61 protein-coding genes, 1 rRNA gene and 1 other RNA gene (1 of these 63 running past the window's edge) are annotated in these 57,428 nt (G+C 40.7%); 8 read left to right on the forward strand and 55 right to left on the reverse strand.

Features of this window, described 5'->3' with window-relative positions:
• The 3 genes from ORH16_RS16525 to ORH16_RS16535 all read right to left on the reverse strand — a co-directional run.
• Positions 1-113, reverse strand: a 16S ribosomal RNA gene (locus ORH16_RS16525); the annotation flags it as partial.
• Between the two features lie 665 nt (positions 114-778).
• Complete coding sequence (locus tag ORH16_RS16530) at positions 779-1,141, reverse strand: hypothetical protein (protein WP_265459992.1); 363 nt, start codon at positions 1,139-1,141, stop codon at positions 779-781.
• Between the two features lie 78 nt (positions 1,142-1,219).
• Positions 1,220-1,594 carry a CvfD/Ygs/GSP13 family RNA-binding post-transcriptional regulator gene (locus ORH16_RS16535; protein ID WP_265459993.1) on the reverse strand — a complete coding sequence of 125 codons (375 nt, stop codon included), beginning with the start codon at positions 1,592-1,594 and terminating at the stop codon, positions 1,220-1,222.
• 89 nt (positions 1,595-1,683) lie between these two features.
• Here ORH16_RS16535 and ORH16_RS16540 point away from each other — a divergent pair, with 89 nt between their 5' ends.
• The gene (locus tag ORH16_RS16540) at positions 1,684-2,856 is read left to right on the forward strand and encodes a MalY/PatB family protein (RefSeq protein ID WP_265459994.1); all 1,173 of its coding nucleotides are present in this window, start codon (positions 1,684-1,686) and stop codon (positions 2,854-2,856) included.
• A 60-nt stretch (positions 2,857-2,916) separates the two neighbouring features.
• On the opposite strand, the gene ORH16_RS16545 is transcribed toward ORH16_RS16540, so the two are convergent.
• A complete protein-coding gene (locus tag ORH16_RS16545) occupies positions 2,917-3,501 on the reverse strand; it encodes a peptidylprolyl isomerase (protein WP_265460112.1) in 585 nt (194 codons plus the stop codon).
• Positions 3,502-3,777: 276 nt separating this feature from the next.
• On the opposite strand from ORH16_RS16545, the gene ORH16_RS16550 reads away from it, so the two are divergent.
• Positions 3,778-4,767, forward strand: coding sequence for an NAD(P)/FAD-dependent oxidoreductase (locus ORH16_RS16550; protein WP_265459995.1), 990 nt, complete (start codon positions 3,778-3,780; stop codon positions 4,765-4,767).
• 68 nt (positions 4,768-4,835) lie between these two features.
• Here the strand turns inward: ORH16_RS16550 and ORH16_RS16555 are convergent, their stop codons facing one another.
• Complete coding sequence (locus ORH16_RS16555; protein ID WP_265459996.1) at positions 4,836-5,081, reverse strand: DUF1450 domain-containing protein; 246 nt, start codon at positions 5,079-5,081, stop codon at positions 4,836-4,838.
• A gap of 123 nt (positions 5,082-5,204) precedes the next feature.
• Here ORH16_RS16555 and ORH16_RS16560 point away from each other — a divergent pair, with 123 nt between their 5' ends.
• Positions 5,205-5,711: a phosphatidylglycerophosphatase A gene (locus tag ORH16_RS16560; protein WP_265459997.1), complete on the forward strand. Its 507-nt coding sequence runs from the start codon at positions 5,205-5,207 to the stop codon at positions 5,709-5,711.
• A 150-nt stretch (positions 5,712-5,861) separates the two neighbouring features.
• Here ORH16_RS16560 and ORH16_RS16565 read toward each other — a convergent pair whose 3' ends face one another.
• The 4 genes from ORH16_RS16565 to ORH16_RS16580 form a co-directional block, all read right to left on the reverse strand.
• Positions 5,862-6,497 (reverse strand): TIGR01906 family membrane protein, encoded by a 636-nt coding sequence (locus tag ORH16_RS16565; protein ID WP_265459998.1) that lies wholly within the window; start codon positions 6,495-6,497, stop codon positions 5,862-5,864.
• Entirely contained in the window at positions 6,498-7,265 is a 768-nt protein-coding gene (locus ORH16_RS16570) for a TIGR01457 family HAD-type hydrolase (RefSeq protein WP_265459999.1), read from the reverse strand.
• Positions 7,266-7,940: a YutD family protein gene (locus ORH16_RS16575; RefSeq protein ID WP_265460000.1), complete on the reverse strand. Its 675-nt coding sequence runs from the start codon at positions 7,938-7,940 to the stop codon at positions 7,266-7,268.
• 69 nt (positions 7,941-8,009) lie between these two features.
• Complete coding sequence (locus ORH16_RS16580) at positions 8,010-9,404, reverse strand: bifunctional metallophosphatase/5'-nucleotidase (protein ID WP_265460001.1); 1,395 nt, start codon at positions 9,402-9,404, stop codon at positions 8,010-8,012.
• A gap of 76 nt (positions 9,405-9,480) precedes the next feature.
• On the opposite strand from ORH16_RS16580, the gene ORH16_RS16585 reads away from it, so the two are divergent.
• Positions 9,481-9,939: a methylated-DNA--[protein]-cysteine S-methyltransferase gene (locus ORH16_RS16585; protein ID WP_265460002.1), complete on the forward strand. Its 459-nt coding sequence runs from the start codon at positions 9,481-9,483 to the stop codon at positions 9,937-9,939.
• A gap of 148 nt (positions 9,940-10,087) precedes the next feature.
• Here ORH16_RS16585 and ffs read toward each other — a convergent pair.
• An RNA gene (gene ffs, locus ORH16_RS16590) (signal recognition particle sRNA small type) lies at positions 10,088-10,170 on the reverse strand.
• A 40-nt stretch (positions 10,171-10,210) separates the two neighbouring features.
• Positions 10,211-10,732: a tRNA adenosine(34) deaminase TadA gene (gene tadA, locus ORH16_RS16595; protein ID WP_265460003.1), complete on the reverse strand. Its 522-nt coding sequence runs from the start codon at positions 10,730-10,732 to the stop codon at positions 10,211-10,213.
• Between the two features lie 186 nt (positions 10,733-10,918).
• On the opposite strand from tadA, the gene ORH16_RS16600 reads away from it, so the two are divergent.
• Positions 10,919-11,095, forward strand: coding sequence for a hypothetical protein (locus ORH16_RS16600; RefSeq protein WP_265460004.1), 177 nt, complete (start codon positions 10,919-10,921; stop codon positions 11,093-11,095).
• A gap of 72 nt (positions 11,096-11,167) precedes the next feature.
• Here ORH16_RS16600 and ORH16_RS16605 read toward each other — a convergent pair whose 3' ends face one another.
• The 18 genes from ORH16_RS16605 to ORH16_RS16690 form a co-directional block, all read right to left on the reverse strand.
• Complete coding sequence (locus ORH16_RS16605) at positions 11,168-11,509, reverse strand: hypothetical protein (protein ID WP_265460005.1); 342 nt, start codon at positions 11,507-11,509, stop codon at positions 11,168-11,170.
• Between the two features lie 68 nt (positions 11,510-11,577).
• Positions 11,578-12,951 carry an RsmF rRNA methyltransferase first C-terminal domain-containing protein gene (locus tag ORH16_RS16610; RefSeq protein WP_265460006.1) on the reverse strand — a complete coding sequence of 458 codons (1,374 nt, stop codon included), beginning with the start codon at positions 12,949-12,951 and terminating at the stop codon, positions 11,578-11,580.
• Positions 12,952-13,153: 202 nt separating this feature from the next.
• Positions 13,154-13,864, reverse strand: coding sequence for a zinc metallopeptidase (locus ORH16_RS16615; RefSeq protein WP_265460007.1), 711 nt, complete (start codon positions 13,862-13,864; stop codon positions 13,154-13,156).
• A gap of 100 nt (positions 13,865-13,964) precedes the next feature.
• Positions 13,965-14,921, reverse strand: a complete 957-nt coding sequence (locus ORH16_RS16620) for an ROK family protein (RefSeq protein WP_265460008.1) — start codon at positions 14,919-14,921, stop codon at positions 13,965-13,967.
• A gap of 240 nt (positions 14,922-15,161) precedes the next feature.
• Positions 15,162-15,503, reverse strand: a complete 342-nt coding sequence (locus ORH16_RS16625; RefSeq protein WP_265460010.1) for a zinc ribbon domain-containing protein YjdM — start codon at positions 15,501-15,503, stop codon at positions 15,162-15,164.
• 18 nt (positions 15,504-15,521) lie between these two features.
• A complete protein-coding gene (locus ORH16_RS16630) occupies positions 15,522-16,487 on the reverse strand; it encodes a DHH family phosphoesterase (RefSeq protein ID WP_265460011.1) in 966 nt (321 codons plus the stop codon).
• Positions 16,488-16,563: 76 nt separating this feature from the next.
• Entirely contained in the window at positions 16,564-17,895 is a 1,332-nt protein-coding gene (locus ORH16_RS16635; protein WP_265460013.1) for a DRTGG domain-containing protein, read from the reverse strand.
• A gap of 11 nt (positions 17,896-17,906) precedes the next feature.
• A complete protein-coding gene (locus ORH16_RS16640; RefSeq protein WP_265460014.1) occupies positions 17,907-18,587 on the reverse strand; it encodes a metal-dependent hydrolase in 681 nt (226 codons plus the stop codon).
• Positions 18,588-18,868: 281 nt separating this feature from the next.
• A complete protein-coding gene (locus ORH16_RS16645) occupies positions 18,869-19,078 on the reverse strand; it encodes a hypothetical protein (protein WP_265460015.1) in 210 nt (69 codons plus the stop codon).
• A 108-nt stretch (positions 19,079-19,186) separates the two neighbouring features.
• Positions 19,187-19,672 (reverse strand): YbaK/EbsC family protein, encoded by a 486-nt coding sequence (locus ORH16_RS16650; RefSeq protein WP_265460016.1) that lies wholly within the window; start codon positions 19,670-19,672, stop codon positions 19,187-19,189.
• Positions 19,662-21,098: an MFS transporter gene (locus tag ORH16_RS16655; RefSeq protein WP_265460017.1), complete on the reverse strand. Its 1,437-nt coding sequence runs from the start codon at positions 21,096-21,098 to the stop codon at positions 19,662-19,664. Before ORH16_RS16655 ends, ORH16_RS16650 begins: the two co-directional genes overlap by 11 nt.
• A 65-nt stretch (positions 21,099-21,163) precedes the next feature.
• Positions 21,164-22,846: a ribonuclease J gene (locus tag ORH16_RS16660; RefSeq protein WP_265460018.1), complete on the reverse strand. Its 1,683-nt coding sequence runs from the start codon at positions 22,844-22,846 to the stop codon at positions 21,164-21,166.
• A gap of 73 nt (positions 22,847-22,919) precedes the next feature.
• A complete protein-coding gene (gene dapA / locus ORH16_RS16665; RefSeq protein WP_265460019.1) occupies positions 22,920-23,792 on the reverse strand; it encodes a 4-hydroxy-tetrahydrodipicolinate synthase in 873 nt (290 codons plus the stop codon).
• Between the two features lie 24 nt (positions 23,793-23,816).
• Complete coding sequence (locus ORH16_RS16670; RefSeq protein ID WP_265460020.1) at positions 23,817-24,872, reverse strand: aspartate-semialdehyde dehydrogenase; 1,056 nt, start codon at positions 24,870-24,872, stop codon at positions 23,817-23,819.
• A gap of 289 nt (positions 24,873-25,161) precedes the next feature.
• Complete coding sequence (locus ORH16_RS16675) at positions 25,162-25,413, reverse strand: hypothetical protein (protein WP_265460021.1); 252 nt, start codon at positions 25,411-25,413, stop codon at positions 25,162-25,164.
• Positions 25,414-25,487: 74 nt separating this feature from the next.
• Complete coding sequence (locus ORH16_RS16680) at positions 25,488-26,087, reverse strand: alpha/beta hydrolase (RefSeq protein ID WP_265460022.1); 600 nt, start codon at positions 26,085-26,087, stop codon at positions 25,488-25,490.
• A gap of 223 nt (positions 26,088-26,310) precedes the next feature.
• Complete coding sequence (locus tag ORH16_RS16685) at positions 26,311-27,513, reverse strand: NAD(P)/FAD-dependent oxidoreductase (protein ID WP_265460023.1); 1,203 nt, start codon at positions 27,511-27,513, stop codon at positions 26,311-26,313.
• Between the two features lie 55 nt (positions 27,514-27,568).
• On the reverse strand, positions 27,569-28,468 hold the full coding sequence (locus ORH16_RS16690) for a prenyltransferase (RefSeq protein WP_265460025.1): 900 nt from the start codon (positions 28,466-28,468) through the stop codon (positions 27,569-27,571).
• 219 nt (positions 28,469-28,687) lie between these two features.
• On the opposite strand from ORH16_RS16690, the gene ORH16_RS16695 reads away from it, so the two are divergent.
• Complete coding sequence (locus ORH16_RS16695; protein WP_265460026.1) at positions 28,688-29,668, forward strand: polyprenyl synthetase family protein; 981 nt, start codon at positions 28,688-28,690, stop codon at positions 29,666-29,668.
• A gap of 190 nt (positions 29,669-29,858) precedes the next feature.
• Here the strand turns inward: ORH16_RS16695 and ORH16_RS16700 are convergent, their stop codons facing one another.
• The 10 genes from ORH16_RS16700 to ORH16_RS16745 form a co-directional block, all read right to left on the reverse strand.
• Entirely contained in the window at positions 29,859-30,605 is a 747-nt protein-coding gene (locus ORH16_RS16700; protein ID WP_265460027.1) for an ABC transporter permease, read from the reverse strand.
• The gene (locus ORH16_RS16705) at positions 30,605-31,453 is read right to left on the reverse strand and encodes an ABC transporter ATP-binding protein (RefSeq protein ID WP_265460028.1); all 849 of its coding nucleotides are present in this window, start codon (positions 31,451-31,453) and stop codon (positions 30,605-30,607) included. The genes ORH16_RS16700 and ORH16_RS16705 overlap by 1 nt, the downstream gene beginning before the upstream one ends.
• A 92-nt stretch (positions 31,454-31,545) precedes the next feature.
• Positions 31,546-32,919 carry a GHKL domain-containing protein gene (locus ORH16_RS16710; protein WP_265460029.1) on the reverse strand — a complete coding sequence of 458 codons (1,374 nt, stop codon included), beginning with the start codon at positions 32,917-32,919 and terminating at the stop codon, positions 31,546-31,548.
• Entirely contained in the window at positions 32,910-33,671 is a 762-nt protein-coding gene (locus ORH16_RS16715; protein WP_265460030.1) for a LytR/AlgR family response regulator transcription factor, read from the reverse strand. Before ORH16_RS16715 ends, ORH16_RS16710 begins: the two co-directional genes overlap by 10 nt.
• A gap of 204 nt (positions 33,672-33,875) precedes the next feature.
• Positions 33,876-35,231: a GHKL domain-containing protein gene (locus tag ORH16_RS16720; RefSeq protein WP_265460031.1), complete on the reverse strand. Its 1,356-nt coding sequence runs from the start codon at positions 35,229-35,231 to the stop codon at positions 33,876-33,878.
• Positions 35,232-35,641: 410 nt separating this feature from the next.
• Positions 35,642-35,773 (reverse strand): hypothetical protein, encoded by a 132-nt coding sequence (locus ORH16_RS16725; RefSeq protein WP_265460032.1) that lies wholly within the window; start codon positions 35,771-35,773, stop codon positions 35,642-35,644.
• Between the two features lie 326 nt (positions 35,774-36,099).
• Positions 36,100-37,848, reverse strand: a complete 1,749-nt coding sequence (cydC, locus tag ORH16_RS16730) for a thiol reductant ABC exporter subunit CydC (protein ID WP_265460033.1) — start codon at positions 37,846-37,848, stop codon at positions 36,100-36,102.
• Complete coding sequence (cydD, locus tag ORH16_RS16735; protein WP_265460034.1) at positions 37,848-39,563, reverse strand: thiol reductant ABC exporter subunit CydD; 1,716 nt, start codon at positions 39,561-39,563, stop codon at positions 37,848-37,850. The genes cydC and cydD overlap by 1 nt, the downstream gene beginning before the upstream one ends.
• 3 nt (positions 39,564-39,566) lie before the next feature.
• A complete protein-coding gene (gene cydB / locus ORH16_RS16740) occupies positions 39,567-40,580 on the reverse strand; it encodes a cytochrome d ubiquinol oxidase subunit II (RefSeq protein ID WP_265460036.1) in 1,014 nt (337 codons plus the stop codon).
• Positions 40,580-41,995, reverse strand: coding sequence for a cytochrome ubiquinol oxidase subunit I (locus ORH16_RS16745; protein WP_265460037.1), 1,416 nt, complete (start codon positions 41,993-41,995; stop codon positions 40,580-40,582). Before ORH16_RS16745 ends, cydB begins: the two co-directional genes overlap by 1 nt.
• Positions 41,996-42,263: 268 nt before the next feature.
• Here ORH16_RS16745 and ORH16_RS16750 point away from each other — a divergent pair, with 268 nt between their 5' ends.
• Positions 42,264-42,860, forward strand: a complete 597-nt coding sequence (locus tag ORH16_RS16750; protein WP_265460038.1) for an ATP-dependent Clp protease proteolytic subunit — start codon at positions 42,264-42,266, stop codon at positions 42,858-42,860.
• A gap of 55 nt (positions 42,861-42,915) precedes the next feature.
• On the opposite strand, the gene ORH16_RS16755 is transcribed toward ORH16_RS16750, so the two are convergent.
• Positions 42,916-43,389, reverse strand: coding sequence for an SAM-dependent methyltransferase (locus tag ORH16_RS16755; protein ID WP_265460039.1), 474 nt, complete (start codon positions 43,387-43,389; stop codon positions 42,916-42,918).
• A gap of 102 nt (positions 43,390-43,491) precedes the next feature.
• Positions 43,492-44,316: a MerR family transcriptional regulator gene (locus tag ORH16_RS16760; protein ID WP_265460040.1), complete on the reverse strand. Its 825-nt coding sequence runs from the start codon at positions 44,314-44,316 to the stop codon at positions 43,492-43,494.
• Between the two features lie 168 nt (positions 44,317-44,484).
• On the opposite strand from ORH16_RS16760, the gene ORH16_RS16765 reads away from it, so the two are divergent.
• Positions 44,485-45,117, forward strand: a complete 633-nt coding sequence (locus ORH16_RS16765; RefSeq protein ID WP_265460041.1) for a hypothetical protein — start codon at positions 44,485-44,487, stop codon at positions 45,115-45,117.
• 281 nt (positions 45,118-45,398) lie between these two features.
• Here the strand turns inward: ORH16_RS16765 and ORH16_RS16770 are convergent, their stop codons facing one another.
• The 14 genes from ORH16_RS16770 to rarD all read right to left on the reverse strand — a co-directional run.
• Positions 45,399-46,952, reverse strand: coding sequence for a flavocytochrome c (locus ORH16_RS16770; RefSeq protein WP_265460042.1), 1,554 nt, complete (start codon positions 46,950-46,952; stop codon positions 45,399-45,401).
• Positions 46,953-47,157: 205 nt separating this feature from the next.
• A complete protein-coding gene (locus ORH16_RS16775; protein ID WP_265460043.1) occupies positions 47,158-47,517 on the reverse strand; it encodes an inorganic diphosphatase in 360 nt (119 codons plus the stop codon).
• Between the two features lie 9 nt (positions 47,518-47,526).
• The gene (locus ORH16_RS16780; RefSeq protein ID WP_265460044.1) at positions 47,527-49,602 is read right to left on the reverse strand and encodes a DNA topoisomerase 3; all 2,076 of its coding nucleotides are present in this window, start codon (positions 49,600-49,602) and stop codon (positions 47,527-47,529) included.
• A complete protein-coding gene (locus ORH16_RS16785; protein ID WP_265460045.1) occupies positions 49,535-49,912 on the reverse strand; it encodes a DUF1033 family protein in 378 nt (125 codons plus the stop codon). The genes ORH16_RS16780 and ORH16_RS16785 overlap by 68 nt, the downstream gene beginning before the upstream one ends.
• Before the next feature lie 164 nt (positions 49,913-50,076).
• Positions 50,077-51,198 carry a tRNA 2-thiouridine(34) synthase MnmA gene (gene mnmA / locus ORH16_RS16790; RefSeq protein WP_265460046.1) on the reverse strand — a complete coding sequence of 374 codons (1,122 nt, stop codon included), beginning with the start codon at positions 51,196-51,198 and terminating at the stop codon, positions 50,077-50,079.
• 130 nt (positions 51,199-51,328) lie between these two features.
• Positions 51,329-52,003: a hypothetical protein gene (locus tag ORH16_RS16795; protein WP_265460047.1), complete on the reverse strand. Its 675-nt coding sequence runs from the start codon at positions 52,001-52,003 to the stop codon at positions 51,329-51,331.
• Between the two features lie 16 nt (positions 52,004-52,019).
• Positions 52,020-52,526 carry a helix-turn-helix domain-containing protein gene (locus ORH16_RS16800; protein ID WP_265460048.1) on the reverse strand — a complete coding sequence of 169 codons (507 nt, stop codon included), beginning with the start codon at positions 52,524-52,526 and terminating at the stop codon, positions 52,020-52,022.
• 205 nt (positions 52,527-52,731) lie between these two features.
• Positions 52,732-52,875, reverse strand: coding sequence for an LPXTG cell wall anchor domain-containing protein (locus ORH16_RS18985; protein ID WP_416207876.1), 144 nt, complete (start codon positions 52,873-52,875; stop codon positions 52,732-52,734).
• 23 nt (positions 52,876-52,898) lie between these two features.
• Positions 52,899-53,549, reverse strand: coding sequence for a hypothetical protein (locus ORH16_RS16805; RefSeq protein ID WP_265460049.1), 651 nt, complete (start codon positions 53,547-53,549; stop codon positions 52,899-52,901).
• A 10-nt stretch (positions 53,550-53,559) separates the two neighbouring features.
• Positions 53,560-54,108: a GNAT family N-acetyltransferase gene (locus ORH16_RS16810; protein ID WP_265460050.1), complete on the reverse strand. Its 549-nt coding sequence runs from the start codon at positions 54,106-54,108 to the stop codon at positions 53,560-53,562.
• Positions 54,109-54,185: 77 nt separating this feature from the next.
• A complete protein-coding gene (locus ORH16_RS16815; RefSeq protein WP_265460051.1) occupies positions 54,186-54,806 on the reverse strand; it encodes a metallophosphoesterase in 621 nt (206 codons plus the stop codon).
• Between the two features lie 170 nt (positions 54,807-54,976).
• Positions 54,977-55,324, reverse strand: a complete 348-nt coding sequence (locus ORH16_RS16820) for a DUF1831 domain-containing protein (RefSeq protein WP_265460052.1) — start codon at positions 55,322-55,324, stop codon at positions 54,977-54,979.
• A gap of 80 nt (positions 55,325-55,404) precedes the next feature.
• Complete coding sequence (locus ORH16_RS16825; protein ID WP_265460053.1) at positions 55,405-56,544, reverse strand: cysteine desulfurase family protein; 1,140 nt, start codon at positions 56,542-56,544, stop codon at positions 55,405-55,407.
• Positions 56,545-56,674: 130 nt separating this feature from the next.
• On the reverse strand, positions 56,675-57,428 hold the 3' portion of the coding sequence (gene rarD, locus ORH16_RS16830; RefSeq protein WP_265460054.1) for an EamA family transporter RarD. It continues 155 nt past the right edge of the window; the window shows 754 of its 909 coding nt (coding positions 156-909); the start codon falls outside the window, past its right edge; it ends in the stop codon at positions 56,675-56,677.

Below are 57,428 nucleotides of genomic sequence, written 5' to 3' on the forward strand. Positions count from 1 at the left end.
CCACTCCTTTTCTTTCGGTGGAGCAAGCTCCGGTGAAAGAAAAAGCGTTCGACTTGCATGTATTAGGCACGCCGCCAGCGTTCGTCCTGAGCCAGGATCAAACTCTCATAATAAAAGTGTTTGCACAGTCTTGCGACTGTTAGCTCATTAATTGTTTGCTAGCTTTTGCTTGCAATGTTTATTTTGTCCTTGACTATCAAGGACGCCCTACACATTGGTTCGTTTGCTTTGTTCAGTTTTCAAAGGTCTACGTGTTGCGATTCAGCCTCTTAAAAAGAAGTGAATTTGTTGTTTCAGCAACTTTTATATCTTATCAGCTTTGCAGCCGATTGTCAACAACTTTTTTTAAAAGTCATTTATATAAAAATCGAAATCTCCTAGAGTTCAAAAGCTTTCTCGCTGAGAACATTTAATAATTTATCATGGAAATCCTATTGCGTCAATAAGAAAATTAGCAATTCAATCCGGAAAAAAGTTTCCATATTCTCAAGATTCAGAAATAGTTCGTGTTTTAGTTAAATACTTATAATTTTGAAATTATTTAGTTCGATTATTATAGAAATTTATTCACGTCTATTCTCTTCTTGCTTATATCATTCGTGAAAACTTTTTTTTTAACTTGCAATTATTTTTGAAATTTTATATTTGATTGCGACTTAATCAGGATGAAACGATATGTCATCACTTATTTCAGTAAAATATCTTGCTAAATAAAAAAAGCAAACCACCTGTTCAGTAGTTTGCTTCTTATGTAAGTAGCCATATAATAAATATTTTTCTAAAAGAAAGGAACCCCTTCAAAGGCTACACTGCCTAAGACTGTTCTCAATTTTTCTGGCCGTTCCCAAATGTAATCAGCTGCCAATGATTCCTGCATGTTCTTTTCTTCAATTTCAAATAGAAATAACGGAATGTTTTCATGATTGATATTGGTATTGGTTAATTCAACAAGTTGAATATCACTTACATTAACGTGGACAGTTTCTTTTAAAAATCTAAGAATACTAGAAAGTCCAGTAGCTTCATCAGCGAAAGTGGTAATTGCGAAACCCATACGATCATCGTTCTCGTGCATCAAAAACTTTTTCGTGCCATCTTGCAAATGCAACATAATAGTCCCTGCAACGCGTTTATTTTTCAATGTATCCACTCCTATTGCTAGAATACTTAGATACTACCACAATTTCTGAAAAAAAACATTAAGTTTTCAAGTGAAGATTTACTGCTTCCGTTCAGCTAAATAATCTAAGTCTTCTTCAATCCATTCAGGCAAAGCTTTCTCTAATGAAGCAAAGCCGATTTTTTTATTGCGATTGGTAAAATATTTTTTTCGTTTCGAATAATTGGGTGGAAATTGTCCACTGAGGGTGCGCAAAGACAGGCTGATTTTTTGCGAATATTCGTCAATGTCAATGACTTGTATGCGAACTTGATCGCCGACTTTTAAAACATCGCTGATATTTTTTGTATAGCCCGCTTGAATCTCAGAGACGTGAATTAGTCCTTGTGTATCATGATCTAATGAAACAAATGCACCATAAGGCTGAATTCCTGAAATAGTACCAAAATGAATGCTGCCAATTTTATAACTCATTTACTTCCCTCTTTTCCAAGAATTCATTATACTGTATTTATGTAAAAAAATGAAGTTTTGTCACATCGACAAGGGAAAGGACGACCGCAATGACCGATTTTAATCAAGTAATCAATCGTAAACAGACCAATTCAGTGAAATGGGACCGCATCGCAGCAACTTATCAGGAGGAAGACTTATTGCCTTTGTGGGTAGCAGATATGGATTTTTTTAGTCCGTCTTTTGTGACGGACGCCTTTCGCAAGTTTTTAGATACAGGGGTTTTAGGTTATAGTGAGCCATCAGATTCTTTATATCAAGCGATTATTGATTGGCAGCAAATACAGCATGATTTTACTGTACCAAAGGAAGATATCTTATTTTCAGTCGGCGTGGTGCCGAGTATTGCGGCAGCTGTGCAAGCCTACACTGAAGAGGGCGATGCGGTTTTAATTCATGATCCGGTTTACTTTCCATTTTCTGCAGTCGTTAAGGAGAATAAGCGCAAATTAGTACGCAACCCTTTAAAGGAAGAAAATGGCTGTTTTGTTATTGACTTTGCAGCAATGGAGCAGGCCATTCAAGAACATCAGGTGAAATTATTTATTTTGTGTAATCCTCATAATCCTGGTGGACGGGTCTGGAATGCAGAAGAATTGAAACAAATGGGTGAGCTGTGTGAAAAATACGGAGTGATTTTAATCAGCGATGAAATACATCAGGATTTAATTTTTGAGCCAAATCAGTTTACGAGCTTTCAAAATGCTTATGATGCAGCTGGCAAGTTTTCAATTGTCTTAACCGCTGCTACAAAAACTTTTAATTTAGCCGGCATTAAAAATTCGATGGTTTTCATTAAAGACCCAGAATTAAAACAGAAATTTGTAGCCGTTCAGCAAAAAAATCATGACAATGAGATTAATACTTTTGGCCTAATCGGAACTGAAGCTGCTTATCGAGGAGGCGCTGAATGGTTGGCGGAATTACTTGATTACTTAGCTGAAAATGTCCGCTTTGTAACAGATTACTTCCATGAGCATCTGCCGCAAGTTAACGTGATGACACCACAAGGGACTTACTTATTGTGGTTGGACTTTTCAGCGTATGGTATGAGTGACAAAGAGCTAGAAGACTTTTTCGTTCATCAGGCAAAAGTCGTGTTAAATACTGGCATTAGTTTTGGGCCAAAGGGGACAGGGCACATGCGCATGAATTTAGCTGCCCCCAAAGCAACAATTCAAGAAGGCTTAACTAGAATTAAAACAGCTTTTGATTCACTATAAATAAAAAATGTTCCCGCTGATATCATTCATCAGTGGGAACATTTTTTAGTTCAGCAGTTATTATTCAGAAATTTCGATTGTATCAATCGTAATGTCGTGCACTGGTCGATCCTGTGGTCCTCTTTGAGCATTGGCAATTTCATCGACAACATCCATGCCCTCAATCACATGACCGAAAACAGTATGGCGTTGGTCAAGCCAAGGAGTACCGCCACCTTTATAAGCTTCGATAATTTCTGCTGGGAACCCAGCACCTTCAAGTTGACCAAGCATATTCGCTGGAACATTTTCATTGTTTACGATGAAAAATTGGCTGCCATTAGTATTGGGGCCAGCGTTAGCCATGGATAGTGCACCTCTTAAATTGAAGGCTTCCATTGAAAATTCATCTTCGAATTTGTCACCATAGATGCTTTCGCCCCCCATACCAGTTCCGGTTGGGTCGCCTCCTTGAATCATGAAATCAGGGATTACTCGGTGAAAAATAATTCCGTCATAATAGCCTTTTTTTGCAAGTTGAACAAAGTTATCAACTGTCTTTGGTGCTAAATCTGGAAATAATTGTACTTTAATATCTCCGCGGTTGGTTTTGATGGTCGCTTTTGGACCTGTTGCGTTGGCTAAATCTAATTGTGGAAATGCCACGTAAATCTCCTCCTTTGATTCGCTGACCTCCTCCGTTAAAAAACGAGCTGGCTGCCGCATAATTACTAAAATATCATAGCCGATTTTCAAAAAAAAAACCATAGGAGACCCTTGGACTTTATGAAAAATTGCTATTTCAAGCAAATTTTTTTATAGAAATAATTATTTTTGATAGAATGCCAACAGAAGTCTTAGTCAAAGACGACTTTCAATATAAAGTAAGAAAGCAACATTTGCTAGATTAATAGGTAGATTTAGCTTCAAGGAGGAAAAAACATGACAGATGTGTATGACATCACTATTATCGGCGCTGGACCGATTGGGCTGTTTGCAGCTTTTTATGCCGGAATGCGGGGCGCCAAAACAAAAATTATTGATAGCCTACCGCAAATCGGTGGTCAACTGGCAACCTTGTACCCAGAAAAATTAATTTACGATGCACCTGGTTTTGCTACGATAAAAGCCATTGAGCTGATTGAAAATCTCGATCAGCAGTTGGAAAAATTTAATCACGACTTTGTTTTAGAAGAGGAAGTTGTTGATTTGATTGCTCATGAAGATTTTGTTGAAATTGTGACGAATCAAGGGCTGCATTTTTCAAAGTCAGTAATTTTAGCGTTGGGTAATGGCTCTTTTCAGCCCCGGCGATTAAACTTGCCACTGGCAGATGACTTAGAAAATCACGGCTTGGATTATTATGTCAATGATTTGCAAAAATATGCCGGTCAACGAGTGGCCATTGCTGGTGGTGGCGATTCTGCAATCGATTGGGCTTTGATGCTGGAGCCGATTGCTGCAGAGGTTCACTTAATTCATCGCCGTCCGGAATTTCGTGGCCATGAACACAGTGTTAACCTCTTAGAAAAATCGAGTATCAATATTTTGACTCCCTATGTGATTGAAAGCTTGCAGGCTCAAGAGGGTGAGTTGACCGCTATTGACCTGCAAAAAGTCAAAGCTGACGATGTTTTGCAAGTACCGATTGATCATCTGATTGTCAACTATGGCTTTTCTTCCTCTTTGGAGCATTTAAAAAATTGGGGACTAGAAACCCAACGCAATTCGATTTTAGTCAACAGCGACATGTCGACTAATATTCCTGGGGTTTACGCTGCGGGCGATATCACTCAATACCAAGGGAAAGTTAAATTAATTGCGACTGGCCTTGGGGAAGCTCCCACAGCAGTCAACAATGCCCTGCATTATATCAATCCCAAAAATCGGACACAGCCGATGCACAGCACTAGTCTGTTTGCTGAGAAATAGCAGAGAAAAAATGAAATCCTTAACTTTTGGCGCATCTTTTTAAGCAACCGCCATTAGTTAGGGATTTTTTACATGCCGTATTCTGCTTGCCATTCTTTAATAGCCGCCGTGACACTCACTAGTAATTCTTCCGGAGTATTAGCCGCAATCCGCTCTCCTTCGAAAAAAGCAAAAGGCTTCATCCCGCACAAGGTGCATTCGCTCATACAAGAATAAGTCATAATATCGCAGTTTTCGCTGACAAAGGCATCGTCAATCACCAATTGACTGCCAGCGGATAAATTTTGTTCGCAAAATTCTAATAAAGGATCCATAGCGCTCCCCTTTCCATTAACTAACAGGGTCTTTCATTGCATTTTAACGAAAATAGTATAACATTGAAGGGGTAAAGATTAAACTATCCAGTTTTAGCATTCAAACGATTAGGAGTGACGCAGATGGTAATTAAAGGTGAAACATTAGAAGAAGTCGCCCGCCAGTTATTAATTGAACGGGGCGTAACAATTAGAGACATCGCCGAATTGGTTATGTTTTTACAAGAACCATATATTATGGGGCTACAAATTGAAACCTGCATTGAAAATGTCGAAGGTGTTTTAACCAAACGAGAAGTTCAAAATGCGATTATCACCGGGATTCAATTAGATATTTTAGCTGAGGAAAAACAAATGCTCTATCCGTTACAGCAAATTGTCGAAGAAGATGAAGGGCTTTACGGTGTCGATGAAATTATTGCTTTAGGAATTGTTAACGTTTATGGCTCGATTGGCTTTACCAATTATGGTTATATCGACAAAGTTAAACCGGGCATTTTGAAGAAATTAAACGATCACGAAGGTCCAAGCGTCAATACTTTTCTCGATGACATTGTTGGCGCAATTGCGGCTTCTGCTGCCAGTCGTTTAGCTCATGATAATCCTGATAAGAGCCAAATCACGCAATAAGTTTCCTGCAAAATAAAAAATCCGCAAGAACTCAGATTACCCTTCTGCTGAAAACAGCAACCCGCAAATAAGCGGGAATTTAAGGAATCTGTGTTTCTTGCGGATTTTTTCTTTATCTCCACTGTTGTTGCAGTAATCTCAACAACTTTTTCATCTGCTATAACTGCGTCTTAACTGCAGGCGACCTGCGATTACTCCGCTGAGGAAAATGAATTCGATTAAAACAAAAAATAAAATAAAGCAGTGCATAAAGAAGGCCTCTGGCAAGACATTAATTATCGGATCAGTGACTGGATTAAACAGCCAGTCGTCATTTGCAAAAAATAATTCGTGGAATCTGACAAAGAAAGTATCAAAGCCGACTGCCATTAAAAAGCCGAAAATCACAGGAACTACTAAGGCAACTTGGAACGGCCGAATCAGTTTCCAAAGTGCCTTTTGTTTAACCAGACTGACGATAAACCAAATGGCTGGAATAGCCGTTATGATTAACACAGCGTAATCAAGTAAAAATAATTTTTTGACATCGTAAAAATGTTGAGCACCGCTAGCCGACATCGGAAAATCCGGCAGCGCTAAAGTCGTATTGAAGGGATTATTTAAAAAGGCCATTAGCTGGTCAAAATTGTGAAGCAAAACATCTCGAGAGACATCGGTATAATCTAAAATATTTAAATACCCGATATCAAAGACGTATAACGGCCGAAAATTAATCGCCACAAACACGGAAAAGCTGATAATAAATAGAAACAGCGTCAGCCATTGCATAAACCGTTTAATCTTCATTTAGTTAAATTCCCATTCATCTAGACTTGCCACTACATGTGTCGGTGCCTCAGGCAGGCTTGGTACAGCTGTTGCCGGTGTGAATCCAGTAGTGACTAACAAGGTATCAATCCTGTTAGCAATCCCTGCTTGAATATCTGTTTCGTAGTTATCCCCAACCATCAAAACAGCTTCCTTATGCAGGCCTAAAATTTCAACCGCTTTTTCAATGATGATGGCATTGGGTTTGCCTATCATCACCGGTTTGGTTTGAGTAGCTGTTTCCACCAAGGCAATGATTGAACCAGCCCCAGGTACTAAGCCCCGTTCATTTGGCAAATTTTTATCGGGATTGGTGCCGATAAACGTCGCCCCTTTTTGAATCGCAAACGTCGCTTCTACAAATTTTTCATAGGTCACCTGACTGTCCAAGCCAACCACAACATAATCAGGATTTGTCTTGTCTTCGATAAATCCGGCTTCAGCAATTGCGGTTTTTAGGCCGCCTTCACCAATGACATAGACCCGCTTGCCTTTATTGTCAGTTTTCATAAAGTCAACGGTTGCTAAACTGGCCGTGTAGACTGTGCTAGCTGGCACTTCAATCGCAAACTCATTTTTTAAACGATTGGCAACATCTGTTGGTGTTTTGGTCGTATTATTGGTGACAAATAGAAAGGGAATCTTAGCAGCTTGAAGCTTTTCAACGAAGCGCTTGGCCGCTGGAATCGGCTGCTTACCTAAATAGACCGTCCCGTCTAAATCAATCAAGTACCCTTGATAGTCCATTTAATCTTCCCGCTTTCTAATCACAAAGCCTGATTTTTCACCATGAGCTGCCTCAGTGGTGTTTTTTCCTGCAGGGTTCGATTGTTTTTTGGGTTCTGTCTTACGATTTTTAATTGTTGGCTTCGTCTTTTTCACAGATTGCACAGGAGCTTTTTTTTCTTCTGTATGAGCTGTTGCTGCATTCTTCTTGCTGTTGTTGCTGCGACGACGGCGATTTTGCTTGCGTTCCCGCTTGCCGCCGACACGCTCAATGACAAAATAAGCACAGCCAAAGTTGCAGTATTCATACAGATAATCCTGTAAACTTTCAATCCTTTGGTCCGGAAAAGCCCGCCGATTGTCATTGGCAAAAAAGCCTTTGAGGCGCAGCTGCTCATAGCCCCAATCCCCAACGATATAATCATAGCGAGACAAAACATCACTGAAACGCTCACCGAGTTTTTCTGCATCAAAGCCGTCACGATAATTCGTCGCCAATTTATATTGGCGATCGCCGATTAATAGCTGATCGTTTTCTAAGACTTGAACGGTTTCGCCTTTTTTCTTTTCAGTCGGTTCGCTTTCTTCGGCAATATCTTCTAAGACAGCGGCCAATTCCGCCGTTAAATCATCTTTTACTTCAGCAGCTGGCTGCTTTTTGTGTTGATTTTTATTTTTTTCTGTTTCGGTTGTCATAAACTCACCACCATCATTCTTCAAACTGCATTTATTTTATCATAGTTTTGCCTCAGGACAAAGACTGCCTCAAGATTCCTCGGATTTTAGCGGGAATTTTTGGCTGAGGTATTCCGCCAGAACACTGCGGATAAATTCTGGAAAGAGAAACTCAACCTGACCGGCAATTTCAATCGTCGGGAAAAATGGCACAAACAGATAATGGTCTACCGTGGTAAAAGTATAGCTTCCCTCAGGGTCAATCATCTCCCCTAGCCAGTGGACTTGATGATTGATGCGATCATAGTCAATGCCGCTATAAATTATATTGCCGAAAATTTTGCCGCGAAAGCCCATGCCGACAATTGGAAAATTCCGTAGAAAATTGCGATTTTTTTCCATCTCCTGCACCAAACGAATCAAATTTTTTCCCGTTAACGTCACATTGATTAAATGCATCGGATGCGGCAAGGTTCGTTGCAACTGGTCTTGATTGACAATACCTGCGGGAATATCTTCCAAAAACAAGCCGCTGTTTAAGATACTGACTTGTGTGTGGCCCCGTTTTTTGACGGCGGCCAAAGTAGCTAAAACTAACGGATGCTCGCTATCAACATCCACCGCTAATGGATAAGGCAAGTCGGCAACTTTGCGGGCTTTTAACAGGTTGTGGCCTTCTGTTAGATAGTCACTGATTTCCTCTTCGTCTTCTGACAGTTCTAACATTTCGCTAGTTGGCAAGGCCCGAGCAGAAGTTTTCACAATCTGCTTGTTGTCAGCTAATTCAATTTTGACTTCCCCAACATAATGGCCAAATTTTTCAGCAGCCGCTAGTTGCACCTGACCGATTTTCTCCCCTTGAATAAATAAATGATGGGTATGGGAACCAAGAATCACATCAATTTCTGGAAACTTGCGGGCGATTTCGCGATCTGAGCCAATGCCTAAATGGCTCATCAGCACGAGCACATCCACTTGACTGCGCAGCTCAGCTAATAAGCCCGGCAAGAGATCGTTAGGCTGGCGAATATCCCACCCGTTCGGTGTGTAAGTCAAAGGAAACGGAGCCGTCATGGCAATTAAACCGATTTTGGTTCCCTTGTCAGTCGTAATTATTTTTGAGGCCCGCGCCCAGTCTGGCATCTGCAAAGACGTTTTATCAAACAAATTATCTAATAGAACATCAAAATTAGCATGGTCATAAAGATGATTTAAATCAGTTTTAGAATTGCCGACGCCTTCATTGTTGCCGATAGTGGCTGCATCATAACCAATCGTGTTCATCAGTTCAACATTCGCCTGCCCATTGGTGGCCTCTGACAGTGGATGCCAGCGGTCAACAAAGTCCCCTAAATCAACGGTGATTACAGTCTGACCTTTACTTTTTGCTTCAAAGCGCCGCTGTTGTAAAAAGCGGCGAATCTTCGGCCAGTTTTCAAAATGAGAGTGCAAATCATTGGTATGTAAGATTAAAATTTTTTCCATGGAATCACCTAGTTTTCATTTAGTCTAGTTTATAGTAACATAGGTCTGACAAATCCGTTTACTAGGAGGCTGTACCATGAAAATAATGACCCCCATCGGCCCTTTCTGGCTGCAGGCAGATGACACAGGTCTGACTCGAGGAACGTTTACACCGCTGCCGGAAGACTCCGCTGAAAAAAATAATCCTCATCTAGCACAAGCAAAAAAGGAATTAGCTGAATATTTTGCTGGTCAGCGCCAAAACTTTACTGTGCCTCTTTCGATTAAAGTCGGCACCGCTTTTCAACGACAAGTCTGGCAAGCATTACAGCAAATTCCTTTTGGCGACACCCGCAGTTATCAAGCGGTAGCCCAAGCGATTGACAATCCGAAAGCTGTCAGGGCAATCGGTCAGGCTAATCGCCATAATCCGATTGCCATCATCATCCCTTGTCACCGGGTAATCGGGAAAAACGGTCAACTGACCGGTTATATGGGAACTAGCGGCGTGGAACTGAAACGGCAGCTGCTAGCTTTAGAAGGTGCCGCGTTTTAAAATAAAAATAAGCTGTGGAAACTCTTTTTGATGAAGAGTTTCCACAGCTTTTTATCTGCCAGTGACAGTGTAGATTTTTTATTCAAAAAAGTTTGCCAATTAATTTTGACCAAAAAGAAAAAGACCCGAAAGTCTTTGGTATCAACAACTATTAAAGACACATGGCGGCATTCACTTAGTGCTGCTTCCTTCCAGATCTGACACAATTCACAAACCCGCCATTGTCCTGCCTTGCGGCAAAAACTAGTATAACTTATTTTGTTATTGAATGCTAGTCTTTCTCAGAAATTTCTTCGAGTTTGGCAATTTTTTTCGCAGCTTTCTTTTGTTCCCGCAGCTTTCTAAAAAAATTAGTCAAAATTGCTCCGCATTCTTCCGCCAAAATCCCACCTTCAACATAAGCACTATGATTAAAGTGCTCCTCTGTTAATAAATTCATCAGCGTTCCAGCGGTGCCGCCTTTAGGATCGGCGGCTCCGAAATAAACTTCGGCTACCCTTGATAAAACCATGGCTCCGCTACACATAGCACATGGCTCTAATGTAACAAAAAGCTGTGCGTTTTCTAAGCGCCAGTTGTCAATTGTGTGACAGGCTGATTTGATAGCAAACATTTCTGCATGAGTTGTGGCATCCTGCGTGTGCTCTCTAAGATTATGACCCCGGCCGATGATTTCGCCATCTAAAACTACGATTGCACCAATGGGAACTTCTGCTAAAGCTTCGGCCTTTTGCGCCTCCGCCAAAGCCAAACCCATATAAAATTCTTTTTCAGTTTGTGTTAAGTCAGTCATGGTCTTCCTCCGCTGCTATTTTAGCATGAGATTTCTCCTGCTTCAATTCGTAAAAGCAAGATAATTTCTGTCCTAATTGATATTTTTGATTTGGATTTCGGTTGTCAGACGGAGACGCTTTTCAGACTTTAGTCCCGTGAAGGATAAAAAACTTCTGTTATACTTATTAAAAAGGAGGTTGTTCAAATGAATCTAGGGTTGTTGAATATATTGGTAATTGGCATTAGTTTTTTAGTGCCGTTTTGTATCAGCATTTATTATTTAAATAAAAAACGGATCAAGTATCGTTGGTTGCTATCTTTTGTGATTGCCTTAATTGCCGGCTCGGCTATTGCCTATGGTATTGCTGAATTTCTATTATAATGTAAAAAAGAACTGTGGTATCAGCCAGTCAACAGAAAGAGTCTGTTGCAGCTGTTACCACAGTTTTTTTGTTTATCCTTCAAAAGCTGCGCTTAAATAACTAGAAAGTTTGTTTTTTAAATCCTTTTGGGAACCTTTGAAATTTTGTCCGTAGATTTTAACTTTTTGTTTACCATTCTTAATTTTTCCGGAAACGGTAATAATTGATTCTAAGTCTTCATCTGACAAACGGTCAACTAAATCCATAATTTTTTGGTTGCCGCCAAATTTGTTTTCCACAAATTTTCTAGCTTTGCAACGATTGGTTGCATAATGTACCTTTTCGATAATTTTTCCTGAAGCAATCACAGTTGCCGTGATGCCCGCAACGGCTGCGATACTAAAACCGATTGCTACTTTTGTAGTTGTTTTCATTGGCTAATCCCCTTTCTCTTACTTATAATGATAGCACACTCATGAAAAATAAGGTATCGAAAGCCCTGCTAAACTTTAAACCGTAAGCCTTTGGGATAAAAGTTTTTAATGACTCCCTGAACTTGTTTGCCAAATCCGATTGGCATCTTGTCATAGCTTAAAATCACCCAACCTTGATTGCCGGCAAGCGAAAAAGTTTCACCGGCAACATAATGCTGCCAGTCTTCTTCGGTGATAGAAACTGCTGGCCAAGTAGCTGGCGCTATCATGCTTAAAGCAAAGCTTGGCTCAAAACGATTTTTTTTAATGGTGCCCAGATGCAAGCCTGGGCGAATCAATTTCAGCTTTTCAATCTGTGAAAAAGTAAGTCCTGCAGGCAATTGCCACACCTGCTCCCCAAATTTAATCCGTTCCCCTACGACTCCTAATGGAAAAGCTTCAAGAAAATTGTCTACCAATTGACTTTCCTCTTTGGTCAATTTTACCTGAGCCTTTTGCGGATTTTTTTGTTTTTTCTTTGATTTGGTTGTTTGTGTTTCTTCATTTGCCCCTTGGGAAATGAGCTTTGCGACAAAATGTCCTTCGCCGATATTTTTGTGGGGCCAGATTCTGGCTGTCTTGGCCAAATCGGGCACACTACCCCATTCTGGACGGCCTTGTTCTGTTTCAGGATAATTAATCTCAGCAATGGTCAGCGGATAATTTTCAACCAGCCAGCTGACAATTTCTTCATTTTCCTCTGGCGCAAAGGTACAGGTGGAGTAGACTAAAGTCCCTTGTGATTTTAGCATTTTTAACGCTGAGCTTAGAATTTCCTTTTGGCGAGCAGCACAAATTTCAGAAGAATTTTCCTGCCACTCCTTCATTGCCACGTCGTCTTTACGGAACATTCCTTCCCCTGAGCAGGGAGCATCCACTAAAATTTTGTCGAAAAATCCGCTGAAGCTTCCGACTAATTCAGCAGGTGCGTGATTCGTCACCAGACTATTGACCCCGCCCCAGCGTTCGATGTTTTCACTTAGGATTTTTGCCCGTTTTGTGAAAATCTCATTGGAAACTAAGAGGCCCTGATTGTTTAATTGACTTAAAATTTGGGTCGATTTTCCTCCAGGAGCCGCACATAAATCTAAGACCTTTTCCCCCGGTTGTGCAGCTAAGACTGTCGCCACCAACATGGCACTTGGCTCTTGACTATAGACATAGCCGGCCTGATGCAGCGGACTTTTTCCAGAGACCTTGCCCAAAAAGGCATCCTTAGCATAAGGAGCCTTCGGAAAATTGGCAAAGCCGTGGGCGGCGACCATTTCTTGATAAGCTGGTTTCAAAGGATTTTCCCGAAAAGCCTTTTGATAGCTTCCATTCGTTAAAGCTTCAAAAAAGTCAGCGGCTTCGCTGCCTAATAAGGTTTGATATTTTGAAATAAAGCCACTTGGTAATTTCATCAATGGACTCCTTTAAAAATTTTTGGCAAAAAAAAGGCTGTGGCATTAGTCTTTTCAACAGATGAAATCCCGAACCAGACTATATTTGCTCCTGCGGTCCAGTAGGTCCTCGTCGCAAATCAACAATATTCAGTGTCTTTTACTAGATATTGTTCATAAGGTTCGGCTCTGTTCTAACTAATGTCACAGCCTCTATTATAGATTAATTACGTCGGTTATTGCCACCGAAAATTAAAATCAAGCGCAACAATTGTAAAAATGTTGCTAGCGCTGCTGCCACATAAGTTAAGGCAGCCGCAAATAATACTTTACGGGCAATTGGCAGCTCATCTTCAGTTAAAATATTGCCAGAGCCTAGAATTGCTAAAGCTCGTCGGGAGGCATTAAACTCGACCGGCAGTGTCACTAATTGGAACAACAAGGCCAATGAGAACATCAAAATCCCGATATTAATCAACGTTTGGTTCCAAGAGAACAATACACCGATTAAAATCAGCGGCATTGACAATGACGAACCAAAATTAGCAACCGGCACAATTGCTGCCCGAATTTTTAAGGGGCTATAGCCAGTCGCATCCTGCACAGCGTGACCACATTCATGAGCCGCCACACTAATGGCCGCAACTGAGGTCGAACGAGCAGTAGCCTGCGAGAGACTCAACATTTTATTACCAGAATTATAATTATCTGTGAGATTGCCGGCAATTTGCTGAACCCCCACATTGTTAATGTGTTGACTGCTTAAAATATATTGGGCCGCTTGAGTGCCCGTCACATTATTGCGACTGTGAACATCGTCGTATTTTCTAAAGGTACTATTCACATAGGCTGAGGCGGCCATCGAAATGACCATCCCAATGATGACAAAAATCAAGCCTGGACCAAAGCCGTAAAAAAGTCCCATCCCGTACATAGGAACATTCCTCCTTCTCTTTGACCAAATTTTACCATAGAATTATTAAATATTTGTGAACAGTGCTCAGTTTTTTTTTATTTGATTCCCCCTTAACAAACTAAGCAAATTTCTTAGCGGCGACACTTGCCGCACCAATCATGCCCGCCGCTGAACCCAATACGGCCAATTCTAATTGACAAGCGGCCGCAGAAATTTTTAACGCATGTTGTTGGATTACTCGGCGGGCGGGGGCCAATAATCTTTCACCGGCCTTGGCCATGCCGCCCCCAATCAGGATTTTTTTAGGATTATATAAGTTGATGACATTGACTAAGCCGAAGCCGAAAATTTCGCCGGTTTCTTGTAAAACTTTTTGGCAAAGGGCATCTTCTTGATCAAAGCCCTTAGAAATCATTTTAGCCGTCAGCTGTTGCCAATCTTCTCCAAGCCAATCCCTTAAAATACTTGGCTGACCTTCTGCTAAATAATCAGCGGCCGTCTTAACCATTCCTCTGGCTGAAACATAGCGACCCAAACAGCCACTGCTGCCACAGGCACAGGGCCGGCCTTCACGATACATATTCAGATGACCAATTTCGCCAAAACTATTGGTAGCCCCATAAAGTAGTTGATGATTGATGACCACTCCAGCGCCTAAGCCAGTGCCCAACGTAATAAAAACAAAATCACTAAGCTCTTGAGCGGCCCCCAGTGTCCATTCGCCAAAGAGATTCATGCGAACATCATTATCAATCACCGTTGGAATAGCAAATTCTTTTTCTAAAATTGCGATGATTGGAATATTTTCCCAATCGGTAAAATTCGGAGAGAAAAGCGAAATACCATTTTGTAAATCCAATAAACCGGGTACGCCTAAACCAATTCTCTTCACTTGATTGGTAGTCAACTGGTTATCCTGCAGGATTTTTTTTATAGCTGTCACTAAATTTTTTAAAACGATGGCGGCACCCGCCAAAGAGTTTGTGGCTGCTGTCTGTTTGTCTATGCAAACCAACTCTTGATCAAACAAACCTAATTTGATTGCCGTTCCACCTAAGTCAATCCCCAAATACATTTGCTTACCTCCAGATTTTTTTAAAATTATCAAGTAAATTTATTACTAAATATTTTACCAAGAAAATTATCCCGAGACAAGCCAAAAAAACTATGGCAATCCTAAGTAGGTAAAACGTTCCAAATAGTTTGTAGAGCTAGCTATCATCTATTATTGAGAAAAATTTCCTCAATAATCTAGCCGACTGTTTGAAGTTGTTTACTTTATTAGGTTTGTCATAGTTAAGTTGCTTTTGAAAATTTAGTTTTTCTTCACAAATTCTGATTTTAATTTCATCGGACCAAAGCCATCGACTTTACAATCGATGTTGTGGTCACCTTCAACTAGGCGAATATTTTTGACTTTGGTGCCTTGTTTAATGGCACCAGATGCCCCTTTGACTTTTAAATCTTTGATGACCGTCACACTATCGCCATCAGCTAAGAGATTGCCGTTGCTGTCTTTGACGACTAAGCCGGCTGTCTCTTCAGTGGCGTTTGCATCAGCAGACCATTCGTTGCCGCATTCTGGACAGATAAACAGTCCGCGATCCTCATAAGTGTATTCTGAATTACATTGGGGGCAATTGGGTAAAGCGCTCATTGATTTCCTCCGTGCGTTTTAATTATTTTCCCGGTACTCTTGACAGAGCCGTTGAATTTCTTGATAAATTTCCTGAACTTCTTTTAAATCGTGGGCATTGGCACCGCTGGCTAATGGATGACCACCGCCGTGATGACGTTTAGCTAGCTCATTAATCACAGGGCCTTTTGAACGTAGCCGCACGCGATAATAGCCTTCTGGTTGTTGGACAAAAATTCCCCAAGCTAAGACTTGATCAATTTTTCCGGGAACGGAAACGATGGCGGAGGTTTCTGAATCCACCACGCCGTATTCTGCTAAAACTTCTGAAGGCAGAATCACTTGGCCAGCGCCATTTTCATCCAGTCGCAGATTTTGGTTAACAAAACCGGACAAGCGGGCCACCGACATTGAAATTTGGTCGATTTCGCGATTTAATTTGTTAGCATTAAAGCCGTAATCCATTAAAACAGCTGCCGTTCTTAAAGTATGAGCCGTCGTTGCTGGATATAAAAAGCGGCCAGTATCGCCAACAATCCCGCCGTATAATAAGCGGGCAGCATTTTCGCTGAATTTTAGCTCATCAGGAAATTGCAAAACAAAATCGGCAATAATTTCACTACAGCTGCTGGCGCCAGTGTTGACATATAATAAATCGCCATAAGGTTCATCGTTAGGATGATGATCAATCTTGATTAATTTGTCGCCTAAAACATAGCGCTTGTCACTGATGCGGTCGCTGTTGGCAGTGTCCGTCACAATCACTAAAGCCCCTTGATACTGACTTTCCGTCACCTCATCCATCACGGCTAAGTAGTCTAAGCCTTCAACGGGACCACCCACTTGATAGATTTCTTTTTCCGGAAATGAGGTCCGTAAGATTTCTGCCAAGCCGACTTGCGAGCCGATTGCATCGGGATCAGGTCGTTGATGGCGATGAATGATGATGCGGGAATATTTTTTAATTTCAGCTAAAATTGCTGACAGCATATCTAAATCTTTCATAAATTCTCCTAGTTTCTATAGTTCTGGATTACAAAATGTTGCTACTTTTTAAATCTACTTGCTTCAATCAAGATGCTTAAGCACGTTCCATGACCTGACAGACGACTAATGCTTTAGCGACAATTGTATTTTCTAAAAAAACTTCAATATCTAGTTTAGCCGAACGGCGACCAATTTCCAAGACCCGCGGCCGAATTTCTAAATCACTTTCCAATTGAATCAAACGCAAGTAATGGAGATTAATTTGTTCAATCAAAATATTGCGCCGTTGATTGGCGACCATTGTCCGCTGGGCGACGTTGGAAATAATTTCACTGAGCACCCCAAAGGAAATTGTCCCGACACTGTTTACCATCTGCGGTGTCACGACAAAATGATAGGAATAATCTTCGTTTTGTTTGCCCTCCTGCTCATCCTCCACCGTGATAACTTCACCGGCAATCTGATCAGAAATAGTGTCCGCAATTTGCGGCTGCCGTTGAACCATTTGCATGGCCTTCATGACATCTTGCCGACTAACAATTCCGGATAAAGTCAAATCATCTTCGACAACCGGCATCACCTCTAAGCCGTCCCAAATCATTTGGTGACTGACAGAGGCAACGCTCATGGTGCGCTTAACATAAATGGGATCTTTAGTCATAATTTTTTCAATCAATTGATGGTCATTTTTGCCGATAATATCTTTAGCAGTCACAATGCCAATCAAACGCTGATTACGATTCACTACTGGAAAACGGGAATGCCGAGTCTCTTCTGACAGCCGTTGAAATTCTTTAACACAATCAGAGCCATGAAGGTAAATGGCTTTATCTAAAGGCACATAAATATCTGATACCAGCATAATATCTTTTTTAATCAGCTGATCGCTTAACGCCCGATTAATCATTGTCGCCACTGTAAACGTATCATAGGTGGTTCTTAATACTGGCAGTGCTAGTTCATCTGCAAGCTGTGAAATTTCATCCGTCGTTTCAAAGCCACCGGTAATCAAAACGGCGGCGCCTTCTGTCAGCGCTAATTTTTGAACGCCTTCACGATTTCCGACAATCATTAGTGAGCCTGGCGTGATGTAGCGTTCCATTGCAGATTCGGTCATGGCGCCAATGACAAATTTATTTAAACTTTTGTCTAGTCCTTCACTACCGCCAAGCACGTCTCCTTCAATAATTCGGACAACTTCACCGAAGGTCAGCTTCTCAATATTTTTTTTCAGCTTGCGTTCAATGCGAATCGTACCGACCCTTTGAATTGTCGAGACTAAGCCGATGGTTTCTGCATCTTTGATTGCCCGATAAGCCGTGCCTTCACTGACGGAGAGGTCTTTGGCAATCCGGCGAACTGAAATTCGTTCGCCCACCGGTAGGCTTTCAATGTGATTTAAAATTAAATCATGTTTTGTTGCCATGGGTCTGCCTCCTAAAATTCAAAGCTGGTGTCCGGGGTTACTACCCGGCCCACATGTTTTGGTAGTAATTGAATAAATGCTTCTGGGTCCTGTTGAATCACTGGAAAAGTATTATAGTGAATCGGTACCACTTGCTTAGCCTGCACTCGTTTGGCAGCCCGAGCAGCTTCTTCAGGTCCCATCGTAAAATTGTCGCCGATTGGCAAAAAGGCCAAATCGATGTCGTAATTTTCGCCGATTAAACTCATATCGCTGAACTCAGCAGTATCGCCGGCGTGATAAATTGTTTTGCCTTCAATTTCTAAAATCATTCCGGCAGCTTCCCCCATATAAAGCAGCTGGCCTTCGTATTCATAGGCAGAGGAATGGAGCGCCGGTACTAATTTAACCGAGCCAAAAGGAAATTCGAATTTGCCACCTAAGTTTAAGCCGTGGCCTTTAATTCCAAAGCGGCCGAAGAAATTAACCAACTCCACCATGCCGATGACTTGTGCGTGATTTTTTTCGGCAATTTCCCGGGTGTCGCCAATATGATCGCCATGTCCGTGGGTTAATAAAATATAATCCACTTTTAAGTCTGCTGGGTCTACCCGCGTCAGTGGATTATCAGAAAGATAGGGATCAATTAAAAGTTTTTGGTTGTTTGTGAGTTCTATTAAGAATGCTGAATGTCCGAAATAAGTAATTTTCATCAGAATACCCTCCGTTTAGCTAAAATCTGTGCTGTAAAAGTAATACAGTTTATCAAAACAATTATAACAGTTTTCCAAGCAATCTCCAATCAAGCTGACTGAAAGAAGCAAAATTTTGGCCATTCACGCAAAAAAACCAAAAAAAATTGTTTAAATGAATTATTTTTGAAAGATGCTGCGTTTTTGATACAAAAATCAAAGTTAAATTTTATTGCTCCCTCACGATTTCTAGTAGAACAAAAAAGCTTGAAACTTAGCGTTTACTAAGCTCAAGCTTTTGGTTATTTGTTGTCTTCTTCAAAATACTCTTCGTAATCGCCATAATCCTCGAAAACGTCTGCTTGGTTATCATTATTGGTGTCATCCAAGGCATCCATTCCTGTCATTGCCTTATCCAAAGTATCAACCTCGGTGTTTTCCAGCAGCTGCGCTTTGTATTCCTCTTCTGATATAACTTTACCTGTTTTTTTATGTCTGAAAAATCTAGGCATCTTCTTCACCGCTTTCCTTAAGATACTTTTATTGTACGCCATCTTAAAAAAATTTACGACTATTAAGGTGCTCGACCAGCAAGTCTTGACAATAAAATTGCAGTTTCTTTATTTTTTGACGATGGCGGTCAGTTGCGGTTGAATAAACGCAATAAAATCTTTTACCGACAATTTAATTCCCTTGCCTAATTCACCAGCAGAAACAACGATTTCTGGTAACTCTTGGACTTTTTCATCAATCAAAATCGGAAAATCTGGATGGTGCTTGCGAATGCCAAAAGGTGTATTAGCGCCATGCTCATAACCGGTTTGCTCAATGACATACTCAATCGGCGGCAAACCGATTTTACGATTGCCGGTAGCTTTGGCAACTGCTTTATAATCCATGCGCTTTGTCAAGGGTACTAAAGCAATCACGACACCAGTCTTATCGCCTTTTAAGACTAGTGTCTTATAAATAATTTCTTTTGGAAAATTTAGTTGCGCCTCCAGCAATTCTTCTGTGCCATTGACTTCTTGTGTGGGAAACACGATGGCTTCATAGGCCATTTGATTTTCTGATAAATAACTTTCAACTTCATTTTTATCGGCCATTAACTTTTCGCTCCTTGCGTGTTCTAAGATAAGTAATTAACAGTGCTACAAAACATAAAATAAACGAGCCTAAGAAAGCAATTTCCATCCCGAAAATAAAAATTTCTGGCCGTCCATTGATGTAAGTCGTCACCTTTTGACCATAAGCAACACTCATGGCTTGATAGAGAATCGTCGTGGACAAAGCAATCCCGATTTCCATCCCAAAATTGCGGGCGAAGCTATTTAAACTGCCAGCAATTCCTAAATTTTCTTTGTTGACGCTGCTCATAATCATCGTGTTATTCGGTGATTGGAAGAGGGCATTGCCCAAGCCCATCAAGGCAGTAAAAAGGCAAAAATACCACAAAGGTGTCGTTAAACCTAAAAACATATAGCCTAATTGGGCAGCTGCCAAAAGAATTAAGCCTGAAAACACTAATTTTTTAGCTCCCAGTACATCAGTTAAATAGCCGCTTAACGGCGAGCCCACCACCATCATCAGTGGAAAGACCATCATTAAAATACCGGCAAAGCTGGCGCTGTAGCCAAGGGCATCCTGCAGGTAATAAGGCATGATAACATTGACAAAAAAGTTCGAGGCAAAAATAAAGACTGCCGTAACGAGACCCATTGTAAAAATCCGATTGTTAAAAATTTTGAAGTCAATCAGCGGAGTTGTCTGCCGTTTTTCAAGACGATAGAAAATAATAAAAGCCGCAACTGCAATCACCCATAGGCCAATCACCTGCCAAGCAGTAAAGCCTAGCTCTTGGCCGATAAAAATGCCGCCGAATAAACTGATAATGCCGATGGCAAAGATAATAAAGCCGGCAAAATCAATTTTTTCTTTGCTCTTTGTTAAATCCTTTGGTAAAAATTTTTCACCGATTAAAATCGTAACAAGACCCACGGGAATATTAATCCAAAAAATATATGGCCAACTTAAATGAGATAAAATCAACCCGCCTAATCCCGGACCAGTAATCGAACCTAGTGAGACAAAGGCGCCAATCATCCCCAGCGCTCTGCCCCGTTCTTTTAACGGAAAAATCTCAGTAATAATACCGGAGTTGGTGGCCATTGTCATACTGGCCCCAATCGCTTGAATCACCCGACCGAATAATAAAAATAATAGCGAATGATTGAAACCGCAGAGTAATGAGCCTAATACAAAAATAATTGTCCCAATCCGAAAAATCCGAATTTTGCCCCAGCTGTCACCAATTTTCCCAAAAAGCAGCAGACAGGCGCAGACCACCATTAAATAAACGGATGCCACCCAGGCGGCTTGATTCATCAACACACCTAAATCCTTTGAAATAGTCGGTAACGCAATGTTGACGATACTGGAATCGAGGGTCGACATAAAGGTGAACATCGCCACACAGACTAAAATCCACCAGCGTTGTTTTTGAACTTTGGCATCATCTTGATAGGTTTTCATGCCACTCCTTCTTTCTGATAATTTTTACAAAAGAAAAGCCCGCCGACATCCGACAGGCCTGTTTCCTAGTTGCGACTGCGCTTACGCTGCGTTGCCTCCATGATGACTGGTAAAATCACTGGACGACGCTTCGTTTGTTCAAAGAGATAACGCCCCAGCTGATCACGAATGTCTTGTTTTAATTTGCTCCATTCAAAATCTTTACTTTGCAAATGCTTTTCAACAATGTCACTGATCATCTTACTGCATTCTTTCATCAAATCACGGCTGGTTTTGACATAGACAAAACCACGGGAGGTAATCTGTGGCGCCGAAACAATTTTTTGTTCTCGGCGATTGATGGTTACAACTGCCACAAAAATCCCGTCTTCTGATAAAATTTTTCGATCCCGCAAAACAATGTTGCCGATATCACCGACACCTAAACCGTCAATCATCACATTATCTGCTGTCGTACTGCCGGCATAAGCCATTTTACCTTTGGCGTATTCCAAAATATCGCCACGGCCGGTGATGTAAATATCTTTATAGGCCATTCCCACTTCATGGGCTAAATCAGCATGGGCAGCTAGCTGACGGTATTCCCCTTGGACGGGAATGAAATATTTTGGATTCATAAAGTTTAACATCAACTGTAAATCGTTGGCATTGGCATGGCCGGAGACCCGGAAATTTTCCGAAATCTGTTTGACAACGCCGCCTGCCCGATAAATCATGTCCTCTGTTTTAGCCACGACTGTTTCCATGGCTGTCGTTGGCGTTGTTGTGATGTAAACTAAATCGCCTTTTTCAATCCGCAATGAACGATGGGCACCATTGGCCATCCGCTGTAGCGATTTAATCGGCTCACCCATGCGGCCGCTCTCTAAAATCAGAATTTCCTCTGGCGAATATTTTTTCATTTCCTTCAAGGTAACTAATAAATCTTCACTCGGCAAATGCAGGCGATTTAATTTCATCGCCGTGCGGATGATTCTTTCGACATCTTGGCCAGTTAAGACAACTTTACGATTGGCTTTAGCGGCTGCATTTAAAATTTGTTGAACCCGTTGCAGGTTGCTGGCAACGCTGGCAACAATAATGCGGCCTTCCCAATAGCGAATCGTATCTAACACTTCGTCGGCAATTTCCCGCTCAGAGGCTGTTTGAACCGTGCTCTCAGCGTTAGAAGAATCACTTAAAAGCGCTAAGACACCTTCTTTGCCAATTTCGGCTAAGCGACCATAATCGGTTTTGTACATAGCTACAGCGCTTTGATCAAACTTAAAGTCGCCGGTGTAAACAATATTGCCTTCTTTAGTCTTCAAGTTAATTCCAACAGATTCAGGAATTGTATGGGTCGTTCTAAAGAAGCTGACGGTTGCATGGGCAAAATCAATTTCCGTATGCTCATCAATTACATGAAATTCGTTGAACTGTTTGCTCTCGTCATTGGCATTGACGGATAATTTAGCCAATTCAATGGTCAAGGCTGTCCCGAAGACCGGTACATTCATTTTTGAAACAAAATAGGGTAAAGCTCCGATTGCATCAGCATGGCCGTGGGTCAGGAAGACTCCCGCCACTCGGTCAGCATTTTCTTCTAAATAAGTAAAGTCAGGAATCACGACATCAATTCCTAATAATTCGTTTTCTGGATATTTTAGTCCGCAATCAAGGACAAAAATTTCATCCTCCACCTCAACGACATACAGGTTTTTTCCATTTTCCCGGACACCGCCAAGAGGGATGATTTTAATGTTGCTCATTTTTTCACCTCTCTGAAGTAACTCGCCATACATAGGAAAGTCAGCCCTTCTAATAGAAGCGCTGAAGCCCGTTTTATAAGTCGAGAACTTTTAAAATTTGTTCTTTTTCAGTTTCTGAGCATTCCACCATCGGCAAGCGCAGGCCACCGGCTGGAATGTGCAGATAATTTAAAGCCATTTTAATTGCCGCTGGCGAAGGCACTGAAAACAGTGCATTAATCTTCGGCAATAATTTTCTTTGCATCGCCGCCGCTTGCGCTAGGCGGCCGGCTTCAAGATCTTGATACATTTGATAATATTGGTCGCCGTAAATATGACTGGCCACTGAGATAACCCCGTGTCCGCCTAAAACTTTTGTGTGAAAAGCCAAGCCGTCTTCACCGGTGTAGACTAAAAAGTCAGCCGGTGCATTTTCAATCAATTCGGTGATGGCTTCGATGCCAGCACATTCTTTAATAGCAACAATATTGTCTAACTCAGCTAGGCGTAAAGTTGTCGCAACTGCTAAGCTGGCAACTGTGCGACCAGGTACATTATACAAAATAATCGGTAGGCTGCTGCTTTCTGCTATTGCTTTGAAATGCTGGTACAAACCTTCTTGATTCGGTTTATTGTAATAAGGTACCACAGCTAACCCCGCGGCAATCCCGCCGAGCGCTTCAACCTCTTTAACAAAATTAATCGTGTCCCGGGTGTCGTTGGTCCCGACACCGACAATAATTGGCACCCGATTATCGACTAAGCGAATAACCTCTTTAAACAAAAGAAATTCTTCGTCATGGGTTAAAGTCGGCGATTCACCGGTTGTTCCAGCCACCACCAGACCTTCTGTATGTGTGCTTAATAAGTGTTCAATTAATTCCGGCAAGCGGGTAAAGTCCACGTTCCCTTCCTCATCAAAGGGGGTAACCATGGCAGTAATAATCGTTGCACTTGTTAACTCCATTTTTCTCGACCTCTCAATAAAAAACTATTTCGCAGCAATTAAGCCCATTTCGTGCATTTTTTCGGCAATCTGAACGGAATTCCAGGCCGCTCCCTTTAAGAGATTGTCTGAAACCACCCACATATGAAAACCATTTGCGACATCCAAATCTTTTCTGATACGACCGACAAAGGTTTCTTTTTGACCGACAGCATTTAAAGCCTGCGGATAAATTTGTTGACTCGGATCATCCTCTAAAACGGCTCCTGGAGCTGCCGCAATGACTTCTTTAATCCCGGCAACCGTCGCAGCGTCTTTGACTTCGATGTAAACTGACTCAGAGTGACCAGAAACAACCGGAATCCGTACACAGGTCGCCGCCACTTTAATGGCCTCGTCTTCCATGATTTTTTTTGTTTCATTAATCATCTTCCACTCTTCATAGGTATAGCCTTCTTCAGCAAAGACATCAATTTGCGGCAACGCATTAAAGGCAATCGGATAATGTTTTTTATCACTGCCGGCTGGTAAAATATTGGCATCAATATCTTTAGTGGCAACCCCTGTTAAAAATTCCTGCGCCTGCACTTTTAATTCTTCAATCGCCTGCGCTCCCGCACCAGATACCGCCTGATAAGTGGAGACAACAATCCGCTCTAAACCATATTTTTGACGAACTGGTTCCAAGGCCACCATCATTTGAATGGTGGAGCAATTTGGATTGGCAATGATTCCTTGATGCGTGCGTAAAGCTTCTGGATTGACCTCAGGAACCACTAAAGGAACATTTGGGTCCATCCGAAAATAGCTGGTATTGTCGACAACAATTGCCCCTCGTTTAACTGCTTCAGGCACAAAGGTTTTTGAAATCCCGCCACCTGCGCTAAACAAAGCAATGTCGATGCCCTCAAAAGATTCCGGCACTAATTCTTCAACCGTCAGCATTTGATCTTTAAAAGCCAATTGTTTGCCTGCAGAACGTTTTGATGCTAAAAGTTTAATTTCCTTAATCGGCAGCGTTGTTTCCGCCAACATTTCCAACATCTTGGTACCAACTGCGCCAGTCGCTCCCACAACGGCTATTTTATATCCTGCTTCCATCCGTGAATTCCTCCATATGACGCCAGACTTTCAGCTCCCGACAAAAAGGCTGGACTTCCTTCATTTATTAATTTGCTTTTCCCATTTTACCATAAAAGTGCTAATTACTATAGGGATTGTCCTGCTAATTTGAAAATTGCTTAAGAAACAGCAGCCAGTGAAAATGAACTATGTGACTGCTGAACCGACTAAAAAATTTTTTTCAAATAAAAAACCTCCTGTAAACTTCGGGAAAACCCAAAATTAACAGGAGGTAAAAAAGTTGAGGGGAATCAACTTATTCACGAAATTACTTATTGTGTTTAGACATTTTTGCTTTTAAGTCTTCGTAGCCTTCTTTGACATCATCGCCAATTTCATCAGCTTTTTCTTTGACTTTATCGCCTAAATCACGAGCTTTACTTTTGGCGTCGGCGCCTTTGGATTGGACCTTGCCTTCCATTTCTTTAGACTTGTCATCCGTTGCTTTGCCGTAAGCTTCTTTGCCTTCACCAGCAACTTTATCTTTTGCGTCATTCATTCGACCTTTTAAATCTGCCATGATTGATCGCCTCCTTTTGTTGATGAATTTATTGTATCATCCACAACCAAAAACGAAGAAAATCCAGCTTATTTTTACAACAAACTCAGCCAAATTTTAGCGCTATTAATCTCATCCATACTGACCTGATGCCCGTAGTCAAAGGTGTTTGCGCTGATTTCAGCCTGACGCCCTTCAAAATTATCGACCAATTCGGAAAATGCTGAATCCGAAACAATCGGATCATTTTTCCCTTTGGAGAGCCAAACTTTTTTATCGCTTAAATCGAAATCCTTTGTCTTAACCCCTAGAGACATCGGATGAAATAAAATGGCCTTATTCAATTTGGTTTTTCGCTCCAATAGTAAATGTGCCGCAATATTGGCACCATTTGAATACCCAACTAAAATCCAATCCTCCAAAGGAACATTGTCCTTTGCGCTGTGCTTTTCAATTTCTGCTAATAAATTGTCAGTTTCTTTTTCTAAACTAGGAATATCAAACTGATTTAACCCATTACGTTTAAAAAACCGATTCATGCCATCTTCTTGGACATCTCCACGAAAAGATAAAATCGTACAGCTGCCATCAAGGAAACGGGCAATATCCACCAGCGACGTTTCATCGCCGCCAGTCCCGTGCAATAACAATAATTTTTTCCCTTGGCTTTGCCCTTCATTGAAATAATATTCCATGTGCTTAAAACCTCCGATCGCTTACTTTTAATAAGCTAATCATAGCATCGGAAATTTTTTTTGCCAATTAATTGGCTTAACTCTTCTTTAGGACCTTCTCTTTAAATTTTTTTAAACAAAAAAACGGCAAGAGCTGTCACCAACTCTCTTTTTCAAAAAACTTTTTTCTTTAAAAAGTTTTCGCAAAGAAATTGGTTATGCTCTTGCCGTTGTTAGTCATATTTTAATGATATAAATCGAAGCGTCCTTTAGCGAGCATTTCTTTAATGCCGCCGGTTTCTAACAAGGAACGATCCAAAATTGCTTTTTTAATAAAGGAAGCTGGGTAGCCTTTGACTTCAGCAGCACCTACTACACCAAAGGCATGGCTGTTGCCGATTGATGCCACTGACCCTAAAGATTTAAAGGTAAAAGGCGCAATCGTTTGGCCCTTTAAAGTTGCCAGTAGATGTTTGGCTGCATAATGGCCCATCTTCAAAGAAATTTGGGCTGTCGTTGGATAAGGCCGTTTGCTGGTGGCATCCATCACAGCAGAGACATCCCCAATTACATAAATATTTTCATGATCTGGTGCTGTCAAATGATCGGTGACAGTCACCCGACCTCGCCGTTGTTCAAAGCCTGATGCGCCAATGACATGACTGCCGCTGACACCAGTTGTCCAAATAATCGTTTTGGCGGTCAATTCTTTTAAAGCTTTGGTTTCTGCATCATCTTGATAGACGACCGTGTCAGCTTTAATTTCTTTAATTGGTTTGCCAGTTAACAATTGAACACCCCAAGATTTCAAATGATCAATTCCATAAGCAGCCAATTTTTCAGAAAACATTGGTAAAAGATGGTCAACCGCTTCGACACAATAAATTTGGATGTCTTCTGGTTTGACGCCAGCAATTTGCGCGTATTCTTTGCGGCCTTCTACTAAGGCACCCAAAAGCTCAATTCCGGTAAAGCCAGCACCGCAGACAACAATTTTCAAATAGTTCTCGTCTTTGGTTTCTTGATATTTTTGCATCATTGCTAGAATATGCTGATGAACAGCAGCTGCCGTTTCAACATTGACCATTGGCAGTGCAAATTCTTCTACACCAGCAATGCCAAATGATTCTGACTCAAAGCCTAGTGCCACGATTAAATAATTGTAATTAATTTCTTTACCGTCTGCTAATAGAACCGTTTGCTTTTCAGCATCAATTTTAGTGACTTCGCCTTTGATAAAGGTCGTCTTGTGACTTTCTACCACATCTTCAATCAAATAGCTGATGGATTCTTTGGTCTGGGTACCTGCAGCAACCTCGTGCAAATCTGTGGCTTCGTAATGATAATCGTTTTTGTCAATCAATGTGATGTGTAAATCATCGGCCTTTTGCAGTGCTTTTAACGCCCGCAAACCAGCATAACCAGCTCCTAAAATGACTACTTCCATCTTATTTTCCTCCTCCAATTTAGTGACAGGCAACCTTGTCTATCATTTTGCTAACTTAAAACATGCCCATTGCAAAGGTGACCACTTGAACCAGTGCGCCAATCGCCAAAATCCGCACAGCATTGATAAAAGTTTGACTTTTAATCTGAACTTTTAAAAAGCTGCGAATTTGTTTTACAATCACTGGCAAGGCTAAAAAGCTTAATAGCATGGTCCACGGAGAGATACCGAAGACGACAGCTAAAATTAAGGCCACCCCTGCAATTAAGTTCATTAATAAGAATAACGCTAAAGCGCGTTTTTTTCCAAGATAATGAACGATTGTGAAGCGATTATTTTTTTCGTCCTCTTCTAAGTCGCAAATATTATTGGCTAACATCAAGTTAGCAATCCACATTGTGTTAGGTAAAGCAATTAAAGCAATCGAGCCTAGCGTCGCAAAATTCCATTGAAACATGTCAGAGGTATTCAGATAAACACAGATGAGAGAAATCATCATACCCATTGTAAAGCCGGAAAAAAATTCTCCAAGAGGTAAACTCGACAATGGCTTTGGTCCGGAAGAGTAAAAAATCCCCACTAGGTAACAATAAAGCCCCATAAAAAACAGCGGCCAGCCGACATAATAAGCCAGGACAATCCCCATGACAGCCGAAATTACAATCATCGTCACCATTATGTTAAAAACTAATTTCAAGGATAGATTTTCCCGACCGATAATATTGGTTTTTTCCCGATAATCATGGACTTCGGTGGCGTGGTGGTAATCATTGTAATTATCTAAAATATCGACCGCCATATTAAAAATCACCATTGCGATGAAGTACAACACCACATAGCCCACCCGCACCTCGTGATAATTGTACCAGCTGTAACAAAGGCCGATAAAAAACGGCAAAATACTCGCCGTTTTTGCTTTTATTTCCACTAATTCTAAAAATACTGATAATTTCATTTCCTGCTCCTTTTTTGTTTCTCCCCGTTCTCTGCAAGTAAAAGCTTCCTTCTTTATTTTCAACCAAAAGAATCTTGGCAGATTAATTGTATTTCCGATAACTTCCATGTACAATAAAGCCGTACTAGCCGACTGTCAAAGGTGGACTAGCTTTTTCTTTGTTTGCTTAAAAACAATTGCATTACGGCGTCATAGCTGGAGTTGAGAAAGGATTTACACATGTTTTCTTATTGGGATCAATACCCTAATATTAATACCCGTCTAACTGAGGTTTGTCAATTAATTGAACAGCGACTGACGGTCCGCAACCGGGAAATCTCGGCGGCCTTTTTAAAAATGAATCGCTCCGGTGGCAAACTTCTGCGCCCGGCTTTCTTTTATATCTTTGCAGAAATGGGTGAAAACGCGCCTGCGGATGCACAAAATTTAGTTAAAGTGGCGGCATCTTTAGAGCTATTGCATATGGCAAGCTTAATTCATGACGATATCATTGATGATTCTCCCTTGCGACGAAGCACAATTACCCTGCAAGCGGAATTTGGTAAAGATATTGCTGTCTATGCCGGCGATTACTTATTTACAGTCTTCTTTGAATTGGTGACAGAAGCCATCGACAAGCAAAGTTTATTATTGCGCAATGCCCGTTCAATGAAAAATCTGCTTTTGGGCGAATTGGACCAGATGAACAGCCGCTTCAATGCCGAAGAAACGCTGGCGGATTATTTTCAAACGATTGACGGCAAAACAGCGGAATTATTTGCCTTAAGTTGTTTGGAGGGAGCTTATTTTGCTGGCTTGACCGAAGAAGTTCAGCAGCTAGCAGAAAATATCGGCCGCAATATCGGTTTAGCCTTTCAAATTTACGATGATATTTTAGATTATACGGCGACATCTGCTGAGCTGCATAAACCAATTTTAGAGGATTTGGCTCAAGGTGTTTACACGCTGCCACTGCTTTTGGCTAAAGAAAAAAATCCCGCAGACTTCAGCGATTACTTTGAAAAAGGGCATTTAATCAGCGAAACTGAAGCCAAAAAAATTGCGCAATTGGTAGTAGCTAATGATGGTGTCTTGGCGGCCAAAAAATATGCCAACGATTTTTCAGCCCAAGCACTGGCAGATATTGAAAAACTGCCAGCAGGGAAATCAAAAAAACAATTATTGAAACTAACGAAGTTATTGTTGAAACGCAGTCATTAAAAAACAGTGAAGGGGCAATAGCGCCCTTCACTGTTTTTTTGCTTTATTTAACTACATCAGCTACTGGATAGCCAAACTAACCAACTGCAACAGAAGTTATTTCTGATAGCTGAATTTTGTTTTTGTTTACTCCTCTGTTTGAGATATTTCCCAAACATTTTTCCCAGTCAAAACAAGCTAGTCGTTTGAACTAATCTTTAGTAAAACCAAATTTACGATAGCTCACCATAAAAATAGCGATAGCGACAACAAAGCTGCCGAATAGAACTAGCCAATCTTGCGTGGCAAGAGCTCCTCGATTACCTTCTGAAATCGAGGTAATTAAATTGGTGACCACGCCTGTATAAAGAAAATCACTAAATGTTTTCAATCCATCCACCATCGTCGAAAACATCGGAATCATCATCAAAACTAGCATAATCATCGTTGCAATATTTCCAGAAGACATTTGGTTTTTGGCAAATAAACCAATGACCATACCAATCACACAGCTGATAAGACTGGCGATAGCTGTAACCACCATAAACAGCGGAATATTAATCAAGTTTAAATCCAAGCCGCTTAAAAACAACACACAGACATTAATCACTAGAGACACACAGAAGGTCGGAACAACCGCTGCAATAAAATATTCCAAACTACTGACAGAAGAGGTCATCAAGACCCGCAGTGTATTTTTTTCTTTTTCCTTAGCCAGCATGTTAGCCGGCATCAACAGAGAAATCATCACAATATTAAAGGTGACCCCTAAATTTAAGACCATGCTAAAAATAGAGGTTGGCGGTGTTTCTCCAGCCAGCATATTTTCATACAACAGACGAAAGCCAACTACCATTGCCGGCACTAAGATAGCGCTCAGCAAAAAGGTTTTATTTTTCAGCAATTCTTTAAATTTGAAAATAGTTAAGGTGCCGGTTTTTTGTAGTGACATATTCATTAGCTTAACTCCCTTCCAGTAACTTCTAAAAAGACTGATTCCAGTGTCGGTTCACAGGAATGAATGGTTTCTAATAAATCTTCTGAAATCCATTCGGAAATCTGGCGGATATTTTCCGGTGTCTGTTCCAGTACGTACTCTTCGTTGGAATTAAGCATCACCCGGTATTGCTTGTTAGTGTTATAGCGCAGACAAACTTCCTGAGGAGTGCCAAACTCAACAATGTGCCCTTCATTTAATAAAGCCACATGATTGCATAGCTTGGTGGCTTCCTCCATATTATGAGTGGTCAGAAAAATCCCCATCCCCGCTTCTTTTAATTCCAGCAGTAAACGATGAATCTCAAGTGCTGTGGTGGGATCTAGCCCAGAAGTTGGTTCATCTAAAAATAAAAGTCTCGGCTGATGCAAAACGGCCCGAGCTAAAATCAACCGCTGCCCTTGGCCTTTGGATAATTTTCCCGCCAATTGCTTTTTTTGTTCGGTCAATCCAACGCGATCAATTAAGTCGTTGACCCGTTCTTTTTTAACCTTAAGTAAATTGGCAAACAGCATCAAGTTATCCAACACGCTGAATTCTTCATAAAAACCAGAGGCATCTGTAACAATGCCGATTTGTTCATAAATTTTTTCGTTGATTTTACGGGTGTCTTGACCTAGGATAACCGCTTCTCCACTCGTTTGCGTCATTTGTCCTGTTAAAATTTTGATAGTGGTCGTTTTCCCGGCTCCAGATGGTCCTAAAAATCCTAAAATTTCGCCTTCTGAAATGGTCATATTAATATCCTTTAAGGCTTCTTTGTTGCCAAAGCTTTTGGAAATATGTTTTAACTTTAATAATTGCGTCATCTTTTTCAGCTCCTTTGATAATAGTTTAGAGCTGTCACCCTTTAAATGGCAGTAACTGTCAAAAAAAGACCGAATTTTGTCATTTTCGGTCTTTAATAGTTAAATTTAGTTTTGCCAATCGTCAAAATTTGAATGAATTGTCCGTCTTTAAGGCGAGTCTCACTGACGATATGAGGGTAACGAGACAAAATTTCCTTGAGATTGGCTAATCCTAAGCCGCGATTTTCCCCTTTGGTTGAATAGCCACTCTGCCAGATTTTTTGCAAATCCAAGGATGAATTTTCAATGGGATTTTTTACTAAGATAATCAGCTCTTCCTCTTTGATAAAAACAACCTGCACTTGTTTTTTCTCAGCTTTTGCGGCAGCTTCAAGTGCATTGTCCAATAAAATTCCTAGACTTCGCAGCAAATCACTGCTCTCCATGGCAATCGAAGCAATCGGTTCAAATGCTTCAATTATCAGCTGTACGCCACTTTTTTCACCGGCGACGATTTTAGTCATCAAGAGAGTCTTGACTTCAATATTTTTTATATTGGTCAGCTGATTGGCCTGTTGAATACTCAGCTGCAGACCTTGATCCATTTTCATCAGTTTTTGGCTGATGTATTTCTGCGCTGCTTGTAAATCCCCCGCCTCCATGTGGGCGTAAGCCCCAACCGCAACATTTTTATAATCATGTTGAATTTTACGCAGCTCCTGTTGAATGTTCTCCAAACGGTTAACATAGATTTGCTGCTGCTGTACTAAGAGCTCTGAATTTTTTAAGCGCTGCTCTCTAAAGTACTGCCAAAAAAGAAAAAAACTTAACGCTAGTACTAACAAATAAGAAGCGCCCCAAAAAATCAGTGTCATCATGGATTGATTTTGCGCAGTCTGCAAAACTGAGTGGATGATAACTTGCAAAATAAAATAAACTATAAGACTGATGATAAATGTAAAGTTGGGAAAGGCTAAAACCTTTTGGAAAACATGAAAGGACTTCCTTCTAGAAAACCATTGAAAAAAGAAAATGATGGCCGCAGCAGACAATAGCCCATCTCCTAAAACATAAGCATAATATCCCAAAGTGGTGTTTAAAAAAGATTGGAGTAAAAGCCGCAGAATGGCCGCTGAAAAAACTTGGAAAAAACTGGCAAATAACGACACACAGACAAAAATAAAAAAGATGATTCGCTTTTTGACCTGCGGAAAAATGTACTGGTGAACAAAAATACCAACGATTGTTGTCGTCATATCCACTGCCATAATAATGGCAGTAAAGCCCAACCAAGTTTGAATTTCTAGAACAGGCAGGTAAGCTATCATGGCTGTCAGACCGCCGTAAAGAGATAGTCCGGCGTAAATCAGCCACTTATATTTTCTAGGGCTGGCCGTCCGGGTCAAATTACGAATACCTATATAAATACCCACCTGCCAGCTAAAATTCATAATGGTTGTGATGAGCACAACACTGATTAATCCCATAACAGCCCCTCATTTTTGTGGAGTGCCAAGTATTCCTTTAAGGCCCGCTTGCCTTGTCGGGATAATAAGCAGGTGGCGTTATTTTGCATAACCAATTGATTGTCGCCAAAATTAATTTCTGCGATACTGCTGGCCTTAACCAAATAAGAGCGATGAACTTTAATAAAATCAGCGCCGACTTCCTCTTGAACCTTTTTCAACTCTCCACGAAATTCAATCCGGCGATTTTTCGAATGAAGGACTAGCCGATGGGGAGCAGCTGTTTCAAAAAAAATTATTTCAGCTAGCGGGATTTGATAACTCGTATCCCCTTTAATCGTATAATAGGTCTGTTCACTGCTAGTATCACTAGAAATCAGTTGATTGATGTCACTCAAACATTGCTGCACCTGCTGTTTTAATAATTCTGGCTGATCTTTTTCTAAATAGCTCATCGCTTCTAGCCGATATTTAAAAGTTTCAAAAATCAGCTCTTCATGGGTGGTGACAAAGACTAAAAAGCCTCTAGCATCCAGCTTGCGGATTTCTTTGGCCAACGTAAAGCCGTTATAATCCGGATGCTGTAAATCAACATCAAAGAAATAAATTGCCGGCTGCTGCTGATTTTCCCGATGTTTAATCACTGCACAAGGGTCAGCTGTTGCCAAGACAATCTCCATATCATAATCATAAATCAATAAAAAATTTTCAATCATCTTTTGAAGAAATTCACGGGCTGGCCGCTCATCCTCACAAATATAAATTGGTACCATCCCAACACTCCTATAATCCTTTTCCTTTTTCTAACTAGCAATAACCTTCAAAGCAACAAAGAATCAGACTGTGCCCTCAGCAAAAGCAGATACAAAATTATTTTCAGGTAAAATAGCAAAACATTGGATAACAACCTTATTACCATCCGTGCTATTTTGAATACAATTATCGCTCAAAAAATGCTAATAAATTTATTACAAAACCTAGCTAGCTTTCGTACCATGTAATAGCAAAATCTGATGCAAATAACCAGCCTCAAGGCGAGTTTCCACCAAGAAATTATGATGACGGTAACTAATTTCTTTGAGAATGCTCAGACCTAAACCACGATTGCTGCCCTTTGTTGAATAACCAGCTTGAAAGATTTTTTGCAAATCCACCTGCTGGCAAGTGGCATTCTTAATACTCATCGTCAAGACTGCTGATTCCTGTAAAAGCAGCATCTGCACTGTTTTATCTTCTGCTGCTTCCGCCGCCTCAATCGCATTGTCCAATACGATTCCTAAACAACGTAATAAATCACTAATCTCCATTGCCACATTGGTAACCGGCAGCAGCACTTCCAAGGTCATAACAACGCCTTTTTGCTCCGCCAGTAGTAGCTTGCTCAATAGCAAAGTCTTCAATTCAGCGACTTCAACCTGTGCCAATTGGTTCATTTGCTGAATGTCCAATTGCAAATTTTCGTCCAGTTGCAAAAATTTTTCGTTTAGATATTTTTTAGCCCCCGCTAAGTCTCCCGCCTCCACTTGCGCATAGAGGCCCGTAGCGACATTTTTATAATCATGGTGGACTTTGCGCAGCTCCAATTGAACTTTTTCTAAGCGATGCAAATAATTTTGCTGTTGCAGGCGTAATAACTCTGCATTCGCAAATTTCTTTTCTCGAAAATACTGCCAAAAAATCGTAAAAATCACGAGAATCAAAAAAAGATTGTTTAAGGCATAAAGGGGACGCCAAAATTCTACTTTTTCAATTAGAAAGTTCGTGAAAAACGAAATAGCTGTTTCTAAGACAAAATAAGCGACCATAAAAATGAAAATAAAACGAAAGGAGGGGAGGCTTTGTCTTAGCACCGTATAAAAATTGCTGCGTTTTAATAGGATTAAGATGGCTATTATCCCTAAAGACGGCCCGACTGTCAAAAGGAGTTTCACAAGATAAGGAAAAGCTGTTGCATTAAAAAAATTGGGTACAATGATGTTTTGCAGGCTTTCGACAAATTCAGCGGCAGCCAATAAGAAAACACCAGCAGAAAAAATAACCCTTCTGGTAATAAGGGGGTACAAATAGTGAATGAAATAAGCTTGAACTATTTGCATTAATACCGCCATCACCATCACAAACACGCTGAGGTCGTAGTAGCCCTTTTCTTCAATTTCAGAAAAAACTAAGGAACATCCCAATATGGAACTAGCTAAGGCATAGCCTAAGTATAGCAACGGCTTAAAGGAGCGCTGACTTGGCACACCATTTAATTGCTTCACAAAAGTAGCAATCATCACTAATTGTCCTAAAAGATATCCCCAGTTTGAAACAACATAGGCTGCATAACTCAAGTCAGTCCCCCCTTTTACTTAAACTAAAACACGACAAAAATTTCTAGAACAACTATCAGACAGTTGTCAAAAAAATAAAGCAGATGCAATTTTCTTCTGACAATTATCAAAGTAGTCAGGCAAGGAAAATCTTTTTACTCTAGTGATAGGTCCGCATCTACGCAATGGCAGATATTTTTTTTCAACTTTACATCCAATTATCTTTTTAATCAAAATTTTAACATTTTTTAATAATAAATGCGATGGCAAACACAAAAAAGCCGCAACTTAATAAGGCAGCAAATAACGATTTCAAAGTTTTTGTCTTTCTCGAAGGGACAAAAGTGAGCCAGTCAACTGTTGACTATATCACCAACCTCTTTGATACATTATTTGATTGCTAAAATTGCGACTAACTGATTCTTTTTTATTTAGAAAAAATGTGCGTATAGGTAATGGGCGCTGGCCAAAATAGCTAATTCATAGACAACATCGCGACCAATTTTAAAAAAGCGGTTTTTAACAACAATCCATCTATTTTTTAGTTTCTCGGTGATTTTCATAGAATCAGCCTCCTTTATTCTCCTCAGCTTAGGTCAAGAAAATTAAGCAGAGCTTAAATTGCTAGTAAGAAAAGCTTAAGGGGAAAGTTTTCAGTAATTCGCCACAATCTCTCTGCTGATTGGTAATAGTTAATTCATTTTTGAATTCGACAGAGTTTCTATCAAGATATTTAGTAATTCATAAAACCGACTACTTTAAAAAACTTCTCTGACCAAATTTTTTCGATAAACTCTCTTTCTTATATTTATCCCCATGTTATTGTCGCTTCAGAGTACAAAAACAGCCAAGCAATATATCCGCTTGGCTGTTTACTGTAATGTCTAATTTATAATCCTTTATCAATCGCCAGTAATTGTTGATAGCGAGAGTTGCTGGCTGCTAGTTCAGCTGGTATACCACTGAGGGCTAACTTACCGTCTTCAATAAAAATGACCCGATCCATCATGGAAACTCCCTGCAGATGATGGGTAATCCAAATAATTGTTTTCCCCTCTAAGTTTTGAAAGAAAGTTTCCAATAAACTTTGTTCGGTAATTGGATCAAGCCCGACAGTTGGTTCGTCTAAAATAATGATTGGCACATCTTGCAGGAGCACACGAGCCAAGGCCATCCGGTGTCGTTCACCGCCGGAAAAACGCAGACCGGCTTCATCGACCATTGTTGCCAATTGTTCCGGCAATCGTTCCACCATTTTTTTCAGTCCGACCCGTTCTAGAACTTGCCAAACTTCTTCTTCGGTGGCCGACTCACGACCAATCCGCAAATTATTTAAAATCGTGGTATTAAATAAATACGGTTCTTGATTAATGACGCTGATATAATTTGAGATTGCGTCACCAAAAGTATCCGTCGCCACACCTGCTAATGAAATTGTACCATAAGTTGGCATCAAGTCTCCTCGCAATAAAGTTGCCAAGGTACTTTTTCCCGAACCGCTACGGCCTAAGATGGCAATTTTTTCCCCTTGCGGAATCGTTAAATCCAACTGCTGTAAAACTTTTTTCTGAGTCTGAGGATATTGGAATGTTACATCGTCTACAACCATATCCAGTGAGCCTTGAACCTTTGTTAAATCGAAAGTGGCAGGCTCCTCTTGCACCTCTAATTGATTTAAGTGCTCAATCGAATCTTTATAGATATTTGTTTCCTGCGCCGCTGAAGGTAGAGGAGCAAAAGCGTCAACTAATGGAAAGCCGCTCAGCACAAAGGCGGCTATCCAATTGGCAGCCCCGCCGTGGTTTCCAGGAAAGCGGAAGCTGGTCCAAACGAACAACGCAATCACGATTAAAGCAAAGACAAATTGCAGTAACAAATCCCGTTTACGGTCAAAGCGATTGATTCGTGCATCGACTTCCCGCAAAGCAGCTTCGCTAGCTTCATAATGATTCAAATATTCTTGACTTCTTTGGGCAAAAATCCAATCGGAAACACCAAGAATATTATCAGTTAAATCCCGATACAAAAGATTTTTCATCCCTTTACGTTTTTCTTGACGGGCGCCATTCATCAAGGCGGAGTAAAGTGGTACAACAAAAATCATAATCCCCATCATCAAGAGCATCGCTAAGCCAAACCACCAGCTAAAGAGTCCTAAGCCAATCACAATGAAAGCATACAGAACCCAAGCAATGATTGTTGGAAAAATGGTCCGCAGATAAAGGTTTTGAATATGATTGATATCTTCGGCTAACAGACCAAGAATATCACCAGTCCGATATTTGCGTCGGAAAAAAATAGCATCCTTTTCTAACACATTGTACAGCTTGACTCGTAGATTAGAGGTCATTTTCAAAACCCAGTTGTGACTGACTAGCCGTTCGATATAACGAAAGACCGGCCGACCAATCCCAAAGGCCCGCGTTAAAACAATCGGAATATAAATCATTAAAATATTTTCCGGCAGTGAAGCTGCTCGACTAATTAAATAGCCAGAGTTAAACATCAAAGCACCGGCACAAAAGAAGGTTAAAAAGCCTAAAAAGACCGCTCCGGCTAACGCAACCTTATATTGTTTTAAGAAGGGCTTGACCCAAGTATCGGTTTTTAAAGCTTTCGTTAAGCCATTTTTTTCCATCAGGCACCCTCCTTCAATCGTTGACTTAAGCGTAGATAGGCACCTTCATGAGCCAGCAGTTCATTTAAAGTGCCAGCTTCTACTACCTTGCCTTCATCCAAAACTAAAATATAATCCATTTCCTGCATCCAATGCAGGCGATGGGTGGCAAAGAAAACCAATTTATTCTCCATCAACGGCAGCATTTTTTCCTTTAACTCAACTTCCGTTTCAATGTCCAAATGGGCAGTCGGTTCATCAAATAAAAGGACATGGCGTTCTTGATCTAAAAAGGCCCTTGCCAAAGCAATCCGCTGAGCTTGCCCGCCGCTAAGAGTGCGGGCCCCTTCACCGATTTGTGTGTCGATGCCTTCAGGTAATTCGTTCACCAGCTCATCCAATCCGACAATCCGAATCGCTTCAAAGATTTGTTCCTCGGTTGCTGTAGGAAAATAAAAAGCAATATTTTCTCTTAAGCTCAATTGGAAAATATAAGGATTTTGCGGAATATAGGCCAATTGTTTTTGCCAAAATTGTTCTTTAAAGCTCGTTAAATTCTGCTTGTCGTAAAAAATTTCACCGGAGGCTGGCGTAGTAAAGCCGCTTAATAAATTAATCAGCGTCGACTTGCCTGAGCCACTCATACCGATAATGCCAATTTTTTGATTGCCCTTTACTGATAGGGAAACAGCTGACAAGGCTTGAAAGTCTTGATAACTGAAGCTCAAATTGTTTAAAACTAAATCTGAATCAGCCTGCCACTCTGGTAAAGGAGTCGCTTCAGTAGCGGCTTCTGGTTCTTCCAAAATTTCCCGCACTGCCGTCATCGCATTTTTTCCATCTAACGTCGCATGATAATCACCGGCAAAATCCCGAATCGGCAAAAAGTATTCCGGCGCTAAAATCAACGTTGTTAATGCCGGAAACAGCAAAATGTTTCCTTCAATTAAACGCAGACCTAAAAGAACCGCCACAATTGCTACAGATAATGTGGTGAAAAAATCCAAGGCAAAGGTAGATAAAATCGCTACTCGCAGCGTACTCATCGTCGCTTTGCGAAACCGTTCGCTGGTGGAAAAAATACTGTTGCCGTACTGCTTGCTTAAGCCGAACAATTTTAGCGTATCAATCCCCCGCAATGAATCAATAAAATGATTGGATAATAGTTGAAAGGCCTTGTACTGATTATCCGCCTTGGCTTGGGCAGCGTAGCCTAAAATAATCATAAAAATAATGATTAAGGGAAAGACGACAATTAGCACGACTCCCGATTCCCAATCAAGCCAAAAAATCGCCGCCAGTAAAATCCACGGAATAATCATCATATTGGTCATTTTCGACAAAATTAGATGGATGTATTCCTCCACCTGCTCGATTCCTTCAAGGGCCATCGTTGCAGTATTACCAGTTCCTTGGGTTTGAACAATGCCGGGACCCACTCGAAAAATTTTTTCCAGCAATTTTTTTCGCAATTGGCTGGATTGGTCATAGGCATAATTGTCTAAACGCTGGTCTCGAAATAAAATCACCAGATGACGTCCCATAAAAAAAATAAAAAATAAGAGAATCCAGGATACTTGGCCGCTGAGCTTCTCTCCATTCCACAGATTGGTAATACCGTTAGAGAGAGCATAGGCTTGGCCGATTATAAAGATTGCTTGCAGAACTGAAAGTCCTGCAAGCAATCCCATCATTTGTTTAATTCCTGGAAATCTCATGATTGCTTTATCAATCATGTATTAATACCCCACTGATTCGTTGTGTTTAATCCGTTTTCTAAAGACATAATAGGTCCAACCAGTATACGCCAAAACAAATGGCAAAATGGTCAATGAAACAAAGCTCATAATTCTAAGTGTATACGGTGAGCTAGATGAATTGGCAATCAATAAATCATTAGCTGATGTGATTGAGCTGATCATCACTCTTGGGAACATGCCGGTAAAGATCAAGGCCACTAGCGCAACTAACGTCAAACCGCTTGCTAGAAAAGCCACCATCTCTTTGCGTTTCATAACTGACACATTGGCTATGACTGTGAGAGCCACGATTAAAACCACCAATAATAAGGTTAAAGCAAAATGATTCTCAAAGAAATCCGTTTGCAAATACAAGAGAATTGCAAAAGCAACTAAGCCGGCGTATAACACCCAATACAAAGCCTTCGCATAATTGCGGGCCCGTTCTCTGATTGGTCCTTCCGTTTTCAAGGTGATGTAGTTTAACCCGTGCAAATAGCACAATAAAGTTAAAGCAACGCCCCCAACGACAGAAAAGAGATTGATGTAATCAAAGAAAGAAGCTGACATATTGCCGTTAGCGTCAATCGGCATACCTTGAATCATATCAATAAAAATTACACCGAAGAAAAATGGCACTAAGAAACTGCCGATGGTCATCGTCCAGTTCCAAATGTTTTTATGCTTCGCCTTCACAGAGTGGCGAAACTCAAAGGAAACCCCCCGGATAATCAAGCCAACTAAAACGATAAACAAGACTAAATAAAAACCGCTAAACAACGTCGCATACCAATATGGAAAAGAGGCAAACATCGCTCCGCCGGCTGTTAAAAGCCAAACTTCATTGCCATCCCAGACTGGTCCAATCGTCGAAACAATTTGATCTTTTTCTTCTTCGTTGTGAGCCAGTGTTTGAACTGACATACCAACACCAAAGTCAAAGCCTTCTAAGAAGAAAAAGCCGGAGAATAAAACACCGATTAAGACAAACCAAAGTAATTGTAAGCCACTCATTATTCAAACGCCTCCTTGTCAAAAGGATCTGTTGCTGGTTTATTTTCTTTCAACGCCATTTCATCATCGTAAAATGGACCTTTTTTCAAGGTGCGGCGAATCAGATAAATCATGACGCCACCTAATGTCGCAAACAGCAAGAAATAAACAATATTGGAAATTAACAGTGACGTCACCGAAACATTCGGCGAAACACTGTCTTCAATTTTAAAGAGTCCATAAACGGTCCATGGATAACGACCTAATTCAGTAATTAACCAACCAGCTGTGTTAGCCATAAATGGCGTAAAAGTGGTGAGCCCCATTACCCATAGTAGGAAACGATTTTCAAACATCCACGGTTTTTTCCGTCTTGTCCAAAATAATCCTAAAGCAGAAACTAAGAACATTAATACGCCGAAGCCGGCCATAATTCTAAAACTCCAGAACAACGTATTGACTGGTGGATAATAATCACCATCACCATATTCTTCAACTAAATCTTGATAAACAGTGTCCATCCCATCTACAGAACCAGATAAAGAATTATAAGATAAAATACTTAGCATATAAGGAATCTTAATACTGAAGACTGTTTCACGATTCGTCGTATCAGCCCAAGCGATTAAACTCCAAGCTGCCGGATCACCACTATCTTCATAAGAACCTTCCATCGCCGCAAATTTCATCGGCTGATCTTCAATCAAAGCTTTCATTTGTGCATCGCCGGCGCCTAAAACTAACACGGAGCCAACTAAGCTAATAACTAATCCAACTCGTAAAGATTTTTTGAAAAAGTCTTTAATCTCAGTTTTTTTCTTCAATAATTGAAAGGCTGACAAGCCCGCAACAATGATGCCTCCCATTGTTATTGCGGCCGCGATAACGTGGGAAAACTCATACCAAGCTTGCGCATTTGTTAATAATGCGCCAAAGTCTGTCATTTCCGCCCGGCCATTATTCAAAGTATAGCCAGTTGGATGTTGCATAAAACTGTTGGCTACAATAATCCAAAAAGCTGATAGTAACGAGCCGATTGTGACGAGCCACATAAATAAATTATGGACTGCCGGTTTCACCCGGTCCCAAGTAAACATCCATAAGCCTAAGAATGTTGATTCTAAGAAGAAAGCTAAGAGAGCTTCCACTGCCAGCGGCGCTCCGAAGATATCTCCCACAAATCGTGAGTAATCTGACCAGTTCATCCCAAATTGAAATTCTTGAATAATCCCGGTGACAACCCCTACCGCAAAACTAAGCAATAATATTTTTCCCCAAAAGCGGGCCATTTTTTTGTATTGTTCGTTTTTAGTGCGAACGTACAACGTTTCCATCACAGCTACGACGACCGCAAGACCAATTGAGAATGGCACGAAGAAAAAGTGAAAAACCGTGGTCATCGCAAATTGAAAACGAGCTAATGTTACAATATCCATTTTTTATCCTCCTTATTTTTTGCAAATCTAAAAATAAATAATTGCACCAGTAGAAGTATACTCCAAGTCAGCTGAAATCTCTAACTAAAAGGAATCAAAAATAGACACTTCCCTAAAATATGTTTCTACTAGATAGATTATCCCGCTAACGTTTCATTTAATCAAGAATTTCTCTTAAAAAAGAAAAAATATTGCTTCAATCGTTTTTTTCGCTATTTCTGTTGCTTTTGTTATAATAGAGCCATAAAGATTTTTAGGAGGCGTTACAATGTTTTTCTACAACGATGAAGAAGAAGAAAAGAACGAAAACAAACCCAATATTTCTGATTTATACCGCCAAAAAATGTTAGAACAACGGATTGTTTTAATTTACGGTGAAATTAATCAGGATTTAGCAAAGGAAGTTACTTCACAACTATTGATGCTGAGCGCTTTAAGTGACGATCCAATTACTGTTTACATCAACAGTCAAGGAGGCCACGTAGAAGCTGGCGACACAATTCATGATATGATTCAATTTGTGAAGCCTGAAGTCAAAGTTGTTGGTACCGGCTGGGTTGCCAGTGCCGGGATTACCATCTACCTAGCAGCCCAAAAAGAAAATCGCTATAGCCTACCAAACACCCGCTATATGATTCACCAACCAGCTGGCGGTGTGCAAGGCCAACAAACTGAAATTGAAATCGAAGCCCGTGAAATTTTAAAAATGCGGGAACGTATCAATCGCTTAATTGCTGAAGCGACTGGTCAAACCTATGAAAAAATTTCGCAAGATACTGACCGTAACTTCTGGCTTTCTGTTGAAGAAGCCAAAGACTATGGCATTGTCACCCATATCGTTAAATCTTCTGATGAAGTGAAATAATTGAGTTTAAAAAAAGCCGAGGCGCAAAATCCCTCGGCTTTTCTTTTGCATAAATTTAAAATAAAAATTCAGCTTCCCAATCAAAATCACCGGAAGTCTCATAACTCTGCGGCCAATGTTGACACCAAGCTGGGACTTTAGGCTCTTCAATCCGATCAGCACTTGGTGTGTAAGGCTTGATATCCAATAGTGGAGAATCATCGTTGGCATCAATATAAGGAATGTAAATCATCCCCTTCTCGTAATCAATGTCTAAAACCTCCACCATCGTTAAAGCTAGAGGATTAGGTCGCACTGGTGAGCGAGTGGCGAAAATTCCCATCACGTCTGGAGCATTCCGATAAGGTTGAGGTACTTCCAATGTTGCCCGAGCTGCTTCAGTATCAAAATCACTGAACCACCAAATAACTGCGAGATGACTAAAACCAGCCAAACCTTGTAAACCTGAAAGATATTTTTGATCAATGTGTAGGGCCATTTCATCAGGTCGATTGCTAATCTTCCCGATTGCTTCTACTTGAAAATTCATAATGATTTCCTCCTCTTCTATGGTAAAACCAGTTTAGAGGCTGACACCATGTGAGAGTCAAGCAGCAGCTTATTTTTTATGCAGAAGCCAGTTTAAGTTCGTTTACTGACGTTCTCGAATAGGAATTTGAATCTCAGTTAAATAATTTTCTGGATTATCCTCCTCCCAAGGCCCACGATGGACAATCTGCCGGTTGTAAGTTCCCATTTGGTATTGTGGATGTTCCTCTAACCAACTCGCAAAAGCCAAAAACGCATCATTGATATTTTCAAAAGGACCATAGACCAGTGTGGAGGCCATCAAAGGTTCAGCGGCAACCTCTCGTAAGGTAAAAGGTGCTGATACTGTTAAATTCTTAGTCTCAGCTAGCACCAGACAGACCTCGATATCAACATCACTTGTTTTATATTCCGGATCATGATAGATAGAAAAACTTTCTTTGGCTAGCTTCAGTTGTTTGGGTTCAAGGGATTGACCCAATTCCTTCCAAAGATATCCCTCTTGAAAATAATCCTTCACTATCCGCCTCAAAGAGATTACTTGATACTGAGGAATCGTTTTTATGGTGACATTGTAATGGATTTTAATTTTTTCTGTTAAAATGTCCTTTTCCGCCAAAGCAATCTTCGCCAATTTTTCCTGCTCTAAAAGAATTTGATTTTCAATCAGCTCTCGTCGTTGCTGCAGGAGGTTGATTATATCTTCTCCCTGCCACTTTTTTAAGGCTGTGCTGATTTCAGCTACCGTAAAGCCTAAATCCTTGAGAAAAATAATTTTATTTAGTCGGGGAATCTGCTGAGCGCTGTATAGTCGATAATTGGTTTGGGGATCAATCCGTGCCGGTGTGAGTAGTTCATTTTCATCGTAATACCGCAACATCCGAATTGAGACTTGAGTCAGTTTTGAAAATTCACCGATTTTAAACATAAGACCACCTCCTGTAATACTCTCCAGTTTATTATAAAAAGGAATTTAAATTCATTCCAGCTTCATCCTTCTAATTTAGTCACAAAAAATAAAAAAATATCGTTTTATAAATAAATATTCAAAATAAGTCTTTCTTTGTTATAATAGTGGGAAAAAGGACGTTCACTTATGGCTCAAAAACGACAAATCCCGGCAATTGAATTCTTATGGCTAGCCTTATATGGTTTTGCTGCATTTAGTTTAGAACTTTTTCAAGGGCTAATTTTCAAACTTTCAACAGGAGCCAGCAACCTGCTGACAGCTCTCCTGTGGCTGATTGCAGCTACAGCTTTGTTTTATTTGGCTAAAATGAAATTTGACTTTGATATTTTTAGGATTAAAGCCAAGCTTAACAATCAGACTCAGCTCTTTTTGATTATCTGCGTTTGCGGAATTATTTTACTGACGACAATCGGCTTTGGCGGCTTCAAACCGTGGATGGAGTTTACTGGTGAGGCCAATCGACAAATTGGCCCTTATCTTTCTCGGATTATCTATTACCTTGTTGAGTCTCTTTTAATTCTTATCACCATCAGCTTTGCTCAAGAATTTTTCGACCGACGCTTTCACTTGCCAACTTGGTTGCCCACTGGCGGAATTTTTCTAGCTATAACCTGGGGGAGCATTCATTTCTTTTTACAAGGAATCAGCGGCGGTTTGTATACGATGGCTTTTTCTCTGATTGCCGGCTTGATTTATCTAGCCGCTAAAAAAGATGCCCGTTGGAGTTATTTTTATATTGCTTTGGCCTTTATTTTATAGTAAATAAAAAACGGCTGAGCCACAAGTTGTTACAGAAATAAAGTTTTCTGAATAAGATTTAACAAAAGTGACAAAATGAATTGTGGTAGCCTCGTGATTCCGTTTCATATAATTTTTTCTCTAGTGCATTCGTAGGACAAAGAAAAAGATGTCCTATCATTTGATATTACTTCTGTAAGTTTTTTTGCATCCTCCCACTAATTCAAAAATCAAAAAAAGAGGGAACAAGTTGCTAGCTGCAGCTTGTTCCCTCTAATGTTATTCAAAAATAAGTCTAGATTCTATGCTAAACCGGCAACGTAAGCGGCGCTTTGAATGCCTGCTTGCCGACCAAAGATGACAATATCCGCCACTGCATTTCCACCGATTCGGTTTTGTCCATGCAAGCCGCCGGTTACTTCACCGGCTGCATACAAGCCGGTAATTGCCGCGCCATCTTCTTTTAAGACCTGCGTCTCAGTATTAATTTTGACACCGCCCATTGTATGGTGAATACCCGGTGCAATTTTAATCGCATAATAAGGTGCTGTAGCTAAAGCTTCCGTCATCCCGGTTGTCCGGTTGAATTCAGGATCACTTTGACTAGCGACACTTTGATTCCAAGTGTCTAGCGTCTTTTGTAATTCATCTGCCGGTACATCAATCTTTTCAGCTAATTCTGCAATCGTTTGACCAGTTTCGACAAAGCCCTGTTGATCATAAAAATCAATGGCCTTCACCCGGTCCCGCAAACTATCATCAAAAACTAAATAAGCAGATTGTTCGGGTAAATCGATAATCGCTTGAGACACCTTATCGCGGGTTTCCAATTCATTAAAGAAGCGATCCCCTGCTTGGTTTACTAAAATAGCGCCTTCGCCCCGCACAGCTTCTGTAATTAAGTAGCCATCTTTTTGCTGAACTGTCGGATGAATTTGAATTTGATCCAAATCGACAGTTGCTCCGCCTAATTCAGTAATCATGGTGATGCCATCACCTGTACTACCTTCTGAATTGGTGGAAACATACCCTTCTAGGTCAGGACGATATTCTTGAATCATTTCTTGATTAGCACCAAAGCCTCCCGTTGTTACAATTACAGCGTCTGCAGCAATTTCTTTTTCTTCATCTTGATTAAAGACGACTGTTACTCCATCAACTGTGCCATCGCTTTGACTGATAGCTGTGACATCGGCGTTCACAAAGATTGGAATTTCCCGTTCGCCGATATTTCTTAAGAGGCCATCAACTAAATATTCACCAACAGCTGAGCCGTCGCTTGGCCGATGAGTTCTTGTAACACTCATGCCACCAGTCGTAGTTAAATTGTCCAAAACAATGCCGTTTTGATCTAACCAATCGATAGCGTCTGCTGAATGATCGACAAAATAGCGTAATAATTCTTGGTCGTTGGTACCGCCGCCGCCCTTTAAGGTTTCTTCAAAAAATAAATCGTTGCTATCTTCAACGCCTTGCTCTGCTTCAAATTTTGATTCAGAAGCGTTCATTCCCGCAGAAGCTTTGACAGTGTTGCCGCCAGCTACTGGTAATTTTTCAAAAATCACGGGATTCATGCCAGCATCTTTGGCTTCAATCGCCGCTGTCATCCCAGCACCGCCAGCGCCCACGATAATCACATCATACTTGTCAGCTAATTCGCTTAAATCTGCGTACTCATCACCATTTTCTGATGCTCCAGAAGTCGCCTCTGCTGATGATGCAGTTGTCGACGCTGCCGTTGTACTGGCTTGCGTCTCTTGACCGTATCCCGCTGTATCCTGATCTGCATTACATCCCGTTGTAAATAACATCACAGACAGTAATCCCATTACACTTGCTAAAACTTTTTTCTTCATTCCTTCACCCTCAAACTTTTTTACTTTTTCAAGCTAGACCTATCTTAACAAGGCAGTAAACATCTGACAAGGCTTTTTGTGATTTTCTTCACTTAAAATAGTTAAAAAAACATTTTCCGCTTTTTCAAAAAAAAAACCGCTAAATTGCTAGTTCGCAATCTAACGGAAAGTTCACTTTAATAAATCAAATTTGTTCAAAACCAATTCAATCTTCCTTCAGCAAAATTCGGCTGTCAAAATATTTTTCTTGGAAGTCAACGGCGGCCTCAATTTCTTCTCTAGTAAAATTTTGTCCTGCTGGTGCTGCTACCCACTTGGTTTCAACATCGTCTAATCTTTGAATAACGGCAATCACTTTGCCTTGAGCTTTTTTAACCGGCTCAGCGACACCTAAAAGATAGACATCCTGTTCAGCACCGTCACCACCGATAATTCCCGGGACAAAACCATAATTAATTGGATAAAGATGTTCAGGAAATCGAGGATGCTTACTCCCTAACGGCCGATCAATTTCAATCATAATCTCTTGACCAATTATTTTTAAAAGCTCACAATCCTCCATCATAACTCTCTCCTAATCGTTCTTTTCCATCGCGGCTTTTAAAGCCGCTGCTAACGGACTTTCCTGCGGTTCTTCGGCTTGGGCATATTTTTTCACTAGACGTCGTTCTTCATGTTTAGTCATTTTTTTATTGCGCTCTTTTTTATCCAACATTTTTTCCGTGGTACCGTCATATTTGCAACGGAAAAAGGCGCCATTTTTGCCTTCAATGATTTCCATCTTGCGGTGACATTGCGGGCAGCGATGATTGGACATTTTCGGATCTTTGCGACGTCGGTAGCCGCAATTATTGCAGAGGTATATTTTACCATCACGGGTATTTTTCTCCCGTAAAAGCTCGCCACAATCGGGACATTTCTTCTGGGTGACAGAAAAATCTTGATACGTATTTTGGCTATCTTTAATTTCAAAGACTAATTTTTTCGTTTCCTTTTGAATTTCTGCGATAAATTGCTTTTCTGAAGTTTGGCCATGGGCAATTTTTTCTAATTCCCGTTCCCAAGTCGCCGTTAAATCCGGGGTGACCAAAGAAGGATTAACTAAAGTCAGCAGCTGCTTCCCTTTTGGTGACACCTGTAACTGATTTGCATTGCGCTCCATCAATTCAGATTTAATTAATTTTTCAATAATCTCAGCTCTGGTGGCAGGAGTTCCCAGGCTATATTTTTCCATCGCCGCCAGCAAGGTACCTTCCGTCAACGGCTTAGGCGGTGCTGTCAGCTCTTTATTAATCAGCAGCTGACCAACCAGTGTAGCACCTTCCTGCCAGTTTACAGCTTGAGCAGAAACTTTCGCTTCTGCTGTTTTCCAGCCGGCTTGCTCCACAACACTTTGGCGGAATAAAAATTCTTGCTCGCCTTGCTTGACCGTAATTGTCCGCTGCTTGGTGATATGATTTTCAGCAAAGAGACCTAAGAAACGCTCCACAATCAGCTGATAAATTCTTTGCTCGTCGGTACTTAATTTTTCAAAACGAGGAGCCTGCTCCGTTGGTAAAAGGGCGTGGTGATCACTGACTTTTGCATCATTAAAGACTCTGACTTGCAGCACTTTTCCACCATTTTTTAAAATGCTGCGGGCCTCGGGGTATGCGCCGCTAATTCCCTGCAGGCGTTCCTTCATTGTCGCTTTCATATCCTGAGTTAAATATTTGCTATCGGTTCTCGGATACGTCACAATTTTATGAAATTCATATAAGCTTTGGACTAATGACAAAGTCTTTTTCGCTGAATAGCCGAAGCGTTGATTGGCCTCCCGTTGCATCTCCGTTAAGTCATAGGGTAAAGGCGCTGGTTCTGATTTGGTTTTATCGTTGATTTTAATTACTTTAGCCTTGCTCTTACTTAATACAGCAACTAATTTTTCGGCGTCACTGCGCTCAGTCAAGGCCATCGGATTTTTTTGCTGCAGACGGCCTTTTTCCTCGCCGATTTGCAAATCAATCGAAAAATAAGTTTGCGGACGGAACTTTTCAATTTTCTTTTCCTGCTCCCGCACTAAAGCCAAGGTCGGTGTTTGGACGCGACCGGCTGATAAACTATCATTGTATTTAACCGTTAAAGCTCGGGTCACATTCAAGCCGACTAACCAGTCTGCTTGAGCCCGCGCCAAAGCGGACTCATATAAATTATCATAAGCCTTGGCTGGTTTTAATTGACGGAAGCCTTCTTTAATCGCTTTGTCCGTTTGAGAAGAAATCCATAAACGTTTGACCGGTTTATTAAATCGGACATATTCTAAAATCCAACGGGCGACTAACTCGCCTTCTCGTCCGGCATCTGTCGCAATCACGGCCTCGCTAACATCTTTGCGATTGGCCAATTCTTTGATTGCTCGTAGTTGATGACCGGTTTTTGGTAACGGCTTAATCCCTAAATTTTTAGGAATCATCGGCAAAGTTTCCATTTGCCACGTCTGCCATTCTTTATTAATGTCTTCAGGCATTTTTAAGCCCAATAAATGACCAAGGGCCCAAGTAACAATTACCTTGGGTCCTTCGTAATAATTTTTATGTTTTTGATTAGCTCCAAGCACCTTGCTTAAATCCTTTGCAACACTTGGTTTTTCCGCTAGAATTAGTTGTTTCATATAACTCGACTCCACTCTCTGCTGTCACCGCTTGATAATCCTTCAGTAAAGCCAGCCCTTGATATTGCTGCAGGTCGTCATCACACTCTTCGCACCAGCGTTCGTCTCCATCATTCCAAAAGGCTACTAAAAAATTATTTTTGGCGTTCATATAGTTAAACTCTGGTCTTAATTGTAACCAAAGTGTGCGGTAACAGTCAATGGCTTCTTCAAGGGATGAGAATATGTACTGATCGGTGATGGAATCTTGCCAGTCCTCAAAGAACCACCAAGGCTCATTGTCCCCATACATTTTTACTACTTGGTACACGTTGTTCGCTTCCCTTCATTTCTTGATATCTTCATTCTATTCACTTTACTGAAAACTTGCAAGGAAAGAAGCTTGTAAAAAAACGTCAGTTGTTTCAAAAAATGAGCTTTTTTTGTCAAATTAAGCAAAAAAACCTGAGAGTCTTTCAAACTCTCAGATCCCTTTTAAATATATTGTAAAACTTTGCTTTCTTGATAGGCATGGTCAATTAAGCCGCCGCCTAAACATTCCATTCCGTCGTAAAAAACGACGGCTTGGCCTGGTGTGATCGCTCTCACAGGTTCGTCAAAAATGACCCGTGCTTGATTATTTTCTAATAATTGCACCGTTACCGGCACATCTTGTTGACGATAGCGGAATTTTGCCGTGCATTTAAATTCCGTTGCTCTGTCAATATTTGTAGTAAAATGGATTTCACTCGCATCCAAGCTAGTTGCATATAATGCTGGATGATGGAAGCCTTGACCAACATATAAAGTATTGGTGGCTAAATCTTTGCCCACCACAAACCAAGGCTCTTGTGAATCACCACCGCCGCCAATGCCTAAGCCTTGACGTTGGCCAATCGTATAATACATTAAACCGTCATGTTGTCCTTTGATTTCGCCTTCCAAGGTCACCATGTTGCCTTTTTTAGCTGGCAAATAATTACTTAAAAATTCTTTAAAATTCTTTTCGCCGATAAAGCAGACTCCTGTTGAATCTTTTTTCTTGGCAGTTGCTAGGCCAGCTTTTTCCGCAATTTCTCTAACCTGCGGCTTTTCCATGCCCCCTAAAGGAAACATCGTCTTCGCCAATTGTTCTTGAGAGAGTTGGCTTAAGAAATAAGTTTGATCTTTATTGTTATCAACACCCCTCAACATATGAGTTGTGCCATCTGCATCACGAGTGACTTGAGCATAGTGGCCCGTCGCCACATAATCCGCCCCTAATTCTAAAGCATAATCTAAAAAGGCTTTAAATTTAATTTCTTTGTTGCACATCACGTCAGGATTCGGCGTGCGGCCAGCCCGATATTCCGCCAAGAAATATTCAAAAACTCGGTCCCAGTATTCCTTTTCAAAATTGACTGAATAATAGGGAATACCGATTTGCGCTGCAACTTTCGCAACGTCTTTATAATCTTCCGTTGCCGTGCAGACACCATTTTCATCGGTGTCGTCCCAGTTCTTCATAAAAATACCCACAACATCATAGCCTTGTTCCTTCAGCAAAAGTGCTGTTACGGATGAATCGACACCGCCGCTCATCCCGACGACAACTTTCGTTTTGCTGTTGTCCATCATTTGATCACCATCATTTCAATTAGATTCTGAAGCTCTACGATTTGAAGGTCGCAACTTTTCAGTGAATCGTATTATACACTGTTTTGTTGAATTTTTCATTAAGAATGACTAAAGGCTGTCCGTCAGCATTTTACGTAAAAAGAACTAAGAGGCCCATTAAGAGCAACGTTACCACTAAGGTCAAAGCCATTATTTTGTCATAGATTTTCGGCGGTCGGCTCAAGGCTTTCGGCGCAATCTTAATGATTTTCGCTTCAGGAAATTCAACTGAAAAATATTTGTTATAGGCGTAGGCGGCTGGTGCCAAGCCGACAGTCAAGGTTGGCTTATTCCGCAAAATTTCTTTAATACTTTCAAAATCCGAGACTTCCCAATAAATATAAGGATAGTCCCGCATCAGCTGTTGCAAATTTTGATAGTGAAAATGCTCCGTCTGTGTTGGCTGCCCCTTTTGTTTGAGCTTAGGCCCCTCAGCTAACAAATAGCCGGAAGTTTTAAACAGCACGTCCCCACGAAAAGCCATCTGCGAGACTGCTTCTTCAGGAGGAATCTCAACAATTTCCATACCTGGCTTCATCGCCATTACTTGTCCCCGTTTTGGTTCCGCTAAACGGGAGAGGGCGGCAATTTGATAATCGGCTAAAACGTCAGCATCCACTTCATAAAACGGTTTTTCCTCCCACTCATACTGAGGGTATTCCAACTCTAAGTAATTTTTCAGCCGTGGCAGGACAAATTGATCTTGCATCGTCCACATGATGCTATTATTCGCTTGCCGTGATAAAGTAATAATTAAACCCTTCATAACACTTCCTCTTTTCTTAGCTATTGGCTGCTAAAAGACCAAATACCAGCAGCAGACCTACCCAAAAACCGGCAAAGACAAAAATACCAATATCAAAGGCATCTTCTCCTTGGGTAACGATATTTTGCAGTCGTTTAGTTTTCCGGAGATAAATACCTTGAATCAAAGCCCCGCCAATGCAGTAGCAAAAAAAGATAAATAGACGGATGCCACGATCCACAAAAATAATTTCTGTCGCAACCATCAGCAAACTCCAAACTATCTGGATAATGGCAAAGACTTGTCCCACCGGTCGGCCATGACTGACTTCTGGATTATTACTCGACTTACCGGGCTGAATCAGGTCATTAAGATTAGTACCAAACAATTCGCTAATCAAAATTAAGTTTTCTAAATCCGGTTGGCCTTTATTATTTTCCCAATTGGATACGGATTGACGACTGACAAATAATTGCTGCGCCAGCTCCTCTTGTGTTAACTGTTGTTCTTGTCGCAAACTTTTTAAACGTGTCCCAAAATCCACGTTCCTCACCTCCACCTTTATTGTATCAAGCCCCGTTCAAAAAATCTGGAAAAGCAACAGAAAAAGCCTGTCAAAGCTAATTGACAAACCGATATATCAAGGTTTTCTAAAAAATAAGACTGCGGCATTTGTTTTTCTCAGCAGATACTTTTCTGCCGATTTTTTCACCATTTTTTATCAAGGTCTCAGCCTTTTTGAATATTGTTTATTTTTTTGCAGCCCTTCTCTTAACAAAAACGACTATGACAAACAATAAAATCACACCGCCAATGACAAGTAAAATGAGAGAACTTTGGGCATTGGTTTGAGGGAGTTCAAAAAACCTAAGGAAGTCTGATCTACTCAGCATTCCTCAGGTTTTCTTAAACTTTATTATAAAAAATTGCGAAACATCGCAATAATATAGCGAACTAAACGAAAAACGATAAATAAAACAAAAATATTTCCCAGTACAAAGCTGAAAATATTTCCCACGCCGGCCTTCAGATTACTAAAAGAAAAGCGTCGTAAAAAACGGGGCATTGAATTGTAACCGTTGCGCTTCAAGCGAAATTTTTCTTCATAAGTAATTTCCAGCATGTCGTAGTAAATGATCTGCAATGGTTCTTGACTGAAAAAAGTCTTCGCAAAACCGACCATCATCGTGTATTGCTTTTCACTGGAGGGTAGATTTCTCACCCCGTTTTTATTGACACGAATGACCTGCTCACCATTTTCCATGACATTATAAGCATACTCATCTTCTTGGATAGTTTGAATTTTTAAATCTGGTGTGTTTTCCGCCAAAAAATTTTCAAAGACTTCAGAAAATTTCTGTTTGGCATTAAATAGATAAACAGCGATTGCCGCCAGACCGATTAACAGCACAGCATTGAGGATTAAACTTTCCCGAAAAATAATCGTATACAGTAAAATCAGCACGAAGGCTATTAAAGTGATTGCAATCCGTTTCCAATAATAATTTTGATACATTTCCTGAATCGTCCGCTGATAATAATCAAAATCCTGCTGGGCGACTGTCATAAAAAAACCCTCATTTCTTGACGACTTCTGCAAACGGGACAAATGGCGCAGGGACAGTTGGCACTTCTGTTAAAACTTTTTGCATCCATAGCACATCATGCCACTGATCAAATTTATAGCCAACATGGTGGAAGTTGGCGACTTCCTGGTAGCCAAATTTTTCATGAAAGCCGACACTTCGTTGATTGCCTCCAGTAATGCAGGCTGTTAAATTTACGACATGCTGTTGCAATAGATAAGTTTCTAAGCCTTCATACAACGCTGTTCCTACACCTTTAACGTTAGTTTTATGGCTGACATAAACGGTGACCTCCACCGTCCAATCATAAGCCACTCTACCTTTGTAGACTCCGGCATAAGCATAGCCGATAATTTCTCCATCAATTTCTGCTACCAAATAAGGATAGCGTTCTAAAGTTGTGGCAATTCTTTGGCTGAACTCAGCCACACTGGGTACCTCGTATTCAAAGGTGATTGGTGTTTCTTTTACATAATATTCATAAATAGCTACGATTTTTTCAGCATCAGCTGGTGTTGCAATTCTAATTGTAAGTTCCATCTAACCACCCTCTCGTTATCAAAAAATTATAACGATGATTGCCACAGCTGACAAGTCTTTTTGGCAACAAGCTAGCTCTATACGCCGGCGTCTCGAATTTTTGCTAATTCCTGAGCTTTTTTCTCTGCAATTTCATCTATTTGATTTTCTGTCAACGGTGTACCAAAAGGAATCGGTTGGCTTAGAAAATCCCGTTCTGGTGCATCGACGCCAACATTTATATCATCAGCAATCGGGACACTGTAATGGTGAATATGTCCGTGAAGATTGCGAATATTAACAGTTTGTCCCAGCAGCATTGGATAGTGGGTCAAATAATATTGATGATGATTAAACTTCACGATGGCCCCCACATCTTCAAAAGCAAATTTTGCTTCACCGTTAGCTAATTTCGGATCATGGGTGTCTAAAAAGTTAAAAAAATTCCGGCTATCATGATTGCCTTTGATAAAGACTATTTTCCCCTGCAATTGCCTTAAAATGTCTAAAATATCTTGGCTCCCCTTATCATAATCGGGATGCATCGCCACATCTCCGAGATGATAAACGGTGTCTTTTTCAGTCACCACAGCATTCCAGCTGGCAATCATCACTTGATGCATCTCTTCGATTGATTCATAAGGCCGCGGGGCAAAGTCGCTACTGCCAAGTAAACGCTCGTGGAAAAAATGGGTGTCTGCAATAAAAAATTTTTTCATATTTCACCTGCTTATAAGATAAAACTAGGCCATAGGTCATTCAAAATAAAAAGTAACACGCTGTTTGTCACCTACTGACAATTGTAGTAAAACAATCCCTTCGGCGGCTTTATCCAAGCCAACAGCTTTGCTATTTTTATTTTTGACCTATGGCCTCGCTTTTTTTGCGATTATGCTGCTACTTTTTCAAAAAGTCCACGGCTAATCATGCCGTCCATTAAAAAGTAGAATTTTTCTTGACTCATCACATGCTGATTGTCTTTAAAAATATTAACTGCTTTTAGTCCGTTAGCGGTAGTGATGGACATTTTAAAAGTTTCCAAATCTTTAGCCACAGTAATCTTCAGACGAAATCCTTCTTTACTTTGAGGAGTTGCGTCTAAGCTGCGAATCATTTGGTAATTGCCGGATTTAGTTTCAGTAAATCCGTTATCTCTTAACGTATAACGCTTTGCTTCAGGATTCAGTTTGTAAAGAACTGATGCTCCTTCAACTGTTGCTGTCTCTGTAAAAGCCATTTTGTTCACCTCGATTAATTAGTCATCCTCTATTATAAAGAACTTATGCGTCTTTTTCTAGCTGTATTACTGATTTCAAGTTATTTTTTCGTAAGAATTGCTATTAGTTTTGCTGCCAATTCCTCGACTTCAGCTAAGGTATTATCACTGCCAAAACTGATTCTAACAGATTCTTTAATCGTAGGATTTCCCTTGCCGTACATTGCTTCTAACACATGGGAAGGATCAACGGTGCCCGCCGTGCAGGCAGAGCCGGTTGAAATAGCAATTCCCTGCAAATCTAATTTCATCAGCAACAAATCATTTCTAACACCAGGAAAACGCAGATTCAAAACATGATGGGTTGCCTGTTCAACATCCCCGTTGATTTCAAACGGGATGCCGGCTGCTTCCAACTGTTTAAGCAAAACAGTTTGAAATTGTTGGAATTCAGCTCGCTTACTATTTTTGTCGGTAGCTTTCAACAAAGAAACAGCTTGACTCATGCCGACAATGCCAGCTAGATTTTCTGTGCCAGCCCGTCGTTTTTCTTCCTGCTCGCCGCCATGCAAAAAGGGCGGCAGCTGAATGGCATCTGTTTTAAATAAAAATCCGACACCCTTTGGACCATTAAACTTATGGGCCGAAACACTTAATAAATCAATTCCGATTTCGTGGGGATTAATTTCCAGTAGTCCATAAGCCTGAACTGCATCAGCGTGAAAATAAGCTGGATGATGTTTTAAAATGGCACCAATTTCTGGAATCGGTAAAATATTTCCCGTCTCATTGTTGACGTACATAATCGAAACAAGAATCGTATCTTCCCGCAGTGCTTTTTGAAAATCAGCTACAGCAAGGTTACCTTTTTGGTCAACCGGCAAATACGTCACTTCAAATCCCAATGTCTCCAAATATTTCATAGTATTTAAAACAGCTGGATGTTCAATCGCCGTTGTGATTAAATGTTTCCCAAAATTTTGTCGTGCTAAAGCTGTCTCAATGATGGCCGTGTTATCACCTTCCGTACCGCCGCTATTAAAAATAATTTCATGGGGCTTCACCTGCAGCGAACTGGCAATCGTCTGCCGGGCATTTTCTAAATATTCGTGAGCTTGCCGACCAAATTGATGAATGCTAGAGGGATTGCCAAAGACTTCTTTCATCACCTGCGTCACTGCGTCAATGACCTCAGGAGCCATTGGTGTCGTGGCGGCGTGGTCAAAATACATTCTGCTCATTGTTTATCACCTCTTAAAAATTCTAGAAACATTTTAGCACAGGGGTTATTTTTTACCTAGTAAAGCTGCTTTTCTATCCAGTTGTAAAAATTGTACTGCTTATAGATAGTTGCTCTGCTTTTTTTAGCCGCTACTGCATTTCTTTTTTGACAAAGCGTTTTTCCTTTAAATAGCCGCCTAAATTGCCATACATAAAGACGGCAATCCCTGCCCAGATAAAACCAAATGCTACAAATTGTTCTGCTGTGTAAGGCTCGTGAAAGAGGAGGATAGCCATCAGCAGCATCATGGTTGGATTAATATATTGAATAAAACCTAACAAAATATACGAAATTTTCTTAGCCGCCTCAGCAAAAAGTAACAAGGGAATCGCCGTAACAATTCCCGCCCCAGCCAACAATAAATTAATAGAAGTCGGATAGCTCATAAAGCCCGCATCCGAGACAAAAAATAGATACAGCAGCGCAAAGGGAAAAATAATCATCGTCTCAATGGTTAGCCCAGAAGCTGAGCTGAGTTTAACACCTTTTTTAATCAGCCCATAAAAGCTAAAGGCAAAAGCCATCACTAGAGAAGGGACTGGTAATGTCCCTGTTTCAAGAGTCAATAACAATACCCCTAGCAGCGCTAAGCCACAGGCAATTTTACCGCTGCGACTCAAAGGCTCCTTCAAAAAAATAGTTGCCAACAAAACATTGACCAATGGATTCATATAATAACCCAAACTCGCCTCAGTCACCTTGCCGATGCTGACGCTCCAGATAAAAACGCCCCAATTTATCGTAATTAAGACTGCCGCTAGCGCAATCAAGCCTAATTTTTTCTTGTCCTGCCACAGCTCTCGACACTCCTGTAAAAATTGTTGCCATTTACCAGTGGTAACC

The organism is Enterococcus sp. HY326 (assembly GCF_026157065.1).
Taxonomy (GTDB): domain Bacteria; phylum Bacillota; class Bacilli; order Lactobacillales; family Enterococcaceae; genus HY326.

Coding starts and splice junctions, on each gene's coding strand:
- ORH16_RS16535 (WP_265459993.1), bottom strand. CDS start 1,594: ATGAGTTATAAAATTGGCAGCATTCATTTTGGTACTATTTCAGGAATT.
- ORH16_RS16540 (WP_265459994.1), top strand. CDS start 1,684: ATGACCGATTTTAATCAAGTAATCAATCGTAAACAGACCAATTCAGTG.
- ORH16_RS16550 (WP_265459995.1), top strand. CDS start 3,778: ATGACAGATGTGTATGACATCACTATTATCGGCGCTGGACCGATTGGG.
- ORH16_RS16555 (WP_265459996.1), bottom strand. CDS start 5,081: ATGGATCCTTTATTAGAATTTTGCGAACAAAATTTATCCGCTGGCAGT.
- ORH16_RS16560 (WP_265459997.1), top strand. CDS start 5,205: ATGGTAATTAAAGGTGAAACATTAGAAGAAGTCGCCCGCCAGTTATTA.
- ORH16_RS16565 (WP_265459998.1), bottom strand. CDS start 6,497: ATGAAGATTAAACGGTTTATGCAATGGCTGACGCTGTTTCTATTTATT.
- ORH16_RS16570 (WP_265459999.1), bottom strand. CDS start 7,265: ATGGACTATCAAGGGTACTTGATTGATTTAGACGGGACGGTCTATTTA.
- ORH16_RS16575 (WP_265460000.1), bottom strand. CDS start 7,940: ATGACAACCGAAACAGAAAAAAATAAAAATCAACACAAAAAGCAGCCA.
- ORH16_RS16580 (WP_265460001.1), bottom strand. CDS start 9,404: ATGGAAAAAATTTTAATCTTACATACCAATGATTTGCACTCTCATTTT.
- ORH16_RS16585 (WP_265460002.1), top strand. CDS start 9,481: ATGAAAATAATGACCCCCATCGGCCCTTTCTGGCTGCAGGCAGATGAC.
- tadA (WP_265460003.1), bottom strand. CDS start 10,732: ATGACTGACTTAACACAAACTGAAAAAGAATTTTATATGGGTTTGGCT.
- ORH16_RS16600 (WP_265460004.1), top strand. CDS start 10,919: ATGAATCTAGGGTTGTTGAATATATTGGTAATTGGCATTAGTTTTTTA.
- ORH16_RS16605 (WP_265460005.1), bottom strand. CDS start 11,509: ATGAAAACAACTACAAAAGTAGCAATCGGTTTTAGTATCGCAGCCGTT.
- ORH16_RS16610 (WP_265460006.1), bottom strand. CDS start 12,951: ATGAAATTACCAAGTGGCTTTATTTCAAAATATCAAACCTTATTAGGC.
- ORH16_RS16615 (WP_265460007.1), bottom strand. CDS start 13,864: ATGTACGGGATGGGACTTTTTTACGGCTTTGGTCCAGGCTTGATTTTT.
- ORH16_RS16620 (WP_265460008.1), bottom strand. CDS start 14,921: ATGTATTTGGGGATTGACTTAGGTGGAACGGCAATCAAATTAGGTTTG.
- ORH16_RS16625 (WP_265460010.1), bottom strand. CDS start 15,503: ATGAGCGCTTTACCCAATTGCCCCCAATGTAATTCAGAATACACTTAT.
- ORH16_RS16630 (WP_265460011.1), bottom strand. CDS start 16,487: ATGAAAGATTTAGATATGCTGTCAGCAATTTTAGCTGAAATTAAAAAA.
- ORH16_RS16635 (WP_265460013.1), bottom strand. CDS start 17,895: ATGGCAACAAAACATGATTTAATTTTAAATCACATTGAAAGCCTACCG.
- ORH16_RS16640 (WP_265460014.1), bottom strand. CDS start 18,587: ATGAAAATTACTTATTTCGGACATTCAGCATTCTTAATAGAACTCACA.
- ORH16_RS16645 (WP_265460015.1), bottom strand. CDS start 19,078: ATGCCTAGATTTTTCAGACATAAAAAAACAGGTAAAGTTATATCAGAA.
- ORH16_RS16650 (WP_265460016.1), bottom strand. CDS start 19,672: ATGGCCGATAAAAATGAAGTTGAAAGTTATTTATCAGAAAATCAAATG.
- ORH16_RS16655 (WP_265460017.1), bottom strand. CDS start 21,098: ATGAAAACCTATCAAGATGATGCCAAAGTTCAAAAACAACGCTGGTGG.
- ORH16_RS16660 (WP_265460018.1), bottom strand. CDS start 22,846: ATGAGCAACATTAAAATCATCCCTCTTGGCGGTGTCCGGGAAAATGGA.
- dapA (WP_265460019.1), bottom strand. CDS start 23,792: ATGGAGTTAACAAGTGCAACGATTATTACTGCCATGGTTACCCCCTTT.
- ORH16_RS16670 (WP_265460020.1), bottom strand. CDS start 24,872: ATGGAAGCAGGATATAAAATAGCCGTTGTGGGAGCGACTGGCGCAGTT.
- ORH16_RS16675 (WP_265460021.1), bottom strand. CDS start 25,413: ATGGCAGATTTAAAAGGTCGAATGAATGACGCAAAAGATAAAGTTGCT.
- ORH16_RS16680 (WP_265460022.1), bottom strand. CDS start 26,087: ATGGAATATTATTTCAATGAAGGGCAAAGCCAAGGGAAAAAATTATTG.
- ORH16_RS16685 (WP_265460023.1), bottom strand. CDS start 27,513: ATGGAAGTAGTCATTTTAGGAGCTGGTTATGCTGGTTTGCGGGCGTTA.
- ORH16_RS16690 (WP_265460025.1), bottom strand. CDS start 28,468: ATGAAATTATCAGTATTTTTAGAATTAGTGGAAATAAAAGCAAAAACG.
- ORH16_RS16695 (WP_265460026.1), top strand. CDS start 28,688: ATGTTTTCTTATTGGGATCAATACCCTAATATTAATACCCGTCTAACT.
- ORH16_RS16700 (WP_265460027.1), bottom strand. CDS start 30,605: ATGAATATGTCACTACAAAAAACCGGCACCTTAACTATTTTCAAATTT.
- ORH16_RS16705 (WP_265460028.1), bottom strand. CDS start 31,453: ATGACGCAATTATTAAAGTTAAAACATATTTCCAAAAGCTTTGGCAAC.
- ORH16_RS16710 (WP_265460029.1), bottom strand. CDS start 32,919: ATGGGATTAATCAGTGTTGTGCTCATCACAACCATTATGAATTTTAGC.
- ORH16_RS16715 (WP_265460030.1), bottom strand. CDS start 33,671: ATGGTACCAATTTATATTTGTGAGGATGAGCGGCCAGCCCGTGAATTT.
- ORH16_RS16725 (WP_265460032.1), bottom strand. CDS start 35,773: ATGAAAATCACCGAGAAACTAAAAAATAGATGGATTGTTGTTAAAAAC.
- cydC (WP_265460033.1), bottom strand. CDS start 37,848: ATGGAAAAAAATGGCTTAACGAAAGCTTTAAAAACCGATACTTGGGTC.
- cydD (WP_265460034.1), bottom strand. CDS start 39,563: ATGATTGATAAAGCAATCATGAGATTTCCAGGAATTAAACAAATGATG.
- cydB (WP_265460036.1), bottom strand. CDS start 40,580: ATGAGTGGCTTACAATTACTTTGGTTTGTCTTAATCGGTGTTTTATTC.
- ORH16_RS16745 (WP_265460037.1), bottom strand. CDS start 41,995: ATGGATATTGTAACATTAGCTCGTTTTCAATTTGCGATGACCACGGTT.
- ORH16_RS16750 (WP_265460038.1), top strand. CDS start 42,264: ATGTTTTTCTACAACGATGAAGAAGAAGAAAAGAACGAAAACAAACCC.
- ORH16_RS16755 (WP_265460039.1), bottom strand. CDS start 43,389: ATGAATTTTCAAGTAGAAGCAATCGGGAAGATTAGCAATCGACCTGAT.
- ORH16_RS16760 (WP_265460040.1), bottom strand. CDS start 44,316: ATGTTTAAAATCGGTGAATTTTCAAAACTGACTCAAGTCTCAATTCGG.
- ORH16_RS16765 (WP_265460041.1), top strand. CDS start 44,485: ATGGCTCAAAAACGACAAATCCCGGCAATTGAATTCTTATGGCTAGCC.
- ORH16_RS16770 (WP_265460042.1), bottom strand. CDS start 46,952: ATGAAGAAAAAAGTTTTAGCAAGTGTAATGGGATTACTGTCTGTGATG.
- ORH16_RS16775 (WP_265460043.1), bottom strand. CDS start 47,517: ATGATGGAGGATTGTGAGCTTTTAAAAATAATTGGTCAAGAGATTATG.
- ORH16_RS16780 (WP_265460044.1), bottom strand. CDS start 49,602: ATGAAACAACTAATTCTAGCGGAAAAACCAAGTGTTGCAAAGGATTTA.
- mnmA (WP_265460046.1), bottom strand. CDS start 51,198: ATGATGGACAACAGCAAAACGAAAGTTGTCGTCGGGATGAGCGGCGGT.
- ORH16_RS16795 (WP_265460047.1), bottom strand. CDS start 52,003: ATGAAGGGTTTAATTATTACTTTATCACGGCAAGCGAATAATAGCATC.
- ORH16_RS18985 (WP_416207876.1), bottom strand. CDS start 52,875: ATGCTGAGTAGATCAGACTTCCTTAGGTTTTTTGAACTCCCTCAAACC.
- ORH16_RS16805 (WP_265460049.1), bottom strand. CDS start 53,549: ATGACAGTCGCCCAGCAGGATTTTGATTATTATCAGCGGACGATTCAG.
- ORH16_RS16810 (WP_265460050.1), bottom strand. CDS start 54,108: ATGGAACTTACAATTAGAATTGCAACACCAGCTGATGCTGAAAAAATC.
- ORH16_RS16815 (WP_265460051.1), bottom strand. CDS start 54,806: ATGAAAAAATTTTTTATTGCAGACACCCATTTTTTCCACGAGCGTTTA.
- ORH16_RS16820 (WP_265460052.1), bottom strand. CDS start 55,324: ATGGCTTTTACAGAGACAGCAACAGTTGAAGGAGCATCAGTTCTTTAC.
- ORH16_RS16825 (WP_265460053.1), bottom strand. CDS start 56,544: ATGAGCAGAATGTATTTTGACCACGCCGCCACGACACCAATGGCTCCT.